At 68.4% G+C, this 57671-nt stretch carries 41 protein-coding genes (1 of these 41 running past the window's edge); 19 read left to right on the top strand and 22 right to left on the bottom strand.

The window, feature by feature from the left end:
- The 3 genes from D7X99_RS24380 to D7X99_RS24370 form a co-directional block, all read right to left on the bottom strand.
- Positions 1-981, bottom strand: the 5' portion of a protein-coding gene (locus tag D7X99_RS24380; protein ID WP_121779879.1) for a hypothetical protein. 390 nt of this gene lie to the left of the window's left edge; the window shows 981 of its 1371 coding nt (coding positions 1-981); the start codon lies at positions 979-981; its stop codon lies off the left edge, out of view.
- A gap of 104 nt (positions 982-1085) precedes the next feature.
- On the bottom strand, positions 1086-1673 hold the full coding sequence (locus tag D7X99_RS24375; RefSeq protein WP_121779878.1) for a hypothetical protein: 588 nt from the start codon (positions 1671-1673) through the stop codon (positions 1086-1088).
- A 148-nt stretch (positions 1674-1821) separates the two neighbouring features.
- Positions 1822-2787, bottom strand: a complete 966-nt coding sequence (locus tag D7X99_RS24370) for a hypothetical protein (RefSeq protein ID WP_121779877.1) — start codon at positions 2785-2787, stop codon at positions 1822-1824.
- A gap of 200 nt (positions 2788-2987) precedes the next feature.
- Between D7X99_RS24370 and D7X99_RS24365 the strand changes: the two genes are divergently transcribed.
- The 5 genes from D7X99_RS24365 (at position 2988) to D7X99_RS24345 (ending at position 9349) form a co-directional block, all read left to right on the top strand.
- Entirely contained in the window at positions 2988-3368 is a 381-nt protein-coding gene (locus D7X99_RS24365; RefSeq protein ID WP_120559023.1) for a BlaI/MecI/CopY family transcriptional regulator, read from the top strand.
- 8 nt (positions 3369-3376) lie between these two features.
- On the top strand, positions 3377-5692 hold the full coding sequence (locus D7X99_RS24360; protein WP_216672022.1) for a M56 family metallopeptidase: 2316 nt from the start codon (positions 3377-3379) through the stop codon (positions 5690-5692).
- Between the two features lie 86 nt (positions 5693-5778).
- Entirely contained in the window at positions 5779-7494 is a 1716-nt protein-coding gene (locus D7X99_RS24355) for an aldehyde dehydrogenase (protein WP_121779875.1), read from the top strand.
- Between the two features lie 52 nt (positions 7495-7546).
- Complete coding sequence (locus tag D7X99_RS24350; protein ID WP_121779874.1) at positions 7547-8722, top strand: tetratricopeptide repeat protein; 1176 nt, start codon at positions 7547-7549, stop codon at positions 8720-8722.
- Positions 8723-8797: 75 nt separating this feature from the next.
- Complete coding sequence (locus tag D7X99_RS24345; protein WP_121779873.1) at positions 8798-9349, top strand: hypothetical protein; 552 nt, start codon at positions 8798-8800, stop codon at positions 9347-9349.
- 14 nt (positions 9350-9363) lie between these two features.
- Here the strand turns inward: D7X99_RS24345 and D7X99_RS24340 are convergent, their stop codons facing one another.
- Together D7X99_RS24340 and D7X99_RS24335 are read right to left on the bottom strand one after the other, a co-directional pair.
- Positions 9364-10500 (bottom strand): cyclic nucleotide-binding domain-containing protein, encoded by a 1137-nt coding sequence (locus tag D7X99_RS24340; RefSeq protein ID WP_121779872.1) that lies wholly within the window; start codon positions 10498-10500, stop codon positions 9364-9366.
- The gene (locus D7X99_RS24335) at positions 10497-12086 is read right to left on the bottom strand and encodes a sodium:proton antiporter (protein ID WP_121779871.1); all 1590 of its coding nucleotides are present in this window, start codon (positions 12084-12086) and stop codon (positions 10497-10499) included. The genes D7X99_RS24340 and D7X99_RS24335 overlap by 4 nt, the downstream gene beginning before the upstream one ends.
- Positions 12087-12254: 168 nt before the next feature.
- Here D7X99_RS24335 and D7X99_RS24330 point away from each other — a divergent pair, with 168 nt between their 5' ends.
- The 4 genes from D7X99_RS24330 to D7X99_RS43875 all read left to right on the top strand — a co-directional run bounded on the left by D7X99_RS24330 (position 12255) and on the right by D7X99_RS43875 (position 15913).
- Positions 12255-13025 (top strand): ABC transporter ATP-binding protein, encoded by a 771-nt coding sequence (locus D7X99_RS24330; RefSeq protein WP_121779870.1) that lies wholly within the window; start codon positions 12255-12257, stop codon positions 13023-13025.
- Positions 13022-13825 carry an ABC transporter permease gene (locus D7X99_RS24325; protein ID WP_121779869.1) on the top strand — a complete coding sequence of 268 codons (804 nt, stop codon included), beginning with the start codon at positions 13022-13024 and terminating at the stop codon, positions 13823-13825. Before D7X99_RS24330 ends, D7X99_RS24325 begins: the two co-directional genes overlap by 4 nt.
- Positions 13826-14025: 200 nt before the next feature.
- A complete protein-coding gene (locus D7X99_RS24320; protein WP_121779868.1) occupies positions 14026-14604 on the top strand; it encodes a type 1 glutamine amidotransferase domain-containing protein in 579 nt (192 codons plus the stop codon).
- 412 nt (positions 14605-15016) lie between these two features.
- Positions 15017-15913 (top strand): hypothetical protein, encoded by an 897-nt coding sequence (locus tag D7X99_RS43875; RefSeq protein WP_121779867.1) that lies wholly within the window; start codon positions 15017-15019, stop codon positions 15911-15913.
- Between the two features lie 74 nt (positions 15914-15987).
- Here the strand turns inward: D7X99_RS43875 and D7X99_RS24310 are convergent, their stop codons facing one another.
- A complete protein-coding gene (locus D7X99_RS24310) occupies positions 15988-16914 on the bottom strand; it encodes a DUF1684 domain-containing protein (RefSeq protein ID WP_121779866.1) in 927 nt (308 codons plus the stop codon).
- Between the two features lie 114 nt (positions 16915-17028).
- Here D7X99_RS24310 and D7X99_RS24305 point away from each other — a divergent pair, with 114 nt between their 5' ends.
- Together D7X99_RS24305 and D7X99_RS24300 are read left to right on the top strand one after the other, a co-directional pair.
- Entirely contained in the window at positions 17029-17871 is an 843-nt protein-coding gene (locus tag D7X99_RS24305) for a 2-oxo acid dehydrogenase subunit E2 (protein ID WP_121779865.1), read from the top strand.
- 29 nt (positions 17872-17900) lie between these two features.
- Positions 17901-18131: a hypothetical protein gene (locus D7X99_RS24300; RefSeq protein WP_120578950.1), complete on the top strand. Its 231-nt coding sequence runs from the start codon at positions 17901-17903 to the stop codon at positions 18129-18131.
- Between the two features lie 24 nt (positions 18132-18155).
- Here D7X99_RS24300 and D7X99_RS24295 read toward each other — a convergent pair whose 3' ends face one another.
- Complete coding sequence (locus D7X99_RS24295) at positions 18156-18905, bottom strand: glucose 1-dehydrogenase (protein ID WP_120578951.1); 750 nt, start codon at positions 18903-18905, stop codon at positions 18156-18158.
- Between the two features lie 82 nt (positions 18906-18987).
- Between D7X99_RS24295 and D7X99_RS24290 the strand changes: the two genes are divergently transcribed.
- Both D7X99_RS24290 and D7X99_RS24285 read left to right on the top strand, forming a co-directional pair.
- On the top strand, positions 18988-19593 hold the full coding sequence (locus D7X99_RS24290; protein WP_171805235.1) for a TetR/AcrR family transcriptional regulator: 606 nt from the start codon (positions 18988-18990) through the stop codon (positions 19591-19593).
- 92 nt (positions 19594-19685) lie between these two features.
- A complete protein-coding gene (locus D7X99_RS24285) occupies positions 19686-20240 on the top strand; it encodes a hypothetical protein (protein WP_121779863.1) in 555 nt (184 codons plus the stop codon).
- Positions 20241-20295: 55 nt separating this feature from the next.
- Here D7X99_RS24285 and rsgA read toward each other — a convergent pair whose 3' ends face one another.
- Positions 20296-21387, bottom strand: a complete 1092-nt coding sequence (gene rsgA, locus D7X99_RS24280; RefSeq protein WP_121779862.1) for a ribosome small subunit-dependent GTPase A — start codon at positions 21385-21387, stop codon at positions 20296-20298.
- 355 nt (positions 21388-21742) lie between these two features.
- Here rsgA and D7X99_RS24275 point away from each other — a divergent pair, with 355 nt between their 5' ends.
- Entirely contained in the window at positions 21743-22480 is a 738-nt protein-coding gene (locus D7X99_RS24275; protein ID WP_121779861.1) for a MerR family transcriptional regulator, read from the top strand.
- 73 nt (positions 22481-22553) lie between these two features.
- Here the strand turns inward: D7X99_RS24275 and D7X99_RS24270 are convergent, their stop codons facing one another.
- Together D7X99_RS24270 and D7X99_RS24265 are read right to left on the bottom strand one after the other, a co-directional pair.
- Positions 22554-23300 (bottom strand): hypothetical protein, encoded by a 747-nt coding sequence (locus D7X99_RS24270; RefSeq protein ID WP_158620630.1) that lies wholly within the window; start codon positions 23298-23300, stop codon positions 22554-22556.
- 108 nt (positions 23301-23408) lie between these two features.
- The gene (locus D7X99_RS24265) at positions 23409-24131 is read right to left on the bottom strand and encodes a transglycosylase domain-containing protein (protein ID WP_158627061.1); all 723 of its coding nucleotides are present in this window, start codon (positions 24129-24131) and stop codon (positions 23409-23411) included.
- A gap of 160 nt (positions 24132-24291) precedes the next feature.
- Between D7X99_RS24265 and D7X99_RS24260 the strand changes: the two genes are divergently transcribed.
- The 4 genes from D7X99_RS24260 (at position 24292) to D7X99_RS24245 (ending at position 36967) form a co-directional block, all read left to right on the top strand.
- Entirely contained in the window at positions 24292-25191 is a 900-nt protein-coding gene (locus tag D7X99_RS24260) for a hypothetical protein (protein ID WP_121779859.1), read from the top strand.
- Between the two features lie 222 nt (positions 25192-25413).
- Positions 25414-32844, top strand: a complete 7431-nt coding sequence (locus tag D7X99_RS24255) for a HAMP domain-containing protein (protein WP_121779858.1) — start codon at positions 25414-25416, stop codon at positions 32842-32844.
- Between the two features lie 119 nt (positions 32845-32963).
- The gene (locus tag D7X99_RS24250) at positions 32964-34937 is read left to right on the top strand and encodes an ATP-binding protein (protein ID WP_121779857.1); all 1974 of its coding nucleotides are present in this window, start codon (positions 32964-32966) and stop codon (positions 34935-34937) included.
- 107 nt (positions 34938-35044) lie between these two features.
- On the top strand, positions 35045-36967 hold the full coding sequence (locus D7X99_RS24245; protein WP_121779856.1) for a sulfatase-like hydrolase/transferase: 1923 nt from the start codon (positions 35045-35047) through the stop codon (positions 36965-36967).
- Here the strand turns inward: D7X99_RS24245 and D7X99_RS24240 are convergent.
- The 11 genes from D7X99_RS24240 to D7X99_RS24190 form a co-directional block, all read right to left on the bottom strand.
- On the bottom strand, positions 36964-37890 hold the full coding sequence (locus D7X99_RS24240; protein WP_121779855.1) for a type VI immunity family protein: 927 nt from the start codon (positions 37888-37890) through the stop codon (positions 36964-36966). The genes D7X99_RS24245 and D7X99_RS24240 overlap by 4 nt on opposite strands.
- Positions 37887-38696 carry a hypothetical protein gene (locus tag D7X99_RS24235; protein WP_169831142.1) on the bottom strand — a complete coding sequence of 270 codons (810 nt, stop codon included), beginning with the start codon at positions 38694-38696 and terminating at the stop codon, positions 37887-37889. The genes D7X99_RS24240 and D7X99_RS24235 overlap by 4 nt, the downstream gene beginning before the upstream one ends.
- 30 nt (positions 38697-38726) lie before the next feature.
- Positions 38727-39413, bottom strand: a complete 687-nt coding sequence (drmC, locus tag D7X99_RS24230) for a DISARM system phospholipase D-like protein DrmC (protein WP_121779853.1) — start codon at positions 39411-39413, stop codon at positions 38727-38729.
- The gene (gene drmB, locus D7X99_RS24225; RefSeq protein ID WP_121779852.1) at positions 39404-41251 is read right to left on the bottom strand and encodes a DUF1998 domain-containing protein; all 1848 of its coding nucleotides are present in this window, start codon (positions 41249-41251) and stop codon (positions 39404-39406) included. Before drmB ends, drmC begins: the two co-directional genes overlap by 10 nt.
- Entirely contained in the window at positions 41238-44576 is a 3339-nt protein-coding gene (drmA, locus tag D7X99_RS24220) for a DISARM system helicase DrmA (RefSeq protein ID WP_121779851.1), read from the bottom strand. The genes drmB and drmA overlap by 14 nt, the downstream gene beginning before the upstream one ends.
- 8 nt (positions 44577-44584) lie before the next feature.
- Complete coding sequence (locus D7X99_RS24215; protein ID WP_233613687.1) at positions 44585-48520, bottom strand: DNA methyltransferase; 3936 nt, start codon at positions 48518-48520, stop codon at positions 44585-44587.
- The gene (drmD, locus tag D7X99_RS24210) at positions 48502-51681 is read right to left on the bottom strand and encodes a DISARM system SNF2-like helicase DrmD (RefSeq protein ID WP_233613688.1); all 3180 of its coding nucleotides are present in this window, start codon (positions 51679-51681) and stop codon (positions 48502-48504) included. Before drmD ends, D7X99_RS24215 begins: the two co-directional genes overlap by 19 nt.
- Positions 51682-51799: 118 nt before the next feature.
- Positions 51800-52639: a DUF3396 domain-containing protein gene (locus D7X99_RS24205; protein ID WP_233613686.1), complete on the bottom strand. Its 840-nt coding sequence runs from the start codon at positions 52637-52639 to the stop codon at positions 51800-51802.
- Positions 52640-52707: 68 nt separating this feature from the next.
- Complete coding sequence (locus D7X99_RS24200; protein ID WP_121779848.1) at positions 52708-53424, bottom strand: hypothetical protein; 717 nt, start codon at positions 53422-53424, stop codon at positions 52708-52710.
- Positions 53425-53546: 122 nt separating this feature from the next.
- Complete coding sequence (locus D7X99_RS24195; RefSeq protein WP_121779847.1) at positions 53547-54464, bottom strand: DUF3396 domain-containing protein; 918 nt, start codon at positions 54462-54464, stop codon at positions 53547-53549.
- Entirely contained in the window at positions 54461-55048 is a 588-nt protein-coding gene (locus tag D7X99_RS24190; RefSeq protein ID WP_233613685.1) for a hypothetical protein, read from the bottom strand. Before D7X99_RS24190 ends, D7X99_RS24195 begins: the two co-directional genes overlap by 4 nt.
- A gap of 334 nt (positions 55049-55382) precedes the next feature.
- Between D7X99_RS24190 and D7X99_RS24185 the strand changes: the two genes are divergently transcribed.
- On the top strand, positions 55383-57170 hold the full coding sequence (locus tag D7X99_RS24185) for a DUF4157 domain-containing protein (protein WP_158627060.1): 1788 nt from the start codon (positions 55383-55385) through the stop codon (positions 57168-57170).
- Positions 57171-57176: 6 nt separating this feature from the next.
- Here the strand turns inward: D7X99_RS24185 and D7X99_RS24180 are convergent.
- Positions 57177-57671, bottom strand: a 495-nt coding sequence (locus tag D7X99_RS24180; protein WP_147476247.1) for an EamA family transporter, incomplete at its 5' end; no start/stop codon positions are given.

Genomic DNA, 57671 nt, shown 5'->3' with positions numbered 1-57671 from the left:
GCCCACGGCGGAGAAGCGCGACAGCTCGTAGCCCGCGCCGAAGTAGCCGAAGCGGAAGCCTCCGCCCTGCCGGCGCCCCTGCACGGTGACGCTCAGCTGGGTGCCCTTGAAGTTGCCCTCGAACGCGACGCCCAGCATGCCACCCACGTCCTGCGCGCCATCGTTGAGCCGCGCGCCGCCGGCGAGCAGGGCCCACGAGCGCAGCCGCTCGCCCTTGTACATGGCGAACTCGCCGCCCACCGACGCCACCGTGGCCTCCGGCGTCACTCCGCCGGCCTCGCCGAAGTCGTGCGCCGCCGAGGCGCGCACCAGGTACCGGTCGAAGTTCCCCTCGCTGTCGCTGGCGATGCGGCCGATGTCCAACAGCAGCTCGCCGGAGAACACGCGCGCGGCGAGCACGTCGCTGGCCAGCAGCTGCACGCGCGCGGGCCCCGCGGTGAATGACAGCGTGCCGCCCGCCGGGTGGTAGTTCGGGTTGAGCTGGTTGTCGTAGCGGTTCACCAGGTAGCCGCGCCCCAGCGACTCCTCCAGGAACGGCTGCACGCGCAGGCCGAAGCGGCCGGACTCGTCGCCAATGCGCAGCAGGCGCACCACCTGGCCGTAGTCGCTGCGCTCGTCCCAGTCCTCGCGCCGCAGCCACGCGCCGTAGTCGTCGTCCTTCTGCTTCGGCTCATTGTCCAGCAGCCGGAAGCGCAGCGGCGCGCCCAGCATGAAGGCGAAGTCCTCGCCGCCATCCACGCCCAGGGACGGGTAAGCGTAGCCGAACAGGTCCTGCTCCCCGCCTCGCGTCCCGGACGGGAAGCTCAGCGGCCCCACCTCCAGGAGCGCCCGGAAGCCGATGCCCTCCGAGGAACCCCCCGAGCTCCCCGAGGACTCCGGCGCGGAGTACGTCTCCTGCTGCGGATCATTGGGGACCTCCTCGATGCTGGAGGACTGGGAGTGAAGCAGGGCGATGAGGGCCACGAAGGGAGCACCAGTCATTGGTGCTCACTCTAGTTGGCGCGGCGCGGGCTGGACAGACGAATACCCGGGACGACCCGCGAGCGGGCTTTCCCGGGTATCCGCCCTCGCGTGGGGCGCGATGACTAGTTCGTGGGATCCGGCGTGGCGTCCGTGTCCACCTTGGAGCTGTCCGTGCTGGGGGCGTCCACGTCGCCGTTGAGGGCGCCGGATTCGGTCTCCTCGCTCACGTCGCTCTTGCCGTCGGTGCTCAGGTCGCCGGAGCCGCCGGTGCCCAGGTTGCCCTTCTCACTGGGGTTGCGGTTCTGGTTCACCGCGCCTGCGGGCACCTGCGAGTCGCCCAGGTCGGTGGGCGTGTTCTGCTGGACGTCCCACTTCTGGCCGTCGCCGGTCTTCACGGCTTCGTGCGCGGCGCCGGAGCCGCCGGTGGCCTCGCCGTCGTAGACGGTGGGCGCGTCCTTGCGGTCGCGCTTCTCCAGGTCGCTCACGTTGCCCGTCTCACCGGGCAGCTCCGTGGAGCGTGAGGTGTCAGCGGGGTCGATGCTCCCGCTGGTGCCATCCGTGGTGTCCGGGTTGGCGGACGTGGTGCCCGCGCTGCCCGAGCCGCCCACGGCACCGGCTTCCGGTGACGAGGCCTCGCGCGTGGTGGCGTTGTGGCTGGCGCAACCGTACAGCGACAGGGCGGCGATCGCCGCGAACAGAGGGAGCTTCATGGGAAATCTCCGTGTGTGTCGGGTTTGAAGTCGGCTGCCAGAAATCTGGTTGCCCTTCCGACAGAGACAAGGACACACACGGTCCTCTGCTACCCGACCCTTACCTGAGCGACCGGGCGAGCGGGCGCTCAGGTGCTGGTCAGGTGACTCAGGCCTTCCTGCGCTTCTTCGACGAGGACGGTCCGGGGTCGGTGTCGGCGGCGTCCGCCTTGCGCTTGTCGCCGACCTTCGCCGTCTCCTTGCTGCTGGACATGGCCTCGCCCTTGTCATCCAGGGTGAAGAGGCGCTCCTTGGTGAGGAGCCGGTCCGGGCCGAAGGTCTGGTGCGCCTGGAAGAGGCGCTCGGCGCGCTCCGTGGGCTTGCCCTTCGCGTCCAGCGGCGTGTCGAAGCCGGTGCTGATCTTCGTGTTCTGCGTCCGGTTGCCCAGGCGCAGGTTGCCCGGCGAGTCGAAGGTGTCCTTCAGCACGTCCTTGTAGGCGCCGAAGCGCGTGTCCTGATCAGGCCCCTGCATCGCGGTGAGGGTGTTCTGGAGCGCGCCGTTGCGCTTCCCCTGCACCTGCGCCGGAGTCAGCTCGCCCTTGCGTTCGGCGAGCGTGGCGCGCGAGTAGCCCTGCATGCGGCCCACGCCCGCGGCCTGCTGCGCCAGGCCCTTTCGCAGCTGCTTCTGGGCCTTGGCCACGTCCGCGGGGTCGGTGGCCGTGCTCAGCTTCTCCTTGGCGGCGTTCGTGTTCTTCACGCCCTCCTTGAACTGGAGCGTCTCGTGGTTGAGGACGTTCTGGCCGGTGCCGGAGGCGATGACGTGGTTGATGCTGGACGCCGGCGCCTTGTTCTTCGCGCTCCCCGCGACCAGCGCCTCCTGCTCCGTCAGCGGACGCCCGGAGGCCTTCGCCGCCTTCGTGTACGTGGTGTGTGAATCGCTGTACTGGGTCAGGCGGTTCAGCGAGTTCTGCGGAGTCTTCGCCGTGCCGTGCTCGCCGTAGTGCTGGGTGAGCTTCTGCTGCTGCTTCGGGGTCAGGTCCGCGGTGGGGCCGTACTTCACCTGCTCGCCCACCTTCGTGGAGTTGTTGCCGACCTTGAACTGCGTCTGGCTCAGCTTGGGGCCAATGCCTTTCATCTTCGACTGCCTTTCGTTGACGCACCCGGCCGGAGGGGACGGTGGGGTGCGTCATGGGGGAGAGGGGAGCCTAGGAAACTAAAGGGTATCTGTCCCTGCGGGAGATCCCTGATGCCCTCCGAAGACACCCGCTTGACTACGGCTGTAGTCAGGCGTACCTTGCTTTCTGACTACAGCTGTCGTCACGAAGGGCAGGGCGCATGAAGAAGCCGGTGGGAGAGCAGGAGCTGGCGGTGCTGCGGTACGTGGCCGAGCACGGTCCGGCGACGGTGGGCGAGGTGGCCGAGCGCTTCGGTGAGGCGCAGGGCCTGGCGCGCTCCACCATCCTGACGGTGATGGAGCGGCTGCGGCTGAAGGGGTACCTGACCCGTTCGAAGGTGGATGGGGTGTTCCAGTACGCCTCGCCGGTGGCGACGCAAGAGCTGCTGCGCGACGTCGTAGGGAACTTCGTGCAGCGCACGCTCTCCGGGTCACTGTCGCCGTTCGTGACCTACCTGTCGGAGACGGAGGACGTGTCCGACGAAGAGCTGAAGCAGCTCCAGGACGTCGTGGCGCGCCTGCGCCAGAAGCGGAAGGAGTAAGCCCCGTGATGACTCTCATGACCTCGCCGTGGTGGTCGTCGTGGTCGGAGTCGGTGTGGCGCGCCTCGTGGCAGGGGGCGCTGTGCGCGCTGGCCGTCTGGGTGCTGGCCCGGACGGTGCCGCGCCTGCCCGCAGCCCTGCGCGCCGGCCTCTGGTGGCTGGTGGCGCTCAAGTTCGTGCTCACGCTGGGCTGGCCCAAGCCCATGCCGCTGGCGCTGCTGCCCGTGGAGTCCACGCCCGCGCAATCCCAGACGGTCCACGTGGAAGGCGCGCAATCCCAGACGCCGGGGCGGACGGTCATGGTGCTCACGGCGCCCGATGCGGCCGTGCTCATGCAGGTGTCGCCGCAAGGGCAGACACCGGCTTACGTGGAGGGCCCCTCGGCCGGGGCGCGGGTCGCCTCGTTCTTCAAGAGCGCGGTGGCGTCGCTCCGCGCGCATTCGTGGACGGTGGGCGGAGTGTGGGCGCTGCTCGTCCTGTGGGGCGCGGGCGTGGCGTGGAAGGTGCGGGGCCACGTGCTGGCGTGGCGTCAGGTGCAGGGCATGCGGGAGCGCGCGCGGCCCTTGCGTCACCCGGTGCTGGAGGAGGAGGCGGAGTTCCTCGCGAATGAAGCGGGCCTGCGCCGTCCGCCCACGCTGCTCGTGTCGGACGAGGTGGTGAGCCCGCTGGCCGCGGGGCTGGTGTCGCCGGTCATCGTGCTGCCCGCGAAGGCGCTGCGTGATTTGCCGGAGGACTCGCTGCGGATGGCGCTGGCGCATGAAGTGGCGCACCTGCGGCGCGGGGACCTGTGGCTGGGCTGGGTGCCGGCGCTGGCGGAGACAGTCCTCTTCTTCCACCCGCTCGCGCGCCAGGCGGCCCGTGAGTACGCGCTCGCACGGGAAGAGGCGTGCGACGCGGAGGCGCTGCGCCTCACCGGCGCGGAGCCCGCGGACTACGGCGAATTGCTCATCGCCTTTGGCATCACCCGGCCCCCAGGCAGCGCAGCGGCGCTCGGGGCGTCGGCTCACCTTCACGCGCTGCACAGGAGGCTCCGCATGCTGGAACATGTCGACGTCGTCCCCACGCAACCCCGCCGGTGGCTGAAGGGTGCGCTGTTCGCCCTCGGCGCCGTGGTCCTGATGCCCTTCCAGGTCGTCGCCAAGGCGCCCGCGGAGAGCACCACTCCCGCCGCCAAGGACGCGACCCCCGCCCCCGTCCGGGTGGGTACCGTCCGGTACCTGCCCGAGGACGCCGCGCCGGCCCCCAGGCCGACCGTCGCCTCGCGAACCACCGCGACGCCGGCCCCTGACGCGAAGCCGTCGCCCGCGCCGAAGCCGACCGTGGTGGTGCACACCGCGAAGGCGCCCGGCACGCCCGATGACGCGCCGCCGTTGCCGCCGCTGCCCGCGCTGCCTCCGCCCACGCCGGGGAAGCCGACCACGCGGATTGTCACCACGCACGCCCCGCCCACCGCGCCCGCGCCCATCCCGGACAATGACAGGCTGGCTCCGGTGCCGCCCGCGCCGCCCGCGCCGCCGGTCGGTGGCAGGGCCACCCCGCCGGTGCCTCCCGCGCCTCCGGTCCGGGGTGCGCTGTCCCCGGTGGCGCCCATGGCCCCCATGCTCGCGGCCGCGCCGCGTCCTCCCGCGCCGCCCGCGCCTCCTCCGGACATGGACATCGAGGACGGCGACACCTTCGCGTACCTCTCCGACGGCCGCACGATGATGGCCGGCAGCACGGACGACCTGTACCTGGCGCGCACCTTCAAGCAGCAGGGCAAGGACCTGCTCTTCGTGCGCCGCGACAACAAGCCCATGCTGATCCGCGACGCGAAGACGCTGGAGCAGGTGCGCAACCTGATGGAGGACGACCGGAAGCTGGGCGATGCGCAGGGCGCGCTCGGTGAGAAGCAGGCGGCCCTGGGCGCGCAGCAGGCCGCGCTGGGCCAGAAGCAGGCGGAGCTGGGCTATCCCATGTCGCAGATCGCCGCGAAGCACGCCGCCATCGCCTCCAAGCGCGCGGAGATCGCCATGGAGCGCGCCCGCCTCCATTCACTCGGAGACAGCCCCGATCGCGACCGCAAGGAAGAGGAACTCGACAAGCGCGACGAGTCCTTCGACCAGGAGCTGGAGGGCCTGGACAAGCAGCAGGAGGAGCTCAGCGAGAAGATGGAGGCGCTCGGCGAGAAGATGGAGGCGCTCGGCGAGGAGCAGGGGAAGCTCGGTGAGCAGCAGGGGAAGCTGGGCGAGCAGCAGGCGGCGCGCAGCCGCGAGAACATGAAGAAGGTGATGGCCGTCATCGACGAGGCCATCCGCAAGGGCCTGGCCGAGCCTCTGCCCACCTGAGGACGGAGGGCGCGGCCCCTCGGTGACGGCGCACGCGGGGGTTCCCTATACCGGGACCCGGTGTGAAGCCTGTCTCGGAGGTCGCCATGTCCGCCGCCGTCCCGCAGCACACGTCACGCACCACCATCGACATCCTGGTGCGCCGGGTCCGTGAGGGCTCGAGCGCGTGGGCGAAGCTCGCCCTGACGGAGCGCATCCGGCTCCTGGAGGACCTGCGCCACGCGTACGTCGCCATCGCGGAGCCCAGCGTGCGCGCGGCCTGCGAGGCGAAGGGAATCGACCCCGGCGGTCCACTCGCGGGTGAGGAGTGGCTCGCCGGGCCCATGGTGGTGGTGCGCAACCTGCGGCTGCTCTCGGACGCGCTGAAGGACATCCAGAAGCACGGCGCGCCCGTCATCCCCGCGAAGCACCTGCGCACGCTGGAGGACGGGCGGCTCGCCGCGCGGCTGTTCCCCCGGGACAGGCTGGAGGGGATGCTCCTGCCCGGCACCACGGGCGAGGTCTACTTCCAGCCCGGCGTCACCGCGGCCAACCTGCGCGAACACCAGGCGTCCTTCTACCGAAAGCCCCACAAGGGCCGGGTCTGCGCGGTGCTGGGCGGCGGCAACGTCAACTCCATCCCGCCCATGGACTGCCTCTACAAGCTCTTCGTCGAGGGCACCGCCTGCGTGCTCAAGATGAACCCCGTCAACGCGTACCTGGGCCCGTTCCTGGAGCAGGCCTTCGCGCCGCTCATCGCGCGAGACGCGCTGGCCATCGTGTACGGCGGCGCGGAGGAGGGCGCGCAGTTGGTCCACCACGACGCGGTGGACGAGATTCACATCACCGGCAGCGACAAGACCCACGACGCACTCGTGTGGGGCCCGCCCGGCCCGGAGTCCGACGAGCGCCGGAGGAAGAACGAACCGCTGCTCGCGAAACACGTCTCCAGCGAGCTGGGCAACATCTCCCCCGTGGTGGTGGTGCCGGGGCCGTACTCGGACGGTGAGCTGCGCTTTCAAGCGGACGACATCGCCGGCATGGTCGCCAACAACGCGTCCTTCAACTGCAACGCGGCGAAGCTGCTGGTGCAGCCGAAGGATTGGCTCCAACGCGGCACGCTGATGGACCGCATCCAGGCGAGCCTGGGCCATGCGCCCGTGCGCCGCGCGTACTACCCGGGCGCGCAGGAGCGCTGGCACCAGTTCACGGATGCACGCCCGAACCTGCGGCTGGTGGGCAACCCCGGCGAGGGCGACCTGGCCTACGCGTTGATTCCAGACGTGGATCCCTCGAAGACGGACGACCGCGTCTTCCGCAACGAGCCCTGGTGCACGGTGCTGTCTGAGACGGGCCTGCCGGGCTCCGACGAACCGGTGGCCTTCCTGGAGGCCGCGGTGGCGTTCCTCAACGAGAAGGTGTGGGGCACGCTGAACGTGACGCTCATCGTCCACCCGAAGACGATGCGGGATCCGAGGGTGCGCGCGGCGGTGGAGAAGGCGGTGCGGGATTTGCGCTACGGCACGGTGGCCCTCAACACCTGGCCCGCGGCGGCGTATGCGCTGGGCAGCATGCCCTGGGGCGGCCATCCGTCCGCGTCGGCCCGGGACATCCAGAGCGGGCAGGGCTGGGTGCACAACACGTTCATGCTGGAGTCCATCGAGAAGGCGGTGTTGCGCGCCCCGCTCACGTCGCTGCCCTCGCCCCCGTGGGTGCCGGGTCACAAGGGCGTGGCGGCGCTGGGCCGCCGGTTGGTGGAATTCGAGCAGTCCCCGTCCTGGTGGAAGGTCCCCGGTGTCGCACTGGCCGCGCTGCGCCGGTAGGGGCAGGCGGGGAGGCGGGGATTCTGGAGGCTCGTGGTAGGTAAGGGGGACCATGGCATCCAGGTACGCGCAAGAGGGTGGGCAGTCGCTCCAGCAGGGTCAGCCGGCGGAGGCGGTGAAGAGCTTCCAGAAGGGCCTCTCCATCGACCCGAAGGACGTGGACTGTCTGATGGGCCTGGTGCGCACCCACCTGAGCACCGGCGCCGCGAAGGAGGCGGAAGGCGCAGTGACGCGCCTTCTGCAGGTGCAGCCGGACAACACGGAGGCGCAGGCGCACCTGGCCATGCTCAAGGCGCAGGCCGGAGACCCCGTGGCGCTGGTGACGCTCAAGGCGCTGGCCGCCGCGCCCACCGCCGGCTACTTCGAGCGCTTCAACCTGGGCACGCTCCTGGCCGAGCGCGGTGACCTGGAGGGCGCGAAGGCCGCCTTCGAGGCCGCGCAGGTGGTAGCGCCCCACAGCGTCTATCCGCACTTCGAGCTGGGCCGCATCGCGGTGCTGCGCAAGGACACGGCGGCGGCGGTGACGCACTTCCAGCAGGCCTCGGCGCTGGCGCCCCAGGAGGCCCTGCCGCACCTGATGCTGTCGCGCGCGCACGCGGCGAACGGCGCCATCGGGGCAGCCATCGCGGCGGCCACGCGGGCGCTCGAGAACGCGCAGGGCCGTACGCGCGTGGCGGTGTTGCAGGACCTCTTCCGCCTCTACCTCCAGGCCAACAGCAAGGACTCGGCCCGCCGCACCATCCTGGAGCTGCGCGAGCTGGATCCGGCGCAGGTCCGCTACGTCCACCTGCACGGCCTGGCGAGCATGCTGGCCGGGGAGCTGGCGGAGGCGAAGGCCCTCTTCGCGGAGGCCCTCGAGCGCGCTCCGAACCAGTGGGACATCCGTCACTCGCTGGCGCAGGCGCACGAGGCGCTGGGCGAGCGCGCCGAGGCCCGCAAGCTCCTGGAGGAGACCGTGGCGGTGGTGCCCCACGAGCCCGGCCCCACCAACGACCTGGTGCGCCTGCTGATGGGAGACCAGGACCACGCGCGGGCCCGCGTGCTGCTGGAGCGGGTGCTGGAGGCGAACCCCCAGGACGCGCTCACGCACCTGAACCTGGCGCGCGCCACCCAGCCGTTCGACCGGGCGGAAGCCACCCGGCACGCCAAGCAGGCGCAGTCGCTGGGCACGGCGGACGCCACCGTGAAGGACCAGGCGGCGCAGCTCCTCACGGAGCTGAGCGGCTGACGCACCCCGTCTTCCCCTGTCCCAGGCCCGTGCCTAACTTCAGGCGCGGTCCGAGAGCGGGCAGGGGGACGACGCATGCGCAAGGCGGAGCAGGCATTGATCGAGCAGCTGGAAGCGCGCTTCCGGGAAGTGACGCGGCTGCTCTACACGACGTCCATCCCCGCGTCGGTGCTGGACGCGGAGCTGCTGCCGATGATGGCGGAGGACGTCACCTTCACCGACCCCTGGCAGAAGGGGGGCGGCAAGGAGACGTACCGCAAGGGCGCGGCGGGCTTCCACTGCATGTTCCACTTCGACTTCGACATCTTCCAGCTCAACGTCCAGCTGGAGCCGGATGGGAAGAGCGGGCGGGCCATCGTGGACGGGGTGATGAACCTCAAGCAGTTCGCGTGGCTCTACACGTACCCGCTGCGCACGCTGCTCGTGTACGACTTCACGCTCCAGCGCGGCGAGGACGGCGGTGAGGTGTTGCCGCTCATCCACGCGCACGAGGAGATGTGGAGCTTCGGCGACATGATCGCCAACGTGCCCGGCGTGGGTGCGCTCTATGACCGCTTCCGCAACGCCTTCAGCGTGGGCTTCCTGGCGGCGTCCGCGGTGTGCGGGCGCCTCAAGCGGTCCACGTAGCGCACCTGTCTTTCTCAGCGGCCGAACAGCCCGCGCCGCTTCGTCTGCTGTGCCTGCCCGCCCAGCCGTGACAGGCGTTGGCCCAGGATGCGGCTCATCTCCAGCGCGACGGCGGGGTTGGCCATCATGACGCCGCGGAAGTCCTCGCGGCCCACGGCGGCCAGCTCGCACGGCGTGGCGGTGACGGCGGTGGCGTTGCGTGGCTCGCCCGTGAGCAGGGCCAGCTCTCCGAAGAAGCCGCCCTGCTTCACCGTGGCCACCGTCTGCCGTGAGCCGTCCTTCATGGCCACCTCGCCGGAGATGACCACGTAGAACGTCTCGCCCGCGTCGCCCTGGCGGAACAGCTCCGTGCCCGCGGGCGTCTGGAGCAGCTCCGCGCCGCGCGCCACCGCCTCCAGCTCGTCGTCATTCAGGGGCGCCAGGAAGTCCAGCTTGCGCAGCGTCTGCGCCAGCGTTGAAGCGAGGCCCGCGCCCAGCGGCGGCTCGGACGTGAGGAACTCCACCGCCTTCGCCACCTGCGTGCGGCGCGCCACGAGGATGACGTTGTGCCCGGCCTTCAGCTGCGTGTTGCCCTCCGGCAGCGCGGTGTGGCCCTGCGGATCCACGAACGCGATGAAGATGCACTCGCGCGGGAAGCCCTCCATGCCGCGCACCTGCGCCACCGTCTGTCCCGCCACCCGGGCGCGGACGGGGATGGCCAGCTCGAAGAGGAGCGCGTCGCCGCTGCTGAGCGGCAGCGACCCGGACACCTGCGGGAAGTCGATGGCGGTGGTCATCTTCGCCACCACCACGTCCGCCTCCGCCACCAGCTCCTTCACGCCCGCCAGCCGGTATGCGTCGCGGTAGTTCGTGTCCAGCATACGCACCATCAGGCGCGCGCTGGACGTGGCGCGCACCAGCATGGCGAACGCGAGGTTCGCAGGGTCGTGCGCGAGCACCGCCGCCGCCACGTCCGCCGTCCCGATGCCCGCCGCCTCCAGCACGCGCGGGTTGGTGGCGTCCCCGCACACCGTCACCACGCCCACCTCTTCAAAGAGGCGCGAGCAGATGCCCGCGTCGCGTTCGATGACCGTCACCGAGTGCTGCTCCGACACGAGCCGCGCCGCCAGCGCGCCGCCCACCCGTCCTCCCCCCGCGATGACGATCTTCATGACGCCTTGTGCTCCTTGCCTTCCGAATTCGCGTGCCCGCCGTGCAGCACCTTCTCCAGGTCCAACATCCGCCCATCCAGGTGCGCCAGCATCTCCTCCGCTGTCGCCTCCGGAATCAGCCCGTTGCGCCGGGCCCCCTGCAACGCCGTGCGCTCCGCGTCGATGAGCCGCCGCCGCGTGCTCAAGAGGTCCTTCGCGCCTTCCGCCAGGTGCTGCTCGCTGATGCGCCGCAGCTCCCGCTCCGCCCGGGCGATGTTCACCTGATACTCGCTGCGCAGGTGCTCATAGGCCGCGCGCGGCAGCAGGCCCTGCGAGTGCAACGCCTCCAGCTCCACGTGCGCCGCGCGGCTGGCGATGAGCTTCCCGCGTTGTTCCGCCATCTCCAGCGCCACCGCGTCCTGCTGGAACAGCCCCAACGCCTTGAGCGCGCCCGTGAGCATCAACCCCTGGCCCACCATGGACACCAGCGTGACGCCGAACGCGATGGAGACAATCTGCTCGCGCGCGGGCGTATTCTCCGGAAGACCCAACGCCAGACCGATGGACAGCGCGCCCTTGATGTTGCCCAACAGGAACACGTGCTGCCAGCGCAGCGGGATGGTCTCCGCGGGCTTGAACAGACGCAGCAGCAGGAAGGGCAGGTAGATGGCCACCGCGCGCCCCAGCACCACCGCCACCACCGCGATGCCCACGCCCGGCAGGTGCCCCTGGAGCGCCTCCGGCCGCGTGTCCAGACCCACGGAGAGGAAGAGGAACGTGTTGACGCCGAAGGTGGCGTACTCCCAGAAGGAGTGGATGGCCACCTGGCTCTGTGGCGGCACCTCCCGCCGCAACGTCACGCCCACCGCCAACCCCGCCACCACCGCGGAGATGGCGCCTGACAGGTGCACCTCTTCCGCCATCACGTAGGACGCCAGCGCCACCGCCGTCGTCACCATGATCTCCGCGAGCGGATCCTCCGCGCGCCGGATGATGAAGCCTCCCAGGAGTCCCAGCGCCAGGCCCACCACCGCGCCGCCCACCGACGCGAGCAGCACATGGCCGCCCAGCGACCCCAGCGAGGGCGCCATACCGCCCGCCACCACCGCCGCGATGGCCGTGTACGCCACCAGCGCGGTGCCGTCGTTGAAGAGGCTCTCACCTTGAATGATGCCCGCCAGCCGCCCGGGCACTGGCGCGCGGCGGAAGGCGTAGAGGATGGACACCGTGTCCGTCACCGCGAGGATGGAGCCCAGCAGCAGCGCGGGCCCCCACGCCAGGTGCAGCATCCAGTGCAGCGCGGCGCCGGTGGCGCCAATGGCGAGCACCATCCCCAGCGTGGACAGCAGGCCAATGGGGACCGCGTTCGCGCGGATGCCATTGAGGTCCGCCATGATGCCGCCCTCGAAGAGCAGCAGAGGCAGGCATATGAGGAAGACCACCTGCGGGTTGAGCGGGGGCACGCCCGGCATCAGGTGTGCGACGGAGATGAGCAGGCCACCAAGCACCAGCGCGACGTTGTACGGCACGCTGGCCCGCTTGGCGGCGATGGCAAGCGCGATGGCTGCCACCATCAGGCCGATTAAAATAGGTACTTCCAGCAGCACGGCGACTCCACTGGGACCAGGAAGGGGCGCGAAGCTTTCCAGATTCGCGCGGACCGTGCACGGGCACCGTCCGCTTTTCGTCTCCGGGCCCCGAGGCCCCGCCCGCCTGCCTCCCGCCGGAAGTGCGCCCTGGCGGCGAGACGTCCGCGTGGTACAGCAAGCACCCAGATGAAATCCGGCTCGCTGGACACCCTGGTTCTCTCCGTCACGGCCCTGCGCAAGACCTACGGCGCCCACACGGCAGTGGACGGCATCTCCTTCCACGTGCGCCGCCGCGAAATCGTGGGGCTCCTGGGACCCAACGGCGCGGGCAAGAGCACCACCATCAACATGCTCCTGGGCGTGCTCCAGCCCACCTCCGGCACCATCGCCATCGAAGGCACCGACCTGGAGACCCAGCGGGTGAAGGCCCTGTCCCGCACCAACTTCGCCGCCGTCTACTCGCCCCTGCCCGGCAACCTCACCGTGGCCCAGAACCTGCGCGTCTTCGGCCTCATCTACGGCGTGAAGGGGCTGTCCGCCCGCATCGAGACGCTGCTGGAGGAGTACGACCTGAAGCGCTTCCGAGACACCAAGTGCGGCGTGCTTTCCTCCGGCGAGCAGACGCGCGTGTCCCTGGCCAAGGCCATGCTCAACGAGCCGCGCCTGCTGCTGTTGGACGAACCCACCGCGTCGCTGGATCCGGCCACGGCGCTGGACATCCGCACCCGCATCAAGGCCTTCGCCGCCACGGGCAACAGCAGCGTGCTGTGGACGTCCCACAACATGTACGAGGTGGAGTCCGTCTGCGACCGCGTCCTCTTCCTGGCGCGCGGCCGGGTGCTGCTGGAGGGCGACCCGAAGACGCTGCCCCGCGAGCACGGCAAGGCGTCACTGGAGGAGCTGTTCATCGCCGTGGCCAACGAGCCGCTGGCGCTGGAGAGGAACGAAGCGCCATGAACCTGAACCACGTCGCGGGCATCGCGCTGCGCCAGTTCTATCTCTACAAAGGCAACCTCGCGCGCGTGGTGCCGCTGTTCGCCTGGGTGGCCGTGGACATGGTGCTGTGGGGCTTCATGACCCGGTACCTCAACCAGGTCACGTCCTCCGGCTACGACTTCGTGCCGGCGCTCCTGGGCGCGGTGCTGCTCTGGGACTTCTTCGCGCGCGTGATGCAGGGTTTGACGACGGGCTTCTTCGAGGACGTCTGGTCGCGCAACTTCCTCAACGTCTTCGCCGCGCCGCTCACGCTGACGGAGTACGTGAGCGGCCTGGTGCTGACGAGCATCGTGACCAGCGCCATTGGCCTCGTCGTCATGCTGCTGTTGTCCACCACGGTGTTCGGCCTGTCCTTCGCCGCCTACGGGGTGATGTTCATCCCCTTCGTGATGGTGCTGTTCCTCTTCGGCATCGCGCTGGGCATCCTCAGCAGCGCGATGGTCTTGAGGTTGGGCCCCGCGTCCGAGTGGTTCGTCTGGCCCATCCCCAGCCTGCTGTCCCCGTTCGTGGGCGTCTTCTACCCGCTGTCCACGCTGCCGGAGTGGATGCAGTGGGTGGCGAAGCTGCTGCCCCCGTCCTACGTCTTCGAGGGCGTGCGCACGCTGGTGGCCGGCGGCGAGTTCTCCGGCGCCACGCTCGGCTGGGGCTTCGCGCTGGCGCTCCTGGACATCGTGCTGGCGGGCTGGGTGTTCCAGCGGGTCTACCGCTACGCGGTGCGCACGGGCCTGCTGGCCCGCTACAGCGCGGAGAGCGTGAGCTGACGCCGGACGCGCAGGAGCAGGCGTCGGGAGCGCATGGCGACAATCGAGCGTTGGTGAACGCGGCCTACCGACCCGGAAGGGGGGCAGGCGAGCGCACTCAGGACTGGAAGACGGTGCCGGGTGGCGTTGTCGCGGCCCCTGTCGTGGGCACCTTGCTCGGGCGGTTTCAACGACACCCATGCCCAGCGGGAGGCAGTTCCATGGCGCGCATCGCATTCATCGTGGCGAACGACTTCGAGGACTCCGAGTTCCAGGTCCCCTTCGACAAGCTCAAGCAAGCGGGCCACGAGCCCGTCGTCATCGGCGTGGAGGCCGGCAAGACGCTCAAGGGGAAGAAGGGCGCGGAGATCCGCACGGAGAAGGCGGTGAAGGAGGTGAAGGCCGCGGACTTCGCCGCGCTGGTGATTCCCGGCGGCTACTCGCCGGACCACCTTCGCATGGACATCGGCATGGTCGGCTTCGTGCGCGACTTCTTCAAGGCGGACAAGACCATCGCCGCCGTGTGCCACGCGCCGTGGATGCTGGTGGAGGCGGACATCGCGGACGAGCGCACCGTCACCTCGTTCCCCTCCATCAAGACGGACCTCATCAACGCCGGCGCGCGCTGGGTGGACCGCCAGGTGGTGGAGGACGGCAACCTCATCACGTCCCGCAAGCCGGATGACCTGGAGGCCTTCTGCGCCGCCGTGCTGCGTCAGCTGAAGGACGGCATCGCCCCACGTCTGGAGTCGCCCCTGGCCCCGCAAGCCACCGCGGACCGCGCACCCCCAGTGCACTGAGCGGCCAACAGGGCGAAACATGGTCCAACAGGACCCAGCCCCCCAGGGTGCTTCACGCGCTCTGGGGGGTTCTACGTGCCGCGCGGAGGATCGGATTTTCCCCCCGGGGAGAGGCCTGCCTGCCCCTGTTTCAGAGGGAAAATGTTGAGGGGACAACCCCGCATCCCCTCGACGCATTGCGCTGTCGGACGCATGCGCCGGGTTTTTGCTGCGCTGGCATTGTTCCGTTGTCTTTGGTTCTTCGATACAAGACACTCAGACGTTTGTACGGGGTTCCACCAACCCCAGGGGAGTCATCAAATCCCTGAATTTTACAGCTGGGTTGCCATTATGCAGCGTAGTTGCTTATTGTTTCGCCAGCCCCGCCCCCTTGACGGACCGCGCCAACACTGACGGTCACTGTGACTCCCGAATGAATCCGGCTCCCCGAAACGTGGTGTCCCAGCCCCGTCAGGTCGTCCGGGCGGTGTTGAACGAAGCGCTGGAGAGCAAGCTGGGCGGCGAGGTGGTGGTGAAGTCCACCACGGTCTCCGGGCGCATCTTCGTGGTGGAGCGCAAGGTGGCGTGGACGGTGCTTACGGGCCCGGGCGCGCGCAGCTTCTCCACGGCGCTCATCGACGCGAAGCTGGTGAGCCGCGAGGACGTCGAGCAGGTGATGGCGGAGTGCCGCAAGGGTGGCGGCAACTTCTGCGAGACGCTGGTGGCGTGGGGCCTGGTGCCGCGCGACACGCTGCGCGACGTGCTGTGCCGCCACCTGGCGGTGCAGTTGGAGACGCTCTGCGGGCTGACGGAGGCGCAGGCCCTCTTCGTGCCGCAGCCGCGCTCCTACTCCAGCCAGCTGACGTTCGACCTGGCGGAGCTCACGGCCGACACAACGCAGACGCAGCCTGCCGTTCCGCAGTCGCAGTCCCCAGCCGGTCCCCCCGTCCTACTGGAAGGTGAAGTCATGGCGAACGTGAAGCAGGCGCTGGAAGAGGCGATGAAGATTGAAGGGGCGTTCGCGGTCTGTCTCGCGGATGCCAACAGCGGGATGACATTGGGAAGTGTCGGATCCGCGGGGTTCAACGTCGAGGCGGCGGCGGCGGGCAACACGGAGGTGATGCGCGCCAAGCTGAAGACGATGAAGGCCCTGGGCATCAAGGACCGCATCGAGGACATGCTCATCACCCTGGGCGAGCAGTACCACATCATCCGTCCGCTCGCGGCCCGCGAAGGCCTGTTCCTCTACATCGCGCTGCACCGCGCGAACGCGAACCTGGCGATGGCGCGCTTCCGCATGGCGGAAGTGGAGAAGACCATCCAGCTCTGAGGTTTCAGCTTGATGACGCCCCCACGCCGCCCGTTTCCCTCCTGGAGGGAAGCGGGCGGAGGCGTTTCGAGGGGTCAGTGCTCTCCCGCGCGCTTCTCGCCGGCTTCCACGCGCAGGGACAGGCGGTTGCCGCGCGGAGGCAGCGGGCAGGTGGCGAAGCGCGAGAAGGCGCACGGCGGATTGTAGGCGCGGTTGAAGTCCAGCACGACGCGCCCGTCCTTGTCCGGCAGCGGCGCTTCGAGGAAGCGGCCGGCGCCGTAGGTCGTGTCGTGGTTCGTCTCGTCGCCGAAGACGATGAACAGCTCGTCCGAGCCCTCCTCCCCCACGGGCGTCAGGCGGTACTCCTTGCCCGCCACCTTGAAGACGAGCGTGCCGGCGGACTTCATCTCCTCCGCGTACCCCAGCACCGTGGGCACGCTGAGCATGCGCGGCATGTCGTCCGGCACCAGCCGCGCCTCCACCTTCCAGTCCGCGCTGGCCGGATACAGCGGGATGCCGTGGAACTGCTTGCGCGTCGCCGCCTCCGAATCCTTCATCCGCACGCCCAGCCTGTCCTTCCGGCGGATGATCTGGAAGTTCACGGTGCCCAGCCGCACCACGTCCGGCGCCTCCTTCTCGTCTGTCTTCAGCGCGCCGCCGGTGAAGGGTTTGCCCTCCAGCGTGAAGGCCACACCCGGCACGGGCTGGAAGCTCACGGTGTCACCCTTGCGCACGAAGGTCCCCGCCCTGGCCGGCGCCGACGAGGGCAGTGGCACCGCGCTGTCGGGAGCGGAGCCGGCCGTCTGCTCGCCCTCCTTCAACCAGGTGAGCCCCACCAGCGTCAGCCAGCCGTCCGGCGATGTCAGGCGTTGCAGCCGCTCGGTCTGCCACGCCTGGGTGGCGGCGGCGACGTCCTCCGCGGGGGCCTTCTTCTCCGCCTGCGCGGCGGGTTTCGGGAGGGGCTTCGTCGCGGGCGGCGAGGCCTGTAATGCCAGGGACAGGACCAGGGCGAGGGTGCTCATGCGGATGGGCCTCGAAGGGAGGGGAAGGGCAGGGGCGTTGGGGCCAATGTCTAACAGGTGCCCGTCCCGGTTGCGCGCGGTCCTCCCGCCGTGCAAAGGCTTGAGAAACCTTCCATGAACCTGGACCTCCATCCCGCGTCTCCGGCCAGTGCCCTGCGCAAGCTCGCGTTGGGGACGTGGCGCGCGCCCCGCGACCCCACGGCCTACGCGGCGCTGGAGGTCCGCATGGAGCCGGCGCTCGCGTTCATGGCCACGCACCGCACGCTCACGGGCCGCCGCCTGACGGTGACGCACCTGGTGGCGAAGGCCGCGGCGGACGCGCTGCGCCGCTACCCGGAGGCCAACGTCGTGCTCCGGGGCCAGCGCCCGTGGCTGCGCGAGGACGTGGGCGTCTGCGTGCTGGTGGTGCAGCCAGCGAGCGGCTCGGCGCGCGTGGACCTGACCACCGCCACCGTGCACCGCGCGGACCAGAAGTCGCTGGAGGCGCTGGCGGACGCCATGGAGTCGCGGGTGTCGCGGGTCCGCGCGCGCGAGGACGTGGAGATCGAACGGGGCAAGCGGCGCTCGTCGCTGTTGCCCGGCTGGCTGATGGGCCCCGCGCTGCGGCTGTTGTCCTTCGTCTGGTACGGCCTGAACGTGAACCTGCGCCGCGTGGGCATGCCGTTCGACCCGTTCGGTTCCGTGGCGGTGACGAACCTGGGCTCACTGGGGCTGGAGCGGGGCTTCGTCGCGATGGTGCCCTACACCCGCGTGCCGCTGTTGCTGGCGCCCGGGCTCGTGCGGGATGTGCCCGTGGTGCAGGACGGGGTGCTGGTGCCCGGCAAGGCCATGACGCTCACCTGCACCTGGGACTCGCGTCTCATCGACGTGGACCTGGCCGCGCGGGTGCTTCGGCACATCGGCGGAGCGCTGGAGGATCCCCGGGGGTGGGATGCACCGGGGACCGAAGCGCGGTAGAACAGGGGCGTCATCCGGAGGTCGGCACCATGTCCGTGGATCCCTTTCGTCGCGTCGGTTCGTCCCGTCCCGTGGGGCGGGTGCTGAGTGGCCAGGACCGCTTCGAGAAGGAAGCCCTGGAGGGTCCTCCCGAGGGCCACCTCGCCATGGACCGCCGCCAGCGCATGGCCGGCGGCCCGCTGCCGGTGAACGGCGAGAGCCCCTTCGCCGCGAAGATGCGCAAGCTGGCCGCGTCGAACCCGGACGGCAAGGAAGACTGACGCGGTCCTTCCTCGCCGGGCCGCTCAGACCTGCCCGGCGCCGCCGTCCACGAAGAGCTCCGCGCCGTTGACGAAGCTGCTGTCGTCCGACGCGAGGAACAGCGCCGCCTTCGCCACCTCGTCCGGCTGCCCCATGCGTCCCAGCGGGATGAGGCTGGTGAGGTACTCCTTGATCTGCTTCGCCCCCGCCGCGTCGGCCGCCAGCCCGTTGAGTCCCGGCGTGTCGATGGGCCCCGGGCTGAGCGTGTTCACCCGGATGCGCCGCCCCTTCAGGTCCGTCGCCCAGGTGCGCGCGAACGAGCGGATGGCCGCCTTCGTCGCCGCGTAGACGCTGAACGCCGCCGAGCCGTCCGAGCCCGCGGTGGAGCCCGTCAGGATGACGGAGCCGCCGTCCTTCAACAGGGGCAGCGCCTTCTGCACCGAGAACAGCGTGCCCTTCACGTTGACGTTGAACGTCTGGTCGAAGTGCGCCTCCGTGATGGTGCCCAGCGCCGCGAACTCGCCGCCGCCCGCGTTGGCGAACACCACGTCCAGGTGCCCCGCCTCCTCCTTCACCCGCGCGTAGAGCCGGTCCAGGTCCGCCATCACGGACACGTCCCCGCGCACGCCCACCGCGCCGTGGCCAATCTCCTGCACCGCCCGGTCCACCTCCGCCTGCCGGCGGCCGGTGAGGAACACCTTCGCCCCCTCCTGCGCGAAGCGCTTCGCGGACGCGAAGCCGATGCCCGTGGTTCCACCCGTGACGACCGCCACCTTCCCGTCGAGCCTGCCCATCGTCCCACTCCTTGGTTATGGACTTCGTGGTCCATATCTAAGAATGGTGGACCGAACGGTCAATAACTTTTATTTTCCGGGCATGGCTCGGCCTCGGACATTCGATGAAGCGCAGGTGCTGCGGGCGGTGCGCGACCAGTTCTGGAACAAGGGCTACGCGGCGACGTCCATGGACGACCTGATGCAGGCCACGGGGCTGGGGAAGGGCAGCCTCTACGGAGCCTTTGGCGACAAGCATCAGCTCTTCCTGAAGGTGTTCGACACGTACTGCGTGAGCTCCGTGGAGTCGGTGAAGAAGACGCTGGAGGGGCCGGACGCAGGAGCGCTGGAGCGGCTGCGCCAGTACATGCTGGGCGTGGCCACCGCGTCCGCGGCGCCCGCGAACCGGCGAGGGTGTCTGCTGGCGCGAGGCACGTCGGAGTTGGCGGCGCAGGACGCGCACGTGGCGGACCGGGCACTGGAGACCTTCCGGGGGCTGGAGGCCGCGTTCGTTCGCTGCCTGGAGCAGGCCCGGGCGCATGGTGACCTCGCGGCCCACGCGGACCCCCAGAGGTTGGGTGCCATGCTGCTCGCGGTCTTCCGGGGGCTGGAGGCCGTGGGCAAGGCGGGCATGGACGAGGCCAGCCTGCGCGGCATGGTGGAGACGGCATTCGAACACCTGCCCGCGCGGGTGAAGCGCCGCCGCTAGAGCCGCCCCTCTTCCGGTGACCCCCGCGTTCAGGCTAGGCACAGAGGCCTGAACGCGGGTGCGAGCGGTCACTCACCGGGATTGGGGCATTGATGCGGAAGGCACATGCGGTGGCGGCGTCGATGGTGGCGCTGATGCTGGGGCAGACGGGCTGCTATCGGACGAGCATCGTCACGAACCTGCGGCCGGAGCCCAAGGTCCACCAGGACCGGCAGTGGTTCACGGCGGTGGGCCTGTTGCCCGTGTCGAGTCCCCCTGGCAGCGAGTGCAAGAACGGCATCGCGTGGGCGCAGAGCCGCGCGACCCCCAGCGACTTCCTCATCCAGGCGGGCCTGGCGGTGGCGGGCGCGTTCATCGGGTCGGCGGTGTGCGCTGGCGGCAACCGCACTGACGAGGAACAGGCCAACTGCGCCGCGATCGGCCTGCTGGTGCCCACGCTCCTGGTGGGCTCGCGCACCGTGGCCTACGCCTGCGCTTCGGAGTCCCAGAACGTCAATCCGCGGCAGGACCTGGGCCAGGAGACGCCGGCCCGTGTCCCGGACTCCGTGAACGCGCCGGAGGAGGGTGAGGTCCCGGTGCTGGAGACCCCGACTCCGCCGCCGCTGCCGCCGCCCGGCTCCGTGCCGGACTCGAGCCCCGGGCTCTGAAATACCTCCGGACGCGGCGCGCGAAGGTGTCCGCGCCGCGCCCGAAGGGGTCTGTCTATTCGCCGCGCCGCTTGGAGCGCGTCCGGGCCCAGCCCGCGTTGGACTGGTTGCGCTGCACCCGCTTGTGCTCGCGCTGCGCGGTGGCGTCCGTCTGGCGGTGCTGGAAGGCCTGCTCGCGCAGGAGCTTCGCGAAGTTCGCGCGCCGCTCCTCGGGGATCGTGCCGTTCTCCACCGCCGCCCTCACCGCGCAGCCTGGTTCAGCCTGGTGGCCGCAGTCGCTGAAGCGGCAGCCGGTGGCCAGTGCGAGGAGGTCCGCGAAGGCGTTGGCCAGGCCCTCCTCGTCGTCCCCCCACAGGCCCAGCTCGCGCATGCCGGGCCCGTCGATGATGAGGCCGCCGTGATCCAGCACGAACAGCTCGCGGTGCGTGGTGGTGTGCCGGCCCTTGTCGTCCTCTGGCCGCACGGGCTGCGTGACGAGGCGCGCGGCGTCCAGCAGCCGGTTGGCGAGCGTGGACTTGCCCACGCCGGACGAGCCCAACAGCACGCCCGTCCTGCTGGGAGGAAGCCGTGCGCGCACATCCTCCACGCCCATGCCCGTTCGCGCGCTCACCGCGAGCACGTCCACGCCGGGGGCCAGGGCCTCCACCTCCAGGACGCGCTCGGCCGCGTTGTCCGCGAGGTCCGCCTTGCTGAGGAGCACGACGGGCGTGGCGCCGCTGTTCCAGGCCACCGTGAGGGAGCGTTCGACGCGGCGGGGGTTGAAGTTGCCGTCCAACCCCACGACGAGGAACACCACGTCCACGTTGGCGGCGATGAGCTGGCCGTCGTGTTCGCTGCCCGCCTCGCGCCGCTTCAGGAGGCTGCGGCGGGGCAGCACGGAGTGCATCAGCGCCTCGCCGTCACCAGACGCGGGCGGTTGCAGGAGGACCCAGTCGCCCACGGTGGGCAGGGCCTCCACGCCCTGGGCCTGATGGAGGAGGCGTCCGGACGCGCGCGCGAGGAAGGCCGCGCCGGCGGTCTGCACGGTGAGCAGTCCCCGCTGCTGGCGCACGACGCGCCCGGGGACGAGGGAGGAGTTCGACTGCGAGACGGTGTTGGACAGCGCGAGGTCGAGGTCGGGACCCCAGCCGAGGGTTTCAAGTGACACTTGGGGAACTCCGGGCAGAGCGATGCCTGGGGCGCGGGGAGAGGACTCCGGGGCTCCGGGCGTGAAGGACGCGGGGCTCGCGCTGCGACGGAAGGCAGTGATGCGACCGGCTCAGCGGATGAGCGCCCGCGTGGCGGACAGGGCCACGACGACGACAAGGGGCGGAGTCATCAGGACAGGTCTCCTCAAGGTGCGTGGAACCACCGGCGGTCATCGCCGTTCCGTGCGGGGACCCTAACAATTCCTGTCGGCCGCTGGCCACCCCCGTGCGTTTTCCCTCTTGAACCTCACGCGACGTGAGGTTGTACCCATGGCATCCAGTCACGCGAAGACCGTGGCTGGAAAGGGGTGAGGCATGCAGCACACGGAGCTGAAGGTCGGGGAGCTGGCCCGGCGCACGGGGCTGTCCATCCGCGCGCTGCACCACTACGACGAGATTGGGTTGCTCAAGCCCTCGGCGCACACGGCGTCGGGGCACCGGCTCTACACGGCGGAGGACATCGCCCGCCTGAGTCACATCCTGTCGCTCAAGCAGCTCGGGTTCTCGCTGGAGGAGATTGCCGAGACGCTGGGCCGGGCGGACTTCTCCGCCCTGCGCGTGGTGGAGCTGCGGCTCCTGCGGGCCCGGGAGCAATTGGCGGAACAGCGCCAGCTCTGCGACCGCCTGGATTCCCTCGCACGGCAGCTGCGCGCGGCGGAGCCCGTCTCCGCCGACGACTTCCTACAGACCATCGAGGCCATGACCATGTTCGAGAAGTACTACACCCCGGAGCAGTTGAAGGAGCTGGAGGCCCGTCGCCAGGCGATGGGTGACGACGCCATCAAGCAGGTGGAGGCCGAGTGGCCCCGCCTCATCGCGAGCATGCGCGAACAGATGGAGCAGGGCGCCGACCCCGCGTCCGAGCCGGTGCGAGCCCTGGCCACGCGCTGGCGCGAGCTCGTCCGCGCCTTCACGGGCGGCAACCCCGGCATGGCGCAGTCGCTCCAGACGATGCACCAGCAGGAGCCGCGGATGGCCCAGCGTCAGGGCCGCGACCCGAAGCTCATGGAGTACGTGGGCCGGGCCATGGCCTGTCTGGACGCGCCGAAGTAAAGCCAGACACGGCGACGGCCGCCAGCGAAGGGCTGGCGGCCGTGGCTGTCATGCAAATGCAGCTCGCTGAAGGCTACTGGCCGCCAATGGTGCCATTGGAGCCACCGGTGCCGGTGCCGCCCACGCCGCCCATGGTGCCGCCGGAGCCGCTGGTGCCGGTGCCTCCGACGCCGCCCGTGCCAGTCGTGCCGCTGGTGCCGCCCGTACCGGTGCCGCCCGGGTTGATGACGGTCGAGCCGTTGGACTCGTTGCCGGGCTCGGTGGCGCCGGTGGTGCCGGTGCCCGTGCCACCAATGGTGCCGGTGCTGCCGGAGCCACCAATGGTGCCGTTGCTACCGGAGCTGCCGACGCCGGTGGTGCTGGTGCCCGCGCCGCCGTAGGTGCCGGTGCTCGTCGAGGGCGGCGTGTACGTGCCCGTGGACGGAGCGGTGCTCCCGGTGCCGTAGGTGTCCGTGCTGGAGCCGGTGGTGCCGGTGCCCGTGCCGATGCCACTGGTCCCGGTGCCGCCGGTGCCGGAAGTGCTACCGCCCGTGGTGCCGGTGCCGGTGGTGCCCGGAGTCGGGTTCACGCCGGTGCCAGAGCCACCCGTGCCAGTGGCGGTGTTGCCCGTCTGCACGCCCGTGGAGTTGGTGGTGCCGGGAGTGACCGTGCCCGAGGAGCCAGCGGTGCCCGTCTGCCCGCTGTTGATCATCTCCGGCGAAGCGCCCGACGAGCCGGGGGTCGTCCCGGGGCTCGAACCGTCGCCTACCTGCTGGGCGAGCGCGCTGGTGGAGAGCAAGAAGCTGAAAGCCAGTGCCGCGGTGCCAATGGAGCGTCGCATGTCAGGAACCCTTTCCCCTCGCTTGAGGCGTAAAGGTGTGTGCTTCACCGGACAGGGCAACCCGTCGGGACCAGCCGGCACAAGGCAGGCCGCCAGCTCGCAGGTCATTCATGGGACGAAGCACGCGGGACAGGGCTTGCACGCACGCGCGCCCTGCGCGCTCAGGACCACGGGCTGTGCACGTGCTTCCGCCTCTTCTTCCAATGTCAGCAAGCCGGCCACGCGCATGCGGTGCAGCAGTCCGTCCCTTCGCGGCTGAAGACGGTCGATGAAACATTCGGGGTGCTTCCGCCACCGTGGATCATCATTCATCGTCACGAGCAGTGCCGCCTCCGCCAGCGTGAGGTCCGCAGTCTCCTTTCCCAGGAAGTGCCGGGCCGCTTCGGGCAGGTCGCGGAGTCCATGTCCCAGCGGCATCCGCCGCGCATCGAAGGCCAGCAGCTCCTCCGCGTTCCAGTGGCGTGTCAACCAGATGCCCAGCGCCATCCGCTCGGCACCTCGAAGGTGGCGTGACCCGTCCAGGCTCCAATGCCGGGCGGCCGTGTCCGCGAGCTTCCATCCCGAAGGCATGTGCACCCGAGGAGGCCTGGACACGAGGGTGCGCGTCACGGTCCACGCGACGGTCCAGGGCCACATGGGCTTCACCGTCATCGAGCCCGAGGGCTCGTACAGGCTCCAGTACACCCGAGCGAGGTTCGCCGGCAGCCGGTCGGTGGCGTCCGGCGGAGTGGGAAGCGAGGGGAGCTCCCTCAGGGTCACGCGGTACCAGCCTTCCAGCGCGGCCAGGAGCCCCACGAACATGAGGCCTGGCACGCACAGTCCGAGGCCCACGAGCCGCATCCGCCGACGAAAACGCCATGAGAAAGGCATGCCCTCCACGGATTGCAGGGCGTGGGCCACGTCCGGGGTGTCCAGCAGGCGGGCATTCGTGTCGCGGTGAGCAGTCTCCGCCCCGTTTCTGTGCTGTCCTCCGGTCCTGGGAGGAGCGTGCGTGAGCGGACGGGAAGGGCATCTGGCGGCGGGCCGCAAGAGCGCGCGCCTCGCGCGGAGCGTGGGCGCCCGGGCATGGCCGCTCACGCTCGTCATCGCCGCGGGCCTGGGCCTGCTGCTGTACGTCTCCACCACCAGCCTTCCGTACCTCATCGCCTCACCCGCCGGAGACGCCCACCTGGGCGCGCTCAATGACTGTCTGGCGCGGCAGCTCGAAGGGGTCACGCGGCTGGGCTGGGCCGTGGCGCCGGATGCGTCGCGCGCGGCGGTGTTCGGGCCCCGCGTCGTCGCGGTCTGCGGCGACGATGGCTCGCACTCGCGCTTGGAGATCCCCGGCACCACCGCGCTCGCCTTCGACGGCGCACGCCGTCTGTGGGCCGCCGCCGGAGGCCACCTGCTGCGGGAGCGGGGAGGCGCGCTGCTGCCGGTGGGCGACATCACTCCACCGGAATGGCTGATCGGCCATGCGGGCGGAGTCCTCGCGCTGGATGCCACCGGGCAGCTCGTCTCCGTGGCGCCGGACGGCAAGGTGCTGGGCCAGGCGCAGGTGCCGGGTCCGGGAGGCCGTTTATCCATCAGTCCTGGCGGCGTGCTCGCGGCGGTGGAGTGGGGCGGCGGCGTCATCGTCTACGACGCCCGCACGCTGGAGTTGGTGCGGGCGGAAGCCCCATGCACCGTGGAGTTCCTGTGGTGGCTCGACACCGCGGATCAGGTCCTGCTGGCCTGTGGCGCCCCCGCTTCCCCGGATGCACCAGGGCCGGGCTCACTCCGCTTCGACGTTCGCACCGGCGCACGCGAGGCCGTGCCCGCGCGCACGCGCGCGCCTGCCCGAAGGCTCTCGGGGCGGGCGCTGTATGTGCAGGGATGCGATGGCTTCCCTTGCACCGCCTCGCCTCCCTGAAACTGTTATGGGGAGGTTTCTCCTCGGGCCCGCGACTGCGACCCGGGGCTTTCGGGGTTGGTGGGGCTCAGGCCCAGGCACGGCGTTCATTGCCTGACACCTGTGGCCATTCCACCCCGGCTTTACATTCGACAAACCCGCGAACTCATTGGACGTTCCTGGGATCGCGGGCCGGTTTCGCAGGACCGGTCGCAACGCTTCCGCCGATCAGGGGTTTCATTCGTGGACGACACCAAGGCTTCCAGCTCCTCCGCTCCCCGCAAGCGCGCCAACGGCCGAAAGACAGCCGCCACCGCCGCAAGCCAGGACGCTGGCCCTCCAGGCGCCCGCTCGCAGGGCAACGTCGCGGCCAACCGGCTGAGCAATGTGGAGGCGACGCGTGCCGAGCCCGCGACCGCCCGCCGCGCTCCCTCGCGAAGCCGCAATGGCAACAACCGCCCGGCCGCTGATGACGGCCTGCGCCCCGGCGGCCCTCCTCCGCTCCAGCAGCTGCTGGCGGCGCTCCGGGCCGTGCAGGGCGGCGACTTCTCCGTGCGGCTGCCGTCGGGCGCGCAGGACGTGGTCATGGATGAGATTGCCCGCGCGTTCAACGCGGTGGTGACGCTCAACTCCACGCTCACCCACGAGATCGTCCGCGTGGAGCGCGTGGTCGGCCGCGAAGGCCGCATGGGCGAGCGCGTGAACCTGGGCGACGTGCGCGGCGACTGGGCCACCAGCGTCCAGTCCATCAACGCCCTCATCGGCGACCTGGTGCAGCCCACCACGGAAGTCGCCCGCGTGCTGGTGGCGGTGGCCGAAGGCGACCTCACCCAGAAGATGGCGCTGGAGATCGACGGCCAGCCCGTGAAGGGCGAGTTCCTCCGCATCGGCACCACCGTGAACGCGATGGTGGATCAGCTCAACAGCTTCGCCGCCGAAGTGACGCGCGTCGCGAAGGAGGTCGGCACCGAAGGCAAGCTGGGCGGCCAGGCCGACGTGAAGGGCGTGTCCGGCGTGTGGAAGGACCTCACGGACAACGTGAACGTCCTCGCCGGCAACCTCACCGCGCAGGTGCGAAACATCGCGGAAGTGACGACGGCGGTGGCCCGCGGCGACCTGTCCCGGAAGATCACCGTGGACGTGAAGGGCGAAGTCCTGGAGCTGAAGAGCACCATCAACACGATGGTGGACCAGCTCAACAGCTTCGCCTCCGAAGTGACGCGCGTCGCGCGCGAAGTGGGTACGGAAGGAAAGCTGGGCGGTCAGGCCGCGGTGTCCGGCGTGTCCGGCACGTGGAAGGACCTCACGGACAACGTGAACTTCATGGCGTCCAACCTCACGACGCAGGTGCGCGGCATCGTGAAGGTGGTGACGGCGGTCGCCAACGGTGACCTCACCCAGAAGCTGATGGTGCCGTCGCAGGGTGAAATCGCCGCGCTGGGTGCCACGCTGAACAACATGACGGACACGCTCAACGTGTTCGCGCAGCAGGTGACCAGCGTCGCGCGCACGGTGGGCGTGGAGGGCAAGCTGGGCGCCCAGGCCCAGGTGCCCGGCGCCGCGGGGACGTGGAAGGACCTCACGGACAACGTGAACCTGATGGCGTCCAACCTCACCAGCCAGGTGCGCAACATCGCGGAGGTCTCCACCGCCGTCGCCAATGGAGACCTGTCGCGGAAGATCACGGTGGACGTGAAGGGCGAGGTGCTGGAGCTCAAGAGCACCATCAACACGATGGTGGACCAGCTCCGCGCGTTCGCCGCGGAAGTGACCCGCGTCGCGAAGGAAGTGGGTACGGACGGCAAGCTGGGCGGTCAGGCCGCGGTGCCCGGAGTCGGCGGCACGTGGAAGGACCTCACGGACAACGTGAACAGCATGGCCTCCAACCTCACCACCCAGGTGCGCAACATCGCCCTGGTGACGACGGCGGTGGCCACCGGTGACCTGTCCAAGAAGATCACCGTCGACGCGCGCGGCGAAATCCTGGAGCTGAAGAACACCATCAACACGATGGTGGACCAGCTCAACAGCTTCGCCTCGGAAGTGACCCGCGTGGCCCGCGAGGTGGGTACGCACGGCAAGCTGGGCGGTCAGGCGGAAGTGAAGGGCGTGTCCGGTACGTGGAAGGACCTCACGGACAACGTGAACTTCATGGCGTCCAACCTCACCACCCAGGTGCGAGGCATCGCCAAGGTGGTGACCGCGGTCGCGAACGGCGACCTCACCCAGCGCCTGAAGATGGAGGCCAAGGGCGAGGTGGCGGAGCTCGCGGACACCATCAACGCGATGACCCAGACGCTCTCCATCTTCGCGCAGCAGGTGACGGACGTCGCGCGCACGGTGGGCGTGGAAGGCAAGCTGGGCGCCCAGGCCGTGGTGCCGGGCGTGGCGGGCACGTGGAAGGACCTCACCAACAACGTGAACCTGTTGGCGAACAACCTCACGGATCAAGTCCGTAACATCGCGGAGGTGACGACGGCGGTCGCGAAGGGCGACCTGTCCCGCAAAATCACCGTCGACGCGAAGGGTGAGGTGCTGGAACTCAAGAGCACCATCAACACGATGGTGGACCAGCTCCGCGCGTTCGCCTCGGAAGTGACGCGCGTCGCGAAGGAAGTGGGCACGGACGGCAAGCTGGGGGGGCAGGCCGACGTGAAGGGCGTGTCCGGCGTGTGGAAGGACCTCACGGACAACGTGAACAGCATGGCCTTCAACCTCACCACCCAGGTGCGCGGCATCGTCAAGGTGGTGACGGCGGTGGCGGACGGCGACCTGTCCCAGAAGCTGGTGATGGAGGCCAAGGGTGAAATCGCCGCGCTCGCGGACACCATCAACGCGATGACGCAGACGCTGTCCGTCTTCGCGCAGCAAGTGACGGACGTCGCGCGCACGGTGGGCGTGGAAGGCAAGCTGGGCGCCCAGGCGGAGGTGCCGGGTGTCGCGGGTACGTGGAAGGACCTCACGAACAACGTGAACCTGCTGGCCAACAACCTCACGGCCCAGGTGCGAAACATCGCGGAGGTGACCACGGCGGTCGCGAACGGCGACCTGTCCAAGAAGATCACCGTGGACGCGAAGGGCGAGGTGCTGGAGCTCAAGAGCACCATCAACACGATGGTGGACCAGCTCCGCGCGTTCGCCGCGGAAGTGACGCGCGTCGCGAAGGAAGTCGGTACGGAAGGCAAGCTGGGCGGTCAGGCCGACGTGAAGGGCGTGTCCGGCGTGTGGAAGGACCTCACGGACAACGTGAACGTCCTCGCCGGCAACCTCACGGACCAGGTGCGCAACATCGCCAAGGTGACCACGGCGGTGGCCAACGGCGACCTGTCCCAGAAGATCACCGTGAGCGTGAAAGGCGAGGTGCTGGAGCTGAAGAACACCATCAACACGATGGTGGACCAGCTCCGCGCGTTCGCTTCGGAAGTCACGCGCGTCGGTAAGGAAGTGGGTACGGAGGGCAAGCTGGGCGGCCAGGCCGCGGTGCCCGGCGTCGCGGGCGTGTGGAAGGACCTCACGGACAACGTGAACGTCCTCGCCGCGAACCTCACGGACCAGGTGCGCAACATCGCCAAGGTGACCACGGCGGTGGCCTACGGCGACCTGTCGCAGAAGATCTCCGTGGAGGCGAGGGGCGAAATCCTGGAGCTCAAGAGCACCATCAACACGATGGTGGACCAGCTCCGCGCCTTCGCTTCCGAAGTGACCCGCGTCGCGAAGGAAGTGGGTACGGACGGCAAGCTGGGCGGTCAGGCCGCGGTGCCCGGCGTCGCCGGCACGTGGAAGGACCTCACGGACAACGTGAACAGCATGGCGTCCAACCTCACCAGCCAGGTGCGAAACATCGCGCTGGTGACCACGGCCGTCGCGAACGGTGACCTGTCCAAGAAGATCACCGTGGACGCGAAGGGCGAAATCCTGGAGCTGAAGAACACCATCAACACGATGGTGGATCAGCTGAACAGCTTCGCTTCCGAAGTGACCCGCGTGGCGCGTGAAGTGGGCGCGGAAGGCAAGCTGGGCGGTCAGGCGGAAGTGAAGGGCGTGTCCGGCACGTGGAAGGACCTCACGGACAACGTGAACTTCATGGCCCGCAACCTCACGACGCAGGTGCGCGGCATCGTGAAGGTGGTGACCGCCGTCGCCAACGGCGACCTCAAGCAGAAGCTGGTGGTGGACGCGAAGGGCGAAGTGGCCGCCCTGGCGGAGACCATCAACAACATGACCGACACGCTGGGCATCTTCGCGGAGCAGGTGTCCTCCGTGGCCCGCGAGGTGGGCGTGGAAGGGAAGCTGGGCGGCCAGGCCCGCGTGCCCGGTGTGGCCGGCACGTGGAAGGACCTCACGGACAACGTGAACTTCATGGCGTCCAACCTCACCACCCAGGTGCGCGGCATCGTGCGCGTGGTGACGGCGGTGGCCAACGGCGACCTGACCCAGAAGCTCATCGTGGACGCGAAGGGCGAGGTGGCGGCGCTCGCGGACACCATCAACAACATGACCGACACGCTGGGCACCTTCGCGGAGCAGGTCTCCACGGTGGCCCGCGAGGTGGGTATCGAAGGAAAGCTGGGCGGCCAGGCCCGCGTGCCCGGCGCTCGCGGCACGTGGCGGCAGCTGACGGACAACGTGAACCAGCTGGCCGGTACGCTCACCAGCCAGCTGCGCGCCATCTCCGACGTGGCCACCGCCGTGACCAAGGGCGACCTGACCCGCAGCATCACGGTCGTCGCCGAAGGCGAGGTCGCGGCGCTGAAGGACAACATCAACCAGATGATCGTCAACCTGCGTGAAACCACGCAGAAGAACCAGGAGCAGGACTGGCTCAAGACGAACCTGGCGAAGTTCAGCGGCATGATGCAGGGCCAGAAGTCCCTGGACGCCGTCAGCCGCCTCATCATGAGCGAGCTGACCCCGCTGGTGTCCGCGCACCACGGCGCCTTCTTCCTCTCCGACCCCGAGGGCGGCATCCCGTCCCTCAAGCTCACCAGCACCTACGCGTACCGGGAGCGCAAGCACCTGGCGAACCGCTTCCGCCTGGGCGAGGGACTCGTGGGGCAGTGCGCGCTGGAGAAGAAGACCATCCTGCTGACGCGCGTGCCGTCGGACTACATCACCATCTCCTCCGGGCTGGGTGAGTCCGCGCCGCTCAACATCATCGTCCTGCCCGTCCTCTTCGAGGGCGAGGTGAAGGCCGTCATCGAGCTGGCCTCGTTCCACCCGTTCAGCGCCATCCACCAAATCTTCCTGGATCAGCTGACGGAGAGCATCGGCGTGGTGCTCAACATGATCATGGCGAACATGCGCACGGAGACCCTGCTCTCCGAGTCGCAGCGCCTGACCCAGGAACTCCAGAGCCAGTCGCGTGAGCTCACCCAGCAGCAGGATGAGTTGAAGCGCACCAACATCGAGCTGGAGGACAAGGCGAAGGAGCTGGCGGACCAGAACACCCGCGTGGAGGAGAAGAACCGCGAGGTGGAGCTGGCGCGCGTCAGCCTGGAGGAGAAGGCGGAGCAGCTCACCATCATCTCCAAGTACAAGAGCGAGTTCCTGGCCAACATGAGCCACGAGCTGCGCACGCCGCTCAACTCGCTGCTCATCCTCGCGAAGCTCCTGTCGGACAACAAGGACGGGAACCTCTCCAACAAGCAGGTGGAGTACGCGAACACCATCTACGCGTCCGGCGGGGACCTGCTCAGCCTCATCAATGAGATCCTCGACCTGTCCAAGGTGGAGGCGGGCAAGATGCAGGTGGAGCCCCGGGACATCGTCCTCACGGAGCTCAACCAGTTCATCGACCGCAGCTTCCGCCCGGTGGCGGACCAGAAGGGCCTCACCTTCCAGGTGGAGGTGCTCACGGGCACGCCGCGCCATGTGCGCACGGACCCGCAGCGGCTGCAGCAGGTGCTCAAGAACCTGCTCTCCAACGCCTTCAAGTTCACCGACGATGGCGGCGTGAAGCTCACCGTGCGCCTGGCGGACAAGGGCATCCGCTTCGACCACGAGGCGCTGCGCCGCTCGCGCCACGTGCTGGCCTTCGCCGTGAAGGACACCGGCATCGGCATCGCCAAGGACAAGCAGCGCATCATCTTCGAGGCGTTCCAGCAGGCGGACGGCTCCACCGCGCGCAAGTACGGCGGCACCGGCCTGGGCCTGTCCATCAGCCGCGAAATCGCCAAGCTGCTGGGTGGCGAAATCCGCCTGGAGAGTGAGCCGGGCAAGGGCAGCACCTTCACCCTCTACCTGCCGCCGGAGTACCAGGGCGCGGACGAGGAGGGCGGGCAGGGCAACGACGAGGCCAGTCGCGCGCTGGGAGCCCTGCCGGAGACGCACGCCACCCCGTCCACGCCCGGCATCGTCACGTCGACGCCGCCGCTCGCGCCGCCGTCTCCGGTGGCCGAGCCGCAGGCCCACGTGCTGGACGCCGCGCTGCCCCCGCAGGTGGAGGGCTCGCACACGCCCGTCGTGGTGGAGGACGACCGCGAGCTCATCCGCGAGGGCGACCGCACCTTGCTCATCATCGAGGACGACCTGAAGTTCGCCCGCATCATGGTGCAGATGGCGCGCGAGAAGGGCTTCAAGGCCCTGGTCGCCACGCGCGGTGACAGCGGCCTGTCCATGGCGCACGAGTACCAGCCGGACGCCATCACCCTGGACATCCAGTTGCCCGTGGTGGACGGCTGGAGCGTGCTGGACCGCCTCAAGCGCAACCCGCGCACGCGCCACATCCCCGTCCACATCATCAGCGTGATGGACAAGCACCTGGGCAACACCCAGGGCGCGTTCGGCTACCTCACCAAGCCCGTGAGCAAGGAGGGGCTGGAGCGCGTCTTCGGACAGCTGTCGCGCTTCCTGGAGCGGCGCGAGCGCCGCCTGCTCGTCATCGAAGACGACGACGTGCAGCGCAACAGCCTCACCCAGCTGCTCAGCGACGGAGGTGACGTCGTCGTCACCGCGGTGGCGTCCGGCCAGGAGGCCCTCCAGAAGCTGGAGGAGAACGAGTACGACTGCCTCGTCATCGACCTCCTGTTGCCCGATATGGACGGCATCAAGCTGGTGGAGGAGGTGAAGACGCAGCAGCGCTTCCGCGACCTGCCCATCGTCGTCTACACCGGCCGTGAATTGACGCCCAAGGACGAGGCCCGTCTGCGGCGTTACACCGGCAGCGTCATCCTGAAGAGTGGCGCGAAGAGCCCCGACCAGCTGCTCAGCGACACCGCGCTCTTCCTGCACCGCCTGGACGAGAACCTCCCGGCGCGCGCGCGCGCGGCCCTGGCGCAGCGCAACGACCAGGACGCACCGCTGGCCGGCAAGAAGGTGCTCCTGGTGGATGACGACATGCGAAACATCTTCGCGCTCACCAGCGTGCTGGAAAATCACAGCATGCAGGTGGTCTTCGCGGAGAACGGGCGGGCCGCCATCGAGATGCTCGGCCAGCACCCCGACGTGGATGTCGTGCTGATGGACGTGATGATGCCGGAGATGGATGGCTATGAAACCATGCGTGCCATCCGCAAGGACCCCAAGTACGCCAGCCTCCCCATCATCGCCGTCACCGCGAAGGCGCTGAAGGACGACCGGGAGAAGTGCATGGCGGCCGGCGCGAGTGACTACCTGCCCAAGCCGGTGGATACCGATAAGCTGTTGGAACTGGTCCGGCTGTGGGTGAGTGCTTGATACTCAACGAGGACGATCCATCCTTGAGCCCCCTTGGCACTTCCGTCTGGAAGGGGGCAGCCCTAGCCTTGTTCGCCGTGTATCGGGTCCCCTGACCCACGCGCTCCCCCGCCGCGCACATGAACTCCACAGAGCACACTCCGGAACGTCCCCAGGAAGCCGCCGCCACCCCGCGCGCGGCCATCCTGATGGTGGACGACCATCCGGCCAACCTGCTGGCGCTGGAAGCCATCCTCGAGCCGTTGGGCCAGGACCTGGTGAAGGCGACCAGCGGCGAGGAGGCGCTCAAGCAGCTGTTGCAGCGCGACTTCGCGGTCATCCTGATGGACGTGCAGATGCCGGGGCTGGACGGGTTCCAGACCGCGGCGCTCATCAAGCAGCGCGAGCGCACGCGCACCATCCCCATCATCTTCCTCACCGCGCTCAGCCGTGACGCGGCGCATGTCTTCAAGGGCTACGCGCACGGCGCGGTGGACTACCTGCTCAAGCCCTTCGACCCGGAAATCCTCCGCTCGAAGGTCAGCGTCTTCGTGGACCTGTTCCTCAAGGAGCAGCAGCTCCAGCGCCAGGCGGCCCTCCTGCGCCAGCGCGACCGCGAGGCCCTGGAGCGCCAGAGCGCGCTGCGCTACCGGCGACTCACGGAGTCCCTGCCGGAGCCCATGTGGGCGGCTCGCGCGGATGGGGCGCTGACATACGCCAATCGCGCCTGGCGGGACTACACCGGCCACCACGAGGGCTATGAGCTGTCGCTCTCCTCGTTCCTCCTGGATGTGCACCCGGCGGACCGCGAGCGGATGCGCGGCGTGTGGAGCGACGGAGTGGTGCAGGTGCAGAGCAGCACGCAGGAGTTCCGGCTGCGTCGCAAGGACGGCGTCTACCGCTGGCACCTGGCGCGCGCGGTGCCGGAGAACGACGAGCACGGGCAGCTGGTGGGCTGGCTGGCCATCGCCACGGACATCGACGACAAGCGGCGCGCGGAGGAGGCGCTGGGGCGCTTCAAGACGACGCTGGACGCCACGCTGGACTGCGTCCTGATGTTCACCCCGGACTCGCTCACGCTCGCGTACGCGAACGCGGGCGCGGCCAAGCAGCTGTCCTCCTCCGTGGAGGAGCTGGTGGGCCTGTCGGTGCTGGAGGTGGAGAGCGCCTTCGACGAGACGGGCTTCCGCAAGCTGCTGGCGCCGCTGATGTCCGGCACGCTGCCGTCGCAGACGTATTCCACCAACCACCGCCGCCGCGACGGCTCGGAGGTACCGGTGGAGGTGGTGCTCCAGTACGTGGCGGAAGGGGAGGGCTCCGGCCGCTTCATCTCCGTGGCGCGCGACATCACCGAGCGCCAGCGCGCGGAGACGGCGCTGCGGCTGGCGAGCGAGGCGAAGGACGCGTTCCTCGCCGCCGCGAGCCACGAATTGCGCACGCCGCTGGCCGCGGCGAAGGGCCACGCGCATCTGGCGCTGCTCAAGCTGGGCGGGCAGACGGAGGCCGGCCCCGGCAAGTCGCTGCAGATCATCAACCGGCAGATCGACCGCATGGCGAAGCTGGTGGAGGACCTGCTGGACATCAGCCGGCTGCAGGCGGGGCGGCTGTCATTGGAGCTGGAGCCGTTTGATTTGTCGCAGCTGGTGCTGGAGACGCGGGACCGCATGGCGGTGCTGTCCCAGACGCACGAGCTGATGGTGGAACTCCCCGAGCGCCTGGAGGGCACGTGGGACCGGGGGCGGTTGGACCAGGTGCTGACGAACCTCTTGTCCAACGCCATCCGCTACTCGCCGGAAGGCGGCCAGGTGCTGGTGCGCGTGGTGGCGGAGGGCGACAGCGGCGTGCACCTGTCCGTGAAGGACCAGGGCGTGGGCATCCCCAGCGAGAAGCAGCGCCTCATCTTCGAACGCTTCGGCCGCGCGCACGGCAGCAAGTACGGCGGGCTGGGGCTGGGGCTCACCATCAGCCAGGGCATCGTGGAGCAGCACGGCGGCCGCATCTGGGCGGAGTCCACGGGCACGGTGGGCCAGGGCTCCACCTTCAACGTCTGGCTGCCCCGGCGCACGGAGGCCCAGGCGGCGACGCCGACGGAGTCCTCGCGCACGCCGAGCTGAACCTTCCGCGTCGGGTGGGGACGCGGCTTGCGTCCCGTGGGGACGCGGCGCGTAGGGTCGGTGTCTCTGGGAGGACCGTTGGTATGGCGCGTGCTCAGGGACGGGGCATGTCCACTCCCTCGCGGCCCAACATCCTCATCCTGACGGTCGACCAGCTCCAGTTCCCCCCGTTCGCCTATGGGCCTGATGGCGGCTTCCTGCCGGCCATCAAGGACATCCTGGGCTTCGTGGACGAGGGAGGGGAGGACAACCCGTTCCGGAAGTTCTTCCCTGGCTTCGCGGCGCTGCGGAAGAACGCGGCGGTGTTCCGCAACCACACCATCGCTGCGTCGGCGTGCACGCCCAGCCGCGCGGTCATCTACACGGGGCAGTACGGCACGCGCACGGGCGTCACGCAGACGGACGGCCTGTTCAAGAGCGGTGACGCGGCGGCCTTCCCGTGGCTGTCGGCGGATGGGATTCCGACGTTGGGGCACTGGTTCCAGAAGGCGGGTTACCACACGCACTACTTCGGCAAGTGGCACGTGAGCAATCCTCCGGACCACTCGCTGAAACAGTATGGCTTTGACGACTGGGAGCTGTCGTATCCGGAGCCGCACGGGGCCTCCATCAACAACCTGGGCGCGTTCCGTGACGAAGGCTTCGCGGACCTGGCGTGCGGCTTCCTGCGGCGGATGGCATTGGGTGAGCCGTACAACCGGGCGCTGGCGGAGCAGTCGTACGAGGCGCCCCGGGCCGCCGCGCCGGGGAGCGAGCCCCAGCCGTGGCTGGCGGTGGCGTCGTTCACCAATCCGCACGACATCGCGACGTATCCCATCCTGCCGCGGCAGTTGGATCCAGCGGGGCCCAAGGTGGGGCCGCTGACGGTGCCTACGGGGGGACGGTCGGTGGCGCCCACGGGGGGGACGTTCACGGTGCCGCTGAACCCGCTGGGGTTCCCGCAGGACAACGCGAGCGTGCCGTCGAACCTGCGCGACACGTTGGAGAACAAGCCGGCCTGCCAGCGGGACTACGCGTACAAGGTGGGGCTCGCGCTGTCGTCGAAGACGGGCCTGACGATGCACCAGGCGAACGAGAACATCGACCCGGTGACGGTGACGTTGAACGCGGGCATCCCGTTCCAGCTGACGCACGACCCGGAGAAGGCGGCGCTGCGCTTCCAGCAGTACTACGCGTGGCTCATCCACCTGGTGGACGGGCACATCTCGCGGGTGCTGCGGACGCTGGACGAGACGGGGCTGCGGGAGAACACGGTGGTGGTGTTCCTCTCCGACCACGGCGAGTACGGCGCGGCGCACGGCTACCTGATGGAGAAGTGGCACACGTCCTACCAGGAGGCGCTGCACGTGCCGCTGGTGGTGCAGTTCTCCGAGGACCAGAAGACGCGATACATCGACGCGCTGACGAGCCACGCGGACATCGTGCCCACGGTGCTGGGGCTGGCGGGGATTACCCGCGAGGAGCAGGCGGCGATCCGCACGGACCTGAGGCTCCACCGTCCGGTGCCGCCGTTCGTGGGCGCGGACCTGAGCCCGCTGGCGAGGGGCGAGTCCACCACGGTGGTGGAGCCCAACGGCACGCCGCGAGAAGGCGTCCTCTTCATCACGGACGACGAAATCACGGAGCCGCTGCCGCGCACGGGCGACCCGCACCAGATGCACGATGACGCGCTGTTCACCGTGTACTCGCGAGCGGTGGAGCGGCTGCGGGAGCAGGGCAAGGTGCCCGGGTTGAAGCCTGGAGCGGTGTGCCAGCCGAACCACGTCCGCTGCGTGCGCACGCCTCGCTGGAAGCTGGCGAGGACGTTCGACCCGTCCGGAGAGCACGCGGACCAGTGGGAGCTGTATGACCTGGAGACGGATCCGTTGGAGATGGAGAACCTGCTCGTCTTCGACCAGCCGTTCCCGACGCTGATTCCGTCACTGCCGCGAGGGCTGTCCCGCGTGGAGGTGGAAGAGGCGGCCCGCGCGACGCATGCGTTGCTGGGGCGGTACGAGGCGGAGAAGCTGTCGCCCTGGCCGCAGGGTTAGAGGAACCGGCGGAGCCACTGGTTCGTGTCTTGTTTGTAGAGGGGGAGCCCTTCTCCTTCGTACTGGAAGAGGAAGGGCTCCATCAGGCGGGCCAGCGCGCGGTACTGGGGGGGGATTGCCTTCGTCTGTGTGTCGACGGGGTCTGGCCATTCGTCCAGCGTGACGAGCACGCGGTCTCCGTCCATGGGGAGCAGGGAGACCTCCGGGAAGGGGAGCGCGTCCCGGAGCGCGTCGATGCCGCCCAGCTGTCCCAGCAGGGGCTGTCCCAGGAACGTGAGCCAGTGGGGGCCCAGCGCGCGGGTCCCGATGATGGGGCCGAAACCCTCAATGCTGTGAAGGTCGAGTCCTGGGTATCGCTCGAGGAGAGCGTTGATGAGATCGACCTTCGCGGAGGTCCAAAGGCCTGCCGGAGAAATGATGGCGAAGCTGGCGTATCCAAAGCTGAAGGGCAGCTCTTGCGCCAGCTCCAGTGCCAGGGCGCGAAACGAGGCTGCTCCGTTCTCCTGGAGGTATTCAGTGGGAAACGTGAATGACACCGAGACGAAGGGCACCTTGCCGAAGGGATTGTCGCTGGACCAGCCTTCGTATTCGAAGATGTAGCCGCTGGAGACCTCTCCTCCTCCTGGGCTTTCCAGCAGCAGCGCACTTCCGCTGTAGCCTGAGGGACGCTCGATCATCTTCTGGCGTGCGACCTCCCAGCCCCTGTCGTCGAGCTCCAGGATGTCGCCATCGTCCGCTCCGTACCAACCCAGTGACCCAGGTGGAACGGCTTGGCGGTAGCGCTGCAACGCACGCCACGCTGCCAGCTTGACCTCCTTGTGCTCGCGCTGGATGAAGAAGGTGAGAATGACGCCATCGCGGGTTGCGGGGACGGGAGGATGGCCTTTCGACCATAGGCGGATGACTGGGTATTCCTTCGTCATGGTTTCACCTCTCGAATTCCATAGCGGGGCGATATGAGCAATGCCTGTCCTCCCAAGGCCTCCTGGTAGAGGGTTTTCTGCGACATGCCTTCGTACGGGCTGCCCGGGCCGTACTGCGTCCAATTCGGGAGATTGGTGTCAGGGCAGGGGAACTTGAAGTCCAGGGTGAGCGCGGACTTGAGCAGGTCGCGGTCTCCGTGCAGGACGATGTCCGGCTTGAGGGTGCCGCGGAGCTCCTCGGTGCAGCCTTCGGCGATGAGCCGCGCTTCCTTCTCCCGGCTGATGGTCTCCAGGAAACGGGCGTTCGGGTAGTAGCGGTAGCGCTGCTCGATGCTGAAGGGCGCGGGCCACAGCTCCTTCAGCACCGCTTCCGCGCACTGGAGGGCAAGCACGTGCTTCTGCTTCCCTAACTGCATCGCCCGGGTGACGGGCTTGCCGCAGCGGTCCTTCTCCACCACCTCCGCGCACTCCTGGCGCGTCGGAGGTCGGTTTTCGAAGTAGCGCGCGTTCCCCAACCGCTCCGCCTGGACTGCACATGCGGCGAGCTGCTTCTCCAACACGTCAGCGTCATGGTCCTGCTGCATCAGCGCGAGCACGGCCGGAGGAATGGCCTTGACCAATGGGGAGGCCATGGCCTGGGTCGCGGCCCGCGCGGAGGACTGCTCCGCCACGTAGGCTGCGTGCCGTGCCTTGCCGGCGGTCTCCGAATCCACGAACCCCAGGTCTCCGTGCCGGGAATGCCGTGAACCTCCAGCACACGCTGTCAGCAGGACACAGGCCACCCAGAGGCTCGTCACGGGACGCATGTGCCGGACTCTATCCGGCGCGACCGCGTGTCAGGCGACCCTTGAGAACCACTCGCCCGTGGAGAACTGGGACTCCAGCACCGCCGCCAGGTGCACATCCTCCAGCAGCACGCCCACCTCGATGTTTCGTGTCTGTCCCCGGTCGGTGAAGTTCGCGGACGTCACGAAGACCCACCGCGCGTCCACCACGACGCACTTCGCATGCAGGCTGGCGAAGACTCCCTTCTCCGGCGAGAAGCCGTGGCACTCCGGAAACGGTGGCCCGAACGGCCAGTGCTCCCGCAGGAACGCCGAGGCCACCGATGCACTGGCATAGAGCCGGCAACCCACGCCCCGCTTGAGCGCTTCATGCAGCGGCTTCAGGACCTCCGCCGCGTGGTCGAACGCGAACCCTGCCACCAGCACCGTGCTCGTGGCCTTGTGGAGCAGGTCCGCCAGCACCACCGCCGTGTCGCGGGCTCCGCTCCAGCGGGTTTCCGGCCCCGTCCACACCAGCTCTGGACGCCGGGCTCTCCCGCGCCTCTCCACGAGCAGCGTGTCCAACAGCACGAGCGCCCCCTCCCGCCCCAGCGCATTCAACGCCGCGGCCTCGCCCGCCAGCGGCTCCAGCCCCTCTCCCTGGAGCGCCAGCCGCGACAGCGGAAACCCGAGCCTCCGCGAGGCCACCACGACCCTCAGCCGCTCCAGGTCTGGCGTCGCCACACCGCTCAGGTCCACGGCGTCTTCAGGAAGGCGACGTCCTCGTGTCCCAGCGTGGGCACGACGAGCGCGCGGTCGAGGTATTGGTTGAAGCGCTCGCAGGAGCACTCAGGGAGGAAGAGGCAGCCGTGGCACGCGGCGCCCTCCAGGTCGCGGTCGTCACGGCCGGTAGGCTCGTGGTGCGCGCACACAGGGTCGTTGGAGCAGAGGCGCGCGTCCTCCAGTGCCCGGGACAGGTGTTGCCCCAGCCTCCGGCCCTCCTCCACCAGTCCACCCAGCGTGCCCTCCGCGCCCGTGGTGCCTGTCATCAGCAGGATGCCCGCCATGGGGACGGCATCGCTGTGTGGCGCGCAATACAGCCGCTCGCGGATGGAGCTCGCGGGATAGCCACATTCCAGCGCCACCTCCGTCATCAGCAGGTGCGCCAGCGAGTGCAGCAGGTAGAGCCGCACGCCCGGGAAGGCGAGCTTCGAACCGGAGCCCTCCTTCCAGCGCTCCCATCCGGCCTTGAGCACCTCCTCGCGCCGTCGCACCGGCGCGGAGGTCTCCCACGCGTGCACCTGCTGTTCGTCGAGCACCAGCAGCATGCCCTCGCCCTGCATCTCCGTGACGGGCACCCAATCCCTGTGCAGCGACATCGGCGCGAGCGCCACGTCCAGGTCGTAGCGGCCCTGGAGGTCCTTCGTCAGAGGCTCCAGCCGGGTGAAGCCGACCTGGGCCTGGACCTCCCGCAGCCGCCGCGCCAGCACCACGCGCTCGACCCACGAGGGCAGCCCTTGCGGTCGCGCGATGCGCCGGGCCCAGAAGACCTCGGTGCGGTCCCGGGGCATCTCGCCCGGCTTTTCCTGCGGCTGCGAGAGGAATTGGAGCCACTCCGCGGTGCGGATCTCCGGGACGGCTTCGGGCGTGTGCTCGCGCTCCGCCTGGATGGCCGCCAGCACGTCCGCGTTGGAGACAGAGCCCAGCGCCGCCTGGACCTGGGGAATGGTCCGGAAGGCGGGCAGGCTCTCCGCGGTGGCCGCCTGGAGGATGTTCCACGCGGACTGCACCTTGCGCCGGAGCGACTCGGGTTCAGGGATGGTGATGGCGCTGGTGGTCTGCGCGAAGTAGCCGTTGCTGGCGGTGCGGACGAGCAGGCGCTGCCTCTCGTCGCAGCGCTCCCGCGCCTCCAATCCCAGCCAGGGTCGCTCTCCGTCGCAGCGGTCCTGCTGTTCCTTGTGCGTCATGTCGATGAGGCGCCTGCGCTTGCCGCACGTCGAGCACGCGACCTCGATGTCGCTGAAGTCACCGCTCACGCCCTCCTCCAGCTTGAGCTGTGGAGCGTCGCAGGGCCTGCGCTCGTGCATCCACCAGGACCAGTCGATGTCCGACAGGTGGCCCCGGGGGCAGGCCGCGACGAAGCGCACCGGCACGCAGCGCTCTGGCTTCGCGTCCACGCCCGAGCAGCGGTGGCGGTACTCCTGATTCACCCGCTCCAGGCTGTTGGCCCGCACCAGCGCGCGGCAGCGGGGGTTCTGGCAGACGAACCAGCGCGGAAACTCATACACCTGGATGCCGCAGGACTCCGTCGGCTCGCGTTCGTCTCCGGCCGGTGGCTTGCGGAACGGAGCCTCCTTGCTGAGGGGCCACTTGTTGCGGTGGTAGAGCGGCTCGACGATCTCCAGGAGCCTGGGTTCGTTGACCACCTCGCCCTGGCCCTTGAGGCGCCAGAAGTCCAGGCCTCCCACGAGGACGGCATCGTTGAGCAGGTCCAGCATGCTGCCCGGGCCGAAGGTGGAGACCACCTGGCTCTGGCGCACGCGCCCATCCGGCGGCCGCGTCGAACGGGCCTTGTTCCACTTCCTACGGTTCGTCATGTGCCACCTCCTCCGTCGCGGCCTTCGGGGCGCGGTAGCCGCCCAGGGGTTGACGTGAAATCCACAGGTGCACCGAGGACTCCACGTCGCGCATGGACGTGGGCGCTTCGAACTTGAGCTCGTCCTGGGTGAGGTTTTCGGTGGTGTCCAGGAAGCCGCGCAGCAGGGGCTTGAGGCCCTTTCCCTCCGGGTCGTAGGGCGAGTACGCGCGCTGGGCGGCGTCCTTCTTCGCCTGCTCGATGATGTTGCGCCACGAGTCGAGCAGGCTCCGCGCACGCTGCATCACGATGCCGCTGGCGCGCTCCGACTCCTCCTTGGGCAGACCACGCCCGGCGCGCTTCGCCAGCGTTTCGAGCGTCTGCTCCAGCGCGTCCCGGTGCGCTTGCAAGGACTTCCACTCCAGGGGCGCGGTCATGGCGGTGTCCATCAGCCGGCCCAGCGCCACCACCACGCCCGCGAGGCCCCGGTCGAGCGCCGGAGCGGAGAAGGGCGTCACCGAGGTGGCTTCGACGAAGCGGTAGAACGACTCGTGGTACGGCCCGAAGCGTTCGTAGTGGCTGCGGTCGCGAGGCTTGGCGGCGTTGAGGCACGTCACCACGAGGCCCGGCTTGTTCGTGTTGCGGCCCACGCGGCTGGACGCCTGGATGTACTCGCTGGTCGTCTTCGGTTGACCCGCCACGACCATGAGGCCCAGCCGGTCGATGTCCACGCCCACGGAGATCATGTTGCTGGCGAGCACGACGTCGATGCTCTGGGGCTGACCGTGCGTGAACTCCAGGCGGTTCTTCGAGGCCTTGATGTCGGCGGTCTTCTCGCGGCTGGTCAGCTCGATGGGCTCGCCGCGGATGGTCCTGCCGCGGTACCAAGGGTGCTCGGCCTCCTTGTCGAAGTCCTCCGGCCGGCGGCGGGCGCGGTCCATCGCGAGCCGGCGCACCTCGTCCTCGACGAGCCGGCGCATGCCGCCCAGCTCGCGCAGGCTGTTGAAGTAGCCGACGAGGGTCAGGTACGGGTCCGCGCTGGACGCACCGTGGAGTTGTTCACCGCGCGAGGCGGCGGCGAGCACGCTGACATAGACGCGCAGCAGGATGGCCTTCATGGGCCGTCCGGGTGCCGCCACGCCCACGTACTGGCGCGCGCCCTTCTTTCCCACGGAGGCGAAGAACGTCTCGGAGGCATCCACGCCGGGTGGCGGGAAGAGCGCCACGTCCCGTCCGTAGAGGCGGCTCACCTGCTGCCGCGAACGGCGGACCGTGGCCGTGGAGGCCACCAGCTTCGCCCGGGGCGCGAGCGTCAGGACGGCCCCTTCATAGAGGCCCACCATGGAGCCCAGGGGGCCGGAGATGAGATGCAGTTCGTCCTGCACGATGAGCTCTGGGGGACGTAGGCCCTGCGGGAGCGTCACGAGCGCCGCCTTCATGGCCGCGGCGTCGTCGCACGGGCCGACGAAGCGCTTTCCGGTGCGGCCCAGGGCGCGGCCGAAGAGCAGTCCGGTCTCCCCGCGCCAGGGAAGCATGGCGAACTTGTCCACGGTGGCGACGAGGAAGCACGGCAGCTCGCGGTAGATCTGCTCGTCGACGAAGAGGACGGGGAGCCCTTCCGGGTTGCGGCCCAGGTTGAAGGCACACGCGATGTTCGCACAGCCGACGAGCACCTCCTCCGGCTTGGATCTGGAGGGCCGGAGGATGAAGCACTCCCGTTCGAAAGACGTGGCGCACCAGGGGCAGGTGGCGAGCGGGAAGGGCGACTGGGCGCGGACGCTGTTGTCGTTCTTGTACTCGGTGATCTGCGTGGACACCTGCTCCAGCGTGTTGGCGGTGGCGGAGCGGCCGACCCACAGGCCGATGGAGAAGCGGACTGCTCCCAAGCGTTTGGGCTCCTGTTGGCGGAGCACATCGAGCGCGCAGATGAGCGTCGCCGCGCGGCCGAGCTGGTCGAGCGTGAGCAGCCGCAGCGTGTATCGCAGCAGCACGGCCACCCCCAGGCCGCCGTGGAGATGCGCCTGGCCGCGGAGACGGCGCAGGAGCAGCGTGAAGGCGATGAGGCCCAGGTACGCCTGCGTCTTGCCGCCGCCCGTGGGGAAGAAGATGAGCTCCACGAGCTCGCGGTCCGCGTGGGCTTCGTCCTCGACGGAGGGGAGGTTGAGCAGGATGAAGGCGAGCTGGAAGAGGCGCCATTCGGGAGCACGGTCGGGGCGGGCCTTGCGCTCGGCCTGGGCCATGACGCTGTTCATCCAGCGGAAGGCGTCGAAGGCGAGGGGCTCCCGTTCCAGGAGCTGGATGCCCTCCTCGATGCGAGTGGCCGCGCGGTGGGCGCGGCGGACCAGCTCATCCCGAGTCTCCTCGCGGCGCTCGCTGCCCACGTCGAGAGCGGCCTGGTCGGTCACCCAGTCGCGGTAGGCGCGCACCAGGGGGCTCAGGGCCGCAACGGCCTCCGAAGGCGTCGTGAACGCGGCGAGCTGCTCCATCCCCACCGTGACTTCGCGAATCTGGCGAGCCTCGACGGGGAGCACCTCGACGCGAGGCAGCCAGTCCGTCTCCACTCGGGTGACGGGCAGGGAAGTGGACGGGACGCGCACGGAGATACCGTGGCCCACGGCCCACTGCTGACGGTGGCGGAACTGGAGGTCGTTGACGCGGTCGTCGTCGTCCTCGCTCCGGGCGTCACTGGAGTCCTGCCGGCTGACGAAGCCCTGCGCGCACTCCAGGGCGAGGTGCGTCTGGAAGGCATAGGCCTCGTCGCGGTCCGCGGCGGTGCTGGTGGGGGGACGCGCGTTGACGAGGAAGATGGCGACGGCGAGTTCGCCTTCGCGTGTCTTCTCCACATGGCCTTCCAGGCGCAGACCCCGGCTGTCCTGGAGGTTCACGCCTTCGCGCAGCACCGAGTCGTTCAGGGACAGGGTGACGGTGCGTTGGTGGAAGGTGCGGGTCCACGGCCTGCGTCCGTCTGCCTCGGTGCGCTGGTAGTCCGCCCAGCAGACATGCGCGGTGAGCTGGGATGTGCCCGAGGGGACGAAGACGGACAGGCCCATGGACGCGGGAAGGCGGCGCACCTTCTTGGCGGTGGGGTCGGGACGGGAGGTCTCCTCGGCGTCCTCGTCGTTGCCCGCGGCGAGGTCGTCTTCTTCGTCGTCAGGGTCGTCCTCGATGACGCCCTGGTCGAGGGGGACGAGGAAGCCCGTCAGGTACCAACGGGACGGCGGATTGCGGAGCACTTCCGGGGCGTCCGACACGGGAGCGCCTGGGGGCTTGTGGAAGGGACCGACGAGGTCCGCTTCGAGCGCATCGATGAGGTGGGAGCGGACCGCTCCAGCGTCATGGGCATTCATGGGAGGGCTCAGGCGGTCTGGGTGCGGGACTTCGCGGGACGGCGGGACGTGGGATGGGCTTCCTCGTGAGCACGCTGCTCGTTCAGGTCGAAGAGGCGGTCGAGGACGTCATCCTCGAAGGCTTCAAGCTGTTTGGGCGTGGCGCCGCAGTACGGAGGGGCGTGGATGTCATTCCAGCCGTAGGCATCCAGGACGGCCTGGTCCACGGCGACATGCAGGTCACGCAGGCGCTGCGTCGCCACGTCCGTGACGGACTTGTCCTTGAGCCGGTTGTACGTCGTCGTCAGGCCGATGCTGTTGGCCTGCATGTACTGGCTGCGCTCGAAGTCGAGGCGCCTGCCAACGACGTCGAGTGCCCGTGTGTCTGTCGATTCGGGAAAGGGGAATGTTTCGAAGCAGTCAGACGCTGAGTAGTTGAGGTCGACCCTCATCGTTGACGAAAGGAGTCGTGCCCATGCCTCGTGGATGCGTGATTGCAGAAACACTAGGTAACGGTCGTGGCTGACCGGGAAGACTTGTGCCTTATGTGAAAAAAGGTGGGAACTCGGCATCCAGCTGAACATCAAGTGCTTTGAAACAATGCTGGTTACGAGGCATCGGTCGACCGGTCGGAGTGCCTCGTAGAGCGCGGGTGTCGTCTCGGCGAAGCGCCACCAATACTTTCGGCGAACTTCCCGTTTGTTCTGGTCCCGTTCCGGCTTCACTAGTTCCCGGACGATTCGCAAGAGATCGGGCCACTGCTCGGCTTCTTTCAACTCCATTCTTCCGAAGTTGATGACGTATCGTTCAAGCTGTGGCGACGGATCCGAGTTGATCTCCTCGCCCCCTACGTATCGAAAAATTCGTTCAGCGTTTTTGGGTGACTTCGCTATGAGGGCTGAGCGCTGCTCGGGATTGAGCACGAATCCCATTCCCAAAACATACGTGCCGACAAAGCTCTTGCTTGAATTGGCAGCGAGCACCATGGGGTCCGCTCGTTCCGGCTTCCCTCTCAAACGAGAGTTGAGGTGCTTCACTCCTTGTCCGTCCAGACGTGGCTCCAGTGCCAGTCCGGAAACGTGTCCCTTCGCGAGATGCACCACGGACACGGAGACGTTGGCACCGGCCACTGGCCACTTCATGGAGCGCACGGCGTCGTACAGATGGCCCCGATGGTCCACCAGGTGCTTCAGTCCCGTGGTTCTGGTGTCCCCCTGCGCGATGGTGTTGGTGGCGATGAAACCGAAGCTGCCGTGCTCACCCAACAGATGGAACGCACGACGGAAGAAATGCGCGGAGAGATCCGCATTGCCGTGCGCGCCCTCATGGACCGCCTGGAGCCAGGGTAGGTAGTTGTCTCCGCCTGTCTCGATGATGGCGTTCTTCCCCGCGAAGGGCGGGTTCCCCACGAACCCATCGATCCATGCCGCCTTGTTGGGCTGTTCATCGTCGAGCGGATCGGGTCGGCTCCCATGGAACACCTCCGGGAACTCCAGCGGCCAGTGGAACGTCCATGATGGCGCTGAGAACGCCACGATGTCTGCTGGCATGGGCGGCAGAACGCCCTTCTTCTCCTGGGACAGCCACGCTCCAATCAGGTCGAGCCGACGGATGCGCTCCTTCTCCCGCTCCTTGTCCGAGCCGTGGGCGAAGAACGCACCGACGCACGCGTTGGCGATCCGTTTGACGTCCGCCAGCGCGGCATCCGCGTCACGAAGCAGCCCTTCCTTCACCCGGCCGGGGTCCAGGTCCAGCTGCAAGGGCTTGCGCTCCGGCCCTTCCAGGTCGAGCGCGAGCTGGAGGATCTCCTCGCGCTTCTCAAGCGAACGCGTCAGTTGCTTCTTGATGAGTGCCCAGGGCAGTTCAGACTGCTTCTTGCTGGCTGGGTCCCAATGGAACGCTTGAAGCTGCTCCAGATCGAGCCCGACCAGCGAGTCGCCGCACTTGAGGGCATGGTCCAGGAACGTGAAGGGCTCTGTCTTCGCCAGCGTCACGAGCCACAGCGACAGCTTCGCGAGGCTCACCGCCCAGGGGTTCTTGTCCACGCCGTACAGGCACCGCTGCGCCACCAGTCGGCGTGCTCGCATCACCTCGTCCTCGTGTTTGTCGCGCTTCAGCACGCCCTCACGCGTCCAGGCGGCGATGACCTGATCCGCGAGGAAGCGGCAGGACTCCACGAGGAACGCGCCCGACCCCATGGCCGGGTCGCAGATCTTCAGGTTGAGGAGGCGCTCAGAAGACGGCTGCGGCCCCATCGTCTTGAGCAGCGGCTCCAGCGCACGCCGGACGATGCGTGAGGAGAGGCTTCGGGGCGTGTAGTGGGTGCTGGTCCGCCGCCGCTCGTTGCCGGGCTGGAGCACCAACTGGGATGCCCGTCGTGTCTCAGTCCCCTTCACACGGTAGGGCTCAAGCGCGGCCAGGACCATCTGCTGCGTGGCGGCCTGCTCCAGCGCCTTCGACAGGGCTTTCACCGCCTTCGTATCAAGACCTGCTTCTTCCTCCAGCCATGCGGCGCGTCGTTTCGCTGGCTGTGCCAGTACCTCATTCGCTGCGACCCATACCTTCGAGGGTTTGAGGCAGAGCCCAGCACCCGTCAGGCGCTTCACGTGGAAGCCCATCAGTCCCTCGTACACGGAGCCGATCTGCTCCACGTCGAGCGACTTGAAGCTCAGTCGCTGTCCCTTGAGAAAGATGAGCCGCTGCAGGACCTGATGGATGGTCTCATCGTCGATGGATGGCGTCGGCGCATTCGTGCCCGCATCGTCGGAGCTTCCGCCACCCAGGAAGGGAAACCTGTCAGGGTCGAAGAGCTGCCCTCGGCGCGCCGGCATGCGCAGCTTGTCGTGTGATGCGCCCAGGTAGATGCACCGGAAGAGCGCCAGCAGCCGTGGCCATGCACCGAATCGCCGGTTCATCGCGTCGGGGTACAGGCTGGCATCCTCGACCAGTTGCTCGTGAAGCGCCTTCACCGACAGGTCATCGCGGTAGGGCTCCTGGTCCACGGGAAGCAGGCCCTGGTCCTCCGCGTAGAGGATGAAGACGAGCCGCAAGAGCGTGGAGAGGAGCCCGCCGTAGACATGGTCCTCACCGCGTGAGAACGCCTCGTCCAGGGTACGGGAACCATCCCGCTCGGCGGCCGTCTCGAAACCCGTGAGGAGGATGCCGAGCGCTTCCAGCACCTGGTCCGCCAACTCCTCGGTGACATCGGCCTGACGGCGGCGGGACTGCTCCAAGAGCGCAGGAAGCTGATGCTCGGGCAGCACGCCGAAGAAGCGGCGCGCGTGCAGGAGCATCACCATCGCGTCGAACAGGGGACGGCCACTGGAGGTGACGAGGTCCTTGAACCGGAAGGTGAGATGGCCCGTCGTCTCTCCATGCGGTGCGTAGACCAGGCGCACGGAGTCTCCGTTGAACAGCAAGCCGATGGGGACGCGTGCTGCGCGCAGCAAGCGGTCGAACTTGGCGGTGGGTTCGTAGAACCACGCGCCCGTGGTGTCCTCCTTCTTGTCCAGGTCCAACCCGGGAGGCAGTTCCCAGGTCAGGAGCGCGAGGCCTTCCGCGGCCCGGCTGATGGGGGTGGAGTCGTCCGGCAACCCTTCTGGCTTCGCGGGTGGAGGGCCGCGCCGCCGCAGGCCCCGCGTGGGCTGGATCGTCTGTTGGCCCTCCGCGATGTCGAGCCGGAGGTCCTCCGGAAACTCCGTCGCGAAGTCATCGTCAGAGAAGCCCAGCACCTCCCGGAGGAAGCGCGGGACATCCGTCACACGAGGTGACTCCCGGCCCGTCAGCAGGATGAACCTCGACTGCGCGGACACCGGCAGGCGCTGCATGCACTGCGCGTCCTCGAGGACCGGGATGGAAACCACCAGCCCTTCGATGGGCTGCGCCATCCCCATCCAGGTCTGGTGATAGCGACGCTCGACGTCACCGCTGAAGATCTGACTGGTCATCAGCGCGCCCCCGGCCACAGGTAGACCATGCCCACGGGCACCAGACGGGCAACCCGCACGGCGTAGGTGGCTTTCAAGGATTCGGGTTGCTCTGTGAGTTCCTTCCCGAGTGCTGTCAAACGTTGCTCAAGGTGAGCCTTGTCGCGCTTCCATTGGTCCTGCTCCGCCCGTGCGTCGAGCTTGAGTTCGAGCTGCGCGCCCAGCGCCTCCTGGATGGCCTCCTGCTGCGTCAGGAGAATCTGTGTCAGCGCCTTGGCTTCGGACGCGCCCCGCGCCGCCAGCTTCTTGCGAGCATCCTTCTCCCGAAGGGAAGACTGCTCCTCGATGGCGGGCCAGAGCTTCGCGAAGTCAGATGCGGCACTGGCCAGCAGCCGCTTCTGGACGGCCTTGGGTGTCGCGGAGAGCGCGGGCGCTTCCGCCAGCGTGGTCTCCAGTTGGTCTATCGCCTTGCGGTCCGCCTCGTCCGCGAAGGGCTTCAAGTGTCCGCGGCCGCCGCCATCCAGCCACCTCGCTGATACGGAGACCACCTCGTCATGGAGCCGCGCGGCGCCTTCGCCAAAGAGCGACAGCCGACCGAAGACGATGACGCGCGCCACCGAGTCGCGCTTCGTCTGGACCACCGTGACGCGGCTCAGGTCGTTCGCGGAGAACCCCTGTGCCAGGAACCGCTGGAGCACCCGCTGCACGAGCGGATGGGAAAGGTGCAGGTGGACGAGCTTGCTGGAGACGCCCGGAGGCGCCTCGAAGACCACGGGGGACAGCGGGCGCTTGCGCCACTCCCAGGGAGCCTCGTCCTGCTCCCGCCTGGGGCGGATGGCATCCAGCGTCGTGTTCCACGAAGCGGGAAGGGCAGGGACCTTCCATGCCTCCAGCGTCTGGCCCTCCTCCGTGACGGTCTCCCGCTCCAGCCGATCCGCGCCAGCCAGCTCGAATCCCACGTCCAGTGCATCGCGCAGCAGGACGGGATTGAAGTCCATGACCTTGCCGCTGCGATCGCGGAGTTCCCCAATCGCATCCAGCTCCTTGCGCAGGGATTGCAGCGTGCGTTGGGACTCCAGTTCCCGCTTCGTGACATCGGTGCGAGAGGAGGTCGCGGCGCGGGAGAGGTTCTCCAGCGTGCCCTGGGTGATGCCCGCGGCGAGGGCATCGTGCATCTGGTCCATCAGCACGCTGCCCAGGCTGCCCAACTCGCGGGTGATGGTCTCCACCTTGCGGGCCAGGGTGTCGAGCACCGCGTCCTCGGCGCGCTGGCTGTAGACGAAGTAGCCGCAGCGCACGGCGGGCGAGGGTTGCAGGGCCCGGTCAATGCGACCGTTGCGCTGCTCCATGCGCGAGGGATTCCACGGGACGTCGTAGTGGAAGAGGTCCGCGCAGTGGCCCTGCAGGTTGATTCCTTCGCGTGCCGCGTCGGTCGCGAGGAGGACCCGCACGGGGTACTCGTCCATCGGGCCGTTGAAGGCGGCCTGGACCTGTGCGCGCTTCACGTCATCGATGCCGCCCGTCAGCGTGAGGATCCGCTCATCGCCCCGGTGGGTTCCCTCGAATGCGGCGGTGAGCTGCTCCTTGAGGAAGCGGAGCGTGTCGCCGTACTCCGTGAAGACGATGACCCGACGGGGCTTCCATGCGGCGCCCCGGGTGAGCGGACATTGATGCTCGCGAATCCAGTGGAGCAGGGCCCGCAGCTTCGCGTCCCGGGAGGTGCGGTGCCGGGCGCTCACCTTGAGCATGTCATCCAGGAGCTGACGCGCCTGGATGCTGGCGGACAACTCCTGACTCTGCTCGCGGATGCTCTCCGCGAACGCCAACTCGAGGGATTCGTCCGTCTCGCCGTGCTCCTCGGACTCGGGGGCCAGGTCGCCGGTGAGGGCTCCGCCGTCAGGGGCCATGCTTCCGGCGCCGAAGGCCGCCGCATGGACGGAGAGGGTGCGGTGGAAGGCCTCGATGCTGGAGAGGAGGCGCTTCTGGAGGTTGATGAAGACCAGGCGCCCCTGCTTCGTCGCAGGCGCCATCAGCTCAGTGTAGCGCGCGAGCTTCTGGGACAGCTCCAGCTCAGCGGCTGACCCCTCGCCAAGGTCGACGCGCTGCTCGACGGTCTTCCCGTCCGGTGCGAGCCATTCGGCGTGCCAGCGCCCTGCCTCATGCGTCAGGCGCACGCCGACGACGTGCCGCTCGGGGTAGCGCTGCGCACTGCCCAGGGCGCGCAGGTCGCCCTTGAGCCGGCGCACCATGACGGGCGCCAACTGGGATTCGCGGACGCGGGTGCCGCGGGTGAATCGCTGAGGGTCCAGCATCTCCAGCAGCGCGGAGAAACTGTTCGAGTGGCCGTTGTGGGGCGTGGCGGAGAGGAACAGCCGGTGCTCGAAGCGCTCCGCGAGGGAGCGGATGCTGCGGGTCGTCTCCGTGTCGATTGCGTACCGGCTGGCCGACGCGGGAGCGACGACGTGCGCCTCGTCGAGCACCAGCAGGGACTTGTGGTGGCCCTTCTCCTCCAGAAGTGTCTTCAGCGGCTCGAAGTACTCGCTGCGCCGCAGCGTCTGGTACGACACGATGAAGCGCGAGTGTGTCGCCCAGACAGGGACCTGGAAGCCGCGCTCCTGACGACGGCGGGAGACGAACTCGCTGTTGAAGATCTCGAAGCGCAGGCCGAAGCGCTTCTCCATCTCATCGCGCCACTGGAGCGTCACGGACGCCGGGCAGACGATGAGGACGCGGTCCACGCGCTGGCGGAGGATGAGCTCCTGCAACACCAGCCCGGCTTCGATGGTCTTTCCGAGACCTACGTCATCGGCGATGAAGAGGTTCACCCGAGGCAGCTCGAGCGCCTTCTTGAGAGGCGTGAGCTGGTGATTCATCAGGTGGATGCCCGCTCGGAACGGCGCCTGGAAGAGCCGGGCGTCGGTGGCGGTGACGGAGCTCCACTTGAGCGCGTGCAGATACGCGGCGAAGTGACGGGGCTCGTCGAAACGCTCAGGTGTTCCCAATCCACCCTGTTCAGGCCGGATCACTCTTGCGGCGAGCTCGCGCTCCCATAGGACAGACAGGGGACGGCCTTGTGCGTCATCATCCAGACAGGTGAGACGGACGAGGGTGTGTTGCTCCCGGACATCCGAAGGAGCCACGACCTCGTTGACCAGATATTGGCGGTGTCGGACCTGCGCGATATCACCCGCGCACGGCATGGGAGCGGTGGGCATGAATACAACGGTCCGCTACATATCTGTAGCGCTCAATCCCCCGTGGGAGGTATTCGAACCGCTGTCGTAAGCCCGTAAAATCCAGACGCGGATGCCTATTTGTTTAAGGACACAACCGCCGGCGCCAGCGATTCACGTCGTGCTGGATACCATCGATGTCACCCGTGTACTCGAACATGAATGGTTTCAACATTCTCCCCAGTGCCAGGTACTGAGGCGGAATGGCGCCATCCTTCGTATCGAGGGCACTGGGCTCTTCGCCGAGGGTGATCAACAGTCGGTCATCATCCATCGGGATAAGCGAGGCTTCGGGGAAGGGAAGCGCGCTCCGCAGCGCTTCGGTGCCTCCAAGCCTGCCCAAGAGGGGCTGTCCCAGGAAGGTGAGCCAGTGGGGGCCCAGGCCGTGGGTTCCGATGACGCTGCTGGCCCTGCCGACGTTGTAGACATCCAGCCCCAGGTAGCGAGAGAGGAGCGCCTCCAGTTGCGTCCAATCTCCTGATGCCCAGGAGCCCTGTGTCGACACAATGGCGAAGCTTGCGTACCCGAAGTTGAAGGGAAGTTCGCGAGCCAGCTCGAATGCGAGGGCACGTAAGTGCTCCGCACCGTGTCTCAGGAGGTATTCCGTGGGGAACGTGAACGCCAAGGCTGTAGCGGGAGCATCATGGAACGGGCTGTTGAGCAGCCGTCCGTAATACTCGACCTGGTAGCCACCTGTTTCGCTGGGGCTCTCTCTCAACTCCGCGGTCCTTCCGCCGCCTCCAATACAATCAATCACTTCCCGTCGGTTGTGCTCCCAGCCCGCACTGTCGAGCGGCACCATGTCGCCGTCAGCGGATGTGTACCAATTCAGTGAGCCGGCGGGGATTGCTCGGCGGTAGGTCTCGATGGCTCGCCAGATGGCGGGCGCAACCTCTGTGTGGTCACGATGGATGAAGAAGGACACGACCACGCCATCGCGTCCCTCGAGCCAGCCGCCTCGGCCACGAAGCCGGATGAGGGGAAAAGCTTCTTTCATGGCCCTGATGCCCTTACGCCTTTCCGTGGAGAGACGAGAAGAGCTCGTCCACCCAGCGCTTGCTCATAGATTTCTTGCTGGGTCTGGCTGGCGTACGGGCTGTTCCCTCCATAGCGAGTCCATTGTGGCTCATTGCTGTCCGGGCACGGGAACTTGAAGTCCAGGGTGAGCGCGGACTTGAGCAGGTTGCGGTCGCCGTGCAGGACGAGGTCCGGCTTGATGGTGCCTCGGAGTTCCTCGGTGCAGCCGTCGGCGATGAGTCGTGCTTCCTTCTCCCGGCTGATGGTCTCCAGGAAGCGTGCGTTCGGGTAGTAGCGGTAGCGCTGCTCAATGCTGTAGGGCGCGGGCCACAATTCCTTCAACACCGCTTCAGCGCACTGGAGGGCGAGCACGTGCTTCTGCTTGCCGAGTTGCATGGCCCGCGTCACGGGTTTGCCGCAGCGGTCCTGCTCCACTACCTCGGCGCACTCCTGGCGCGTCGGAGGCCTGTCGCGGAAGTAGCGCGCGTTCCCCAACTGCTCCGCCTGGACCGCGCACTCGGCGAGCTGCTTCTCTAGCTCATCCGCGTCATGGTCCTGCTGCATCAGCGCGAGCACGGCCGGAGGAATGGCCTTGACCAACGGTGAGGCGATGGCTTGGGTCGCGGCCCGCGCGGAAGCCTGCTCCGCCACGTAGGCCGCGTGCCGTGCCTTCCCAGCGGTCTCCGAATCCACGAACCCCAGGTCCCCATGCCGGGAATGCCGTGACCCTCCAGCACACGCTGTCAGCAGGACACAGGCTATCCAGAGGTTTGTCGCGGGACGTATGCGCTGATGGAGCGGTTGTTGTGTTGGCATCAGGGTTGGAGGAACCGACGGACCCACTGATTCGTGTCCTGTTTGTAGAGAGGGAGCCCTTCTCCTTCGTACTGGAAGAGGAAGGGCTCCATCAGGCGGGCCAGCATGCGGTACTGGGGGGGAATGGCCTTCGTCTGTGTGTCGATGGGGTCTGGCCAGTCGTCGAGAGTGACGAGCGCGCGCTCGCCGTCCAATGGGAGCAGGGAGACCTCTGGGAAGGGGAGCGCGTTCCGGAGCGCGTCGATGCCGCCCAGTTGTCCCAGCAGTGGCTGTCCCAGGAAGGTGAGCCAGTAGGGACCTAGGGCTCTGGTTCCGAGGATTGAACTGAATCTCGTGGCATGAGGCGCATCCAGGCCGGGGTAGCGAGCGAGGAGTGCTTCGGTGATGTCCCAATCCCCCGCGGCCCAGGAGCCCTGTGTCGAGACAAGGGCGAAGCTGGCGTATCCGAAGTTGAAGGGCAGCTCACGAGCCAGTTCCAAGGCCAGCGCGCGCAGTTGGACCGCGCCATGCTCCAGCAGGTACTCCGTGGGGAACGTGAACGAGAGCGTGGTGGCGGGAGCATCATGGATGGGGCTGTCGAGCCGTCGGCCGTAGTATTCGACTTGGTAGCTTCCGGTTTCGCTGGGGCTCTCCCGCAGCTCCACGGTCCGGCTCCCTCCCCCGATACGCTCGATCACCACATGGCGATTGTGTTCCCAGCCTTCGTCATCCAGCGGGACCATGTCTCCGTCCGCCGACGTGTACCAGTTGAGTGAACCGGGCGGGATGGCGCGAAGATAGGTTTGGATTGATCGCCAGATCGCAGGCCCTACCTCCGAGTGGTCGCGATGGATGAAGAAGGCAAGCACGACGCCATCTCTTCCGGCGAGCCACTCGCCCCTGCCGCGAAGTCGGATGCTCGGGAAGACAGGCTTCATCGCTTGAATGGCTCCACGCCAGTTTTGGGCGACACGAGCATGGCTCGTCCACCCAGTGCTTTCTCGTAGATAGCCCCTTGGGACTCGTAGGCGTAGGGGCTGTTGCTTCCGTATTCGGTCCAGCGAGGTGGATTGGTGTCAGGACAGGGGAACTTGAAGTCCAGGGTGAGTACGGCCTCAAGTAGGTTGCGGTCTCCGTGCAGGACGAGGTCGGGCTTGATGGTGCCTCGAAGGTCCTCGGTGCATCCGTCGGCGATGAGTCGCGCTTCCTTCTCCCGGCTGATGGTCTCCAGGAAGCGGGCGTTCGGGTAGAAGCGGTAGCGCTGCTCGATGCTGAAGGGCGCGGGCCACAGCTCCTTCAAAACCTCTTCAGCGCACTGAAGGGCGAGGACGTGCTTCTGCCTGCCCAGGAACATGGCCCGCGTCACAGGCTTGCCGCAGCGGTCCTGCTCCACCACCTCGGCGCACTCCTGGCGCGTCGGAGGTCGGCCGTGGAAGTAGCGCGCGTTCCCCAACTGCTCCGCCTGGACCGCGCATTCGGCGAGCTGCTTCTCCAGTTCATCCGCGTCATGGTCCTGCTGCATCGCCGCAAGCACGGCTGCCGGAATGGCTCGGAGCAGGGGAGACGCAGCGGCCCGGGTTGCGGATGCTGTGGCCTGTTCCGCCACGTACGCCGCGTGCCGTGCCTTCCCAGCGGTCTCCGAATCCACGAACCCCAGGTCCCCATGCCGGGAATGCCGTGCACCGCCAGCACACGCTGTCAGCAGGACGCAGACAATCCAGAGATTCGTCACGGGACGCACGTGCCGGACTCTATTGCCTCCTCTGGCGATGTCGTCAGCGGCTCGCGTGTGCGGGGGAGCCCTGGTCTAATAGACCCTTCACGGGACACGCCCCGATACATTGGGAGCACGGAACTTGGATGCTCGGCACCGTTGGATCACCCCCTCGCTCCTGGCGCAGGCCTGCGCTCGGGGCCAGGCACTCCCATGGCGGTTGCGTGTCCGGTTCGAGCGCGCCTTCGGGGCCGACCTGAGCGCTGTGCGCCTGCACGAGCATCCCCTGGTCGCGAGGCTGGGGGCCAAGGCCCTCTGCTGGGGAGAGCAGATTCTCTTCGCTCCGGGCGCACTCGAACTCGACCTGGCTCGCGGGGCCCGGATCCTCGCGCATGAGCTGGTGCATGTGCTGCAACAGCGCGCGGGGCGCGTCCCTCACGGGAACGGCGGGACCGGGCTGCTCGTGGATGAGGCCCTGGAAGCAGAGGCCGAGGCCCTGGCGGCACAGGCCCTCTCGGGTGCGCGTGCGCAGCTCTCGGGTTCCTGGGCGGGGACTTGTCCCACTCCCGCGCTTCAGGCGTACCACGTCATCCCGAACGCCCAGTTCGTCGCCCAGGACGTCAACCTCCACAACGCCACCTTCGAGACCCAGCGGGATGGAGTGCGGCCCCACCCCCACCCGAAGACGCACGGGGACAGCTTCCTCATCAACTCGGGGACGGTGAACGTCATGGTGCGGGCGCACAACCAGATCGCGCTCCGGGTTTCGGATGACAACGAACTCGCCATCGAGGACACCGACCCCCGCCACGAGCAGGCCAAGCACTTCTTCGCCACGGAGCGCGCCATCACCCGGTGCAACCGCGCGTTGAAGTCCGTGGGCTCCAGCTATCGCATCGCCAAGGTCCCCGGGCCTCGCTACCTTGAAATCGGGCCCCCCGCGCAGCCGGGCTGTCTGCCCTTCCTGAGCGGCCCCGGACCCAAGCGTCTGTTCCAGGTGGCGATGTCCGAGAACGGGCACCTCGAGCCCGCCGTGTCGCAGAACTGCAACGAAATCTCCGGCAAGGTCATGGGGGAGCAGCAGGACTCGCAGCGCACCGTGAGGCTCACGCAGTCCGGCAATCAGCTCTTCCTCAACCTACCGCGCTGGCAGCTCGGAGGATGGGCCCCTGCCTTTCCGGCCCATGGCGACATCCCCTTCCGGCTGGCGGAGCTCCTCACCACGTTCCTCTTCCATGGACAGGCAGAGGGCCCCAACGCCGCCGCGGCCCGGCAACGCGCGGTCAACGATTACCAGGTCGGATTGCAGCACGCGCTGGCGGGCGCCAATACCCCTGTGGCCCAGATGGCGGCGCTCGCGGGCTTCAACGGCCCCATTGGCCGCAACTATGGCCGGCTGGTGAACCGGGTCCGCGCCAATGCCGCGATGACGCTCAACGGCGTCACCCTCAACGGGCTCACGCTCCGCACACGTTACGAGCAGGTCCTCTTCCGGCTGGGCCTCAATGCCTATGCGGACCCGCGGGTGGGCGATGCGTTCCAGACGTACTCCGTGGGCGCGATGGAGCGCTATCAGGATGCCCAGAACCGCAACTGGATGCGGATGCGGGACGAGGTGGCTCCCCGCCCGGTGGCGCTCGTTCCTGCGCCTGTCTACTGCGAACCGGTGTGGGAGTATCACTGGGGCGGTGTGGTCGCGGAGAGCGGAGCGGACCGCATCACCTTCGAGAACTACGCCCGCAACTACGAGGATCGCAACGGTCCCCAGCTCCATGGCGGCGAGCTCCGCTCGTTCTTCCAGATGACCCGCGTGCCCACCCAGGTCAATGATCCGCTGATTGCCCAGTCCTGGCACGAGAGCTGTTACGCCCACGGCTTCGCCAATGCCCTGACGATGTGCATCTCCAAGATCAGCCGCTGTGGACGCTGAACCGGCTCACCGCTTCCCGCGGGCCAGCAGCATCACCGCGACCAGGATGGCGCTCATCGCGCCCCAGGTCATGGGGCCCAGCGTCTCTCCCGCGAACACCACGCCCAGCAGCACCGCCACCGCCGGGTTCACGTACGCATAGCTCGTCGCGAGCGCCGGCCTCGCGTGCTTCAGCAGATAGCCATACGCGCTGAACGCCACCAGCGAACCGAACACCACCAGATACACGAACGACACCATCGCTCGCGGGGGCACCGCGTCCGCCATCCGCTCCCCCAACGCGAGGCTCAGTGCCATCATCATCACGCCCGCGCTCAACATCTGCGTCGCTGGCGTCATCAACCCCGCGGGCATCGGCAACCGCCGGCTCCACACCGACCCGAAGGCCCACGCCGCCGGCGCCACCACCACCGCCAGCGCCGCCACGCCTCCGCCGCTCATGTCCCCGCCCAGGTTGAGCAGCGCCACCCCCGCGAACCCCAGCACCAGCCCCGCCAGCTC

Origin of the sequence: Corallococcus sp. AB032C (assembly GCF_003668935.1) — a bacterium.
Taxonomy (GTDB): domain Bacteria; phylum Myxococcota; class Myxococcia; order Myxococcales; family Myxococcaceae; genus Corallococcus; species Corallococcus exiguus.
Note: the sequence above shows the minus strand (reverse complement) of the source record. Positions and strands in the feature narration are given on the sequence as shown.

Bases quoted from the DNA above. Each gene is read 5' to 3' on its own strand.
- D7X99_RS24270 (WP_158620630.1), bottom strand. From the start codon at position 23,300: ATGCGACGCTCCATTGGCACCGCGGCACTGGCTTTCAGCTTCTTGCTC.
- D7X99_RS24275 (WP_121779861.1), top strand. From the start codon at position 21,743: ATGCAGCACACGGAGCTGAAGGTCGGGGAGCTGGCCCGGCGCACGGGG.
- drmA (WP_121779851.1), bottom strand. From the start codon at position 44,576: ATGAATGCCCATGACGCTGGAGCGGTCCGCTCCCACCTCATCGATGCG.
- D7X99_RS24195 (WP_121779847.1), bottom strand. From the start codon at position 54,464: ATGAAGCCTGTCTTCCCGAGCATCCGACTTCGCGGCAGGGGCGAGTGG.
- drmD (WP_233613688.1), bottom strand. From the start codon at position 51,681: ATGCCGTGCGCGGGTGATATCGCGCAGGTCCGACACCGCCAATATCTG.
- D7X99_RS24300 (WP_120578950.1), top strand. From the start codon at position 17,901: ATGTCCGTGGATCCCTTTCGTCGCGTCGGTTCGTCCCGTCCCGTGGGG.
- D7X99_RS24350 (WP_121779874.1), top strand. From the start codon at position 7,547: ATGGCATCCAGGTACGCGCAAGAGGGTGGGCAGTCGCTCCAGCAGGGT.
- D7X99_RS24310 (WP_121779866.1), bottom strand. From the start codon at position 16,914: ATGAGCACCCTCGCCCTGGTCCTGTCCCTGGCATTACAGGCCTCGCCG.
- D7X99_RS24355 (WP_121779875.1), top strand. From the start codon at position 5,779: ATGTCCGCCGCCGTCCCGCAGCACACGTCACGCACCACCATCGACATC.
- D7X99_RS24240 (WP_121779855.1), bottom strand. From the start codon at position 37,890: ATGACGAAGGAATACCCAGTCATCCGCCTATGGTCGAAAGGCCATCCT.
- D7X99_RS24370 (WP_121779877.1), bottom strand. From the start codon at position 2,787: ATGAAAGGCATTGGCCCCAAGCTGAGCCAGACGCAGTTCAAGGTCGGC.
- drmB (WP_121779852.1), bottom strand. From the start codon at position 41,251: ATGACGAACCGTAGGAAGTGGAACAAGGCCCGTTCGACGCGGCCGCCG.
- D7X99_RS24250 (WP_121779857.1), top strand. From the start codon at position 32,964: ATGAACTCCACAGAGCACACTCCGGAACGTCCCCAGGAAGCCGCCGCC.
- D7X99_RS24295 (WP_120578951.1), bottom strand. From the start codon at position 18,905: ATGGGCAGGCTCGACGGGAAGGTGGCGGTCGTCACGGGTGGAACCACG.
- D7X99_RS24285 (WP_121779863.1), top strand. From the start codon at position 19,686: ATGCGGAAGGCACATGCGGTGGCGGCGTCGATGGTGGCGCTGATGCTG.
- D7X99_RS24365 (WP_120559023.1), top strand. From the start codon at position 2,988: ATGAAGAAGCCGGTGGGAGAGCAGGAGCTGGCGGTGCTGCGGTACGTG.
- D7X99_RS24360 (WP_216672022.1), top strand. From the start codon at position 3,377: ATGACTCTCATGACCTCGCCGTGGTGGTCGTCGTGGTCGGAGTCGGTG.
- D7X99_RS43875 (WP_121779867.1), top strand. From the start codon at position 15,017: ATGAATCCGGCTCCCCGAAACGTGGTGTCCCAGCCCCGTCAGGTCGTC.
- D7X99_RS24190 (WP_233613685.1), bottom strand. From the start codon at position 55,048: ATGCAGCAGGACCATGACGCGGATGAACTGGAGAAGCAGCTCGCCGAA.
- D7X99_RS24325 (WP_121779869.1), top strand. From the start codon at position 13,022: ATGAACCTGAACCACGTCGCGGGCATCGCGCTGCGCCAGTTCTATCTC.
- D7X99_RS24245 (WP_121779856.1), top strand. From the start codon at position 35,045: ATGTCCACTCCCTCGCGGCCCAACATCCTCATCCTGACGGTCGACCAG.
- D7X99_RS24330 (WP_121779870.1), top strand. From the start codon at position 12,255: ATGAAATCCGGCTCGCTGGACACCCTGGTTCTCTCCGTCACGGCCCTG.
- D7X99_RS24320 (WP_121779868.1), top strand. From the start codon at position 14,026: ATGGCGCGCATCGCATTCATCGTGGCGAACGACTTCGAGGACTCCGAG.
- D7X99_RS24235 (WP_169831142.1), bottom strand. From the start codon at position 38,696: ATGCGTCCCGTGACGAGCCTCTGGGTGGCCTGTGTCCTGCTGACAGCG.
- D7X99_RS24375 (WP_121779878.1), bottom strand. From the start codon at position 1,673: ATGAAGCTCCCTCTGTTCGCGGCGATCGCCGCCCTGTCGCTGTACGGT.
- D7X99_RS24305 (WP_121779865.1), top strand. From the start codon at position 17,029: ATGAACCTGGACCTCCATCCCGCGTCTCCGGCCAGTGCCCTGCGCAAG.
- D7X99_RS24340 (WP_121779872.1), bottom strand. From the start codon at position 10,500: ATGAAGATCGTCATCGCGGGGGGAGGACGGGTGGGCGGCGCGCTGGCG.
- D7X99_RS24290 (WP_171805235.1), top strand. From the start codon at position 18,988: ATGGCTCGGCCTCGGACATTCGATGAAGCGCAGGTGCTGCGGGCGGTG.
- D7X99_RS24345 (WP_121779873.1), top strand. From the start codon at position 8,798: ATGCGCAAGGCGGAGCAGGCATTGATCGAGCAGCTGGAAGCGCGCTTC.